General features: G+C 40.6%; 46 protein-coding genes. 2 read left to right on the plus strand and 44 right to left on the minus strand.

What is annotated here, in order from left to right; genetic code table 11:
• From HMPREF0851_RS16450 to HMPREF0851_RS08620, 28 genes are all read right to left on the minus strand, one after another.
• Nucleotides 1-774, minus strand: a 774-nt coding sequence (locus tag HMPREF0851_RS16450) for a YSIRK-type signal peptide-containing protein (protein ID WP_000751578.1), incomplete at its 3' end; no start/stop codon positions are given.
• A gap of 2 nt (nt 775-776) precedes the next feature.
• Complete coding sequence (locus HMPREF0851_RS08490; protein ID WP_000659518.1) at nt 777-1,340, minus strand: TIGR01440 family protein; 564 nt, start codon at nt 1,338-1,340, stop codon at nt 777-779.
• 114 nt (nt 1,341-1,454) lie between these two features.
• A complete protein-coding gene (locus tag HMPREF0851_RS08495; protein WP_000831098.1) occupies nt 1,455-3,146 on the minus strand; it encodes a sensor histidine kinase in 1,692 nt (563 codons plus the stop codon).
• Nucleotides 3,143-3,880: a response regulator gene (locus tag HMPREF0851_RS08500; RefSeq protein WP_000222632.1), complete on the minus strand. Its 738-nt coding sequence runs from the start codon at nt 3,878-3,880 to the stop codon at nt 3,143-3,145. The genes HMPREF0851_RS08495 and HMPREF0851_RS08500 overlap by 4 nt, the downstream gene beginning before the upstream one ends.
• A 70-nt stretch (nt 3,881-3,950) precedes the next feature.
• Nucleotides 3,951-5,063, minus strand: a complete 1,113-nt coding sequence (gene msrB, locus HMPREF0851_RS08505) for a peptide-methionine (R)-S-oxide reductase MsrB (protein WP_000998595.1) — start codon at nt 5,061-5,063, stop codon at nt 3,951-3,953.
• 9 nt (nt 5,064-5,072) lie between these two features.
• Nucleotides 5,073-5,636, minus strand: a complete 564-nt coding sequence (locus HMPREF0851_RS08510) for a redoxin family protein (protein ID WP_000759244.1) — start codon at nt 5,634-5,636, stop codon at nt 5,073-5,075.
• 13 nt (nt 5,637-5,649) lie between these two features.
• A complete protein-coding gene (ccdA2, locus tag HMPREF0851_RS08515; protein WP_000368747.1) occupies nt 5,650-6,360 on the minus strand; it encodes a thiol-disulfide oxidoreductase-associated membrane protein CcdA2 in 711 nt (236 codons plus the stop codon).
• A gap of 164 nt (nt 6,361-6,524) precedes the next feature.
• A complete protein-coding gene (locus HMPREF0851_RS08520; RefSeq protein ID WP_000835669.1) occupies nt 6,525-7,073 on the minus strand; it encodes a GNAT family N-acetyltransferase in 549 nt (182 codons plus the stop codon).
• A gap of 257 nt (nt 7,074-7,330) precedes the next feature.
• On the minus strand, nt 7,331-8,155 hold the full coding sequence (nadE, locus tag HMPREF0851_RS08525; protein WP_000058024.1) for an ammonia-dependent NAD(+) synthetase: 825 nt from the start codon (nt 8,153-8,155) through the stop codon (nt 7,331-7,333).
• A complete protein-coding gene (locus HMPREF0851_RS08530) occupies nt 8,152-9,612 on the minus strand; it encodes a nicotinate phosphoribosyltransferase (protein ID WP_000283134.1) in 1,461 nt (486 codons plus the stop codon). Before HMPREF0851_RS08530 ends, nadE begins: the two co-directional genes overlap by 4 nt.
• A 115-nt stretch (nt 9,613-9,727) precedes the next feature.
• Nucleotides 9,728-10,216, minus strand: a complete 489-nt coding sequence (locus HMPREF0851_RS08535) for a DUF6773 family protein (protein ID WP_000247410.1) — start codon at nt 10,214-10,216, stop codon at nt 9,728-9,730.
• The gene (locus HMPREF0851_RS08540; protein ID WP_001107500.1) at nt 10,206-10,415 is read right to left on the minus strand and encodes a helix-turn-helix transcriptional regulator; all 210 of its coding nucleotides are present in this window, start codon (nt 10,413-10,415) and stop codon (nt 10,206-10,208) included. The genes HMPREF0851_RS08535 and HMPREF0851_RS08540 overlap by 11 nt, the downstream gene beginning before the upstream one ends.
• 385 nt (nt 10,416-10,800) lie before the next feature.
• Nucleotides 10,801-11,529 (minus strand): ABC transporter permease, encoded by a 729-nt coding sequence (locus HMPREF0851_RS08545; protein WP_000773481.1) that lies wholly within the window; start codon nt 11,527-11,529, stop codon nt 10,801-10,803.
• Between the two features lie 15 nt (nt 11,530-11,544).
• Nucleotides 11,545-12,390, minus strand: coding sequence for an ABC transporter ATP-binding protein (locus HMPREF0851_RS08550; protein ID WP_000452050.1), 846 nt, complete (start codon nt 12,388-12,390; stop codon nt 11,545-11,547).
• Nucleotides 12,391-12,773: 383 nt separating this feature from the next.
• Nucleotides 12,774-13,184: a GNAT family N-acetyltransferase gene (locus tag HMPREF0851_RS08555; RefSeq protein WP_000273896.1), complete on the minus strand. Its 411-nt coding sequence runs from the start codon at nt 13,182-13,184 to the stop codon at nt 12,774-12,776.
• A 99-nt stretch (nt 13,185-13,283) separates the two neighbouring features.
• Nucleotides 13,284-14,648 carry an amino acid permease gene (locus HMPREF0851_RS08560; RefSeq protein ID WP_000095645.1) on the minus strand — a complete coding sequence of 455 codons (1,365 nt, stop codon included), beginning with the start codon at nt 14,646-14,648 and terminating at the stop codon, nt 13,284-13,286.
• A gap of 72 nt (nt 14,649-14,720) precedes the next feature.
• Nucleotides 14,721-15,203 (minus strand): transcription elongation factor GreA, encoded by a 483-nt coding sequence (gene greA / locus HMPREF0851_RS08565; RefSeq protein WP_000818769.1) that lies wholly within the window; start codon nt 15,201-15,203, stop codon nt 14,721-14,723.
• A 60-nt stretch (nt 15,204-15,263) separates the two neighbouring features.
• On the minus strand, nt 15,264-16,937 hold the full coding sequence (mltG, locus tag HMPREF0851_RS08570) for an endolytic transglycosylase MltG (protein ID WP_001291440.1): 1,674 nt from the start codon (nt 16,935-16,937) through the stop codon (nt 15,264-15,266).
• A 177-nt stretch (nt 16,938-17,114) separates the two neighbouring features.
• A complete protein-coding gene (locus HMPREF0851_RS08575; RefSeq protein ID WP_000405746.1) occupies nt 17,115-17,663 on the minus strand; it encodes a GNAT family N-acetyltransferase in 549 nt (182 codons plus the stop codon).
• Nucleotides 17,639-18,127 carry a GNAT family N-acetyltransferase gene (locus tag HMPREF0851_RS08580; RefSeq protein ID WP_000405298.1) on the minus strand — a complete coding sequence of 163 codons (489 nt, stop codon included), beginning with the start codon at nt 18,125-18,127 and terminating at the stop codon, nt 17,639-17,641. The genes HMPREF0851_RS08575 and HMPREF0851_RS08580 overlap by 25 nt, the downstream gene beginning before the upstream one ends.
• A 9-nt stretch (nt 18,128-18,136) precedes the next feature.
• Nucleotides 18,137-19,471 carry a UDP-N-acetylmuramate--L-alanine ligase gene (gene murC, locus HMPREF0851_RS08585; RefSeq protein WP_001127119.1) on the minus strand — a complete coding sequence of 445 codons (1,335 nt, stop codon included), beginning with the start codon at nt 19,469-19,471 and terminating at the stop codon, nt 18,137-18,139.
• A 10-nt stretch (nt 19,472-19,481) separates the two neighbouring features.
• On the minus strand, nt 19,482-20,099 hold the full coding sequence (locus tag HMPREF0851_RS08590; protein WP_001206457.1) for a hypothetical protein: 618 nt from the start codon (nt 20,097-20,099) through the stop codon (nt 19,482-19,484).
• 47 nt (nt 20,100-20,146) lie between these two features.
• Complete coding sequence (locus HMPREF0851_RS08595) at nt 20,147-23,245, minus strand: DEAD/DEAH box helicase (protein WP_001096272.1); 3,099 nt, start codon at nt 23,243-23,245, stop codon at nt 20,147-20,149.
• Nucleotides 23,246-23,337: 92 nt separating this feature from the next.
• Nucleotides 23,338-24,504: a MalY/PatB family protein gene (locus HMPREF0851_RS08600; protein WP_000521358.1), complete on the minus strand. Its 1,167-nt coding sequence runs from the start codon at nt 24,502-24,504 to the stop codon at nt 23,338-23,340.
• A 7-nt stretch (nt 24,505-24,511) separates the two neighbouring features.
• Nucleotides 24,512-25,606 carry a cystathionine gamma-synthase gene (locus tag HMPREF0851_RS08605; RefSeq protein ID WP_000031943.1) on the minus strand — a complete coding sequence of 365 codons (1,095 nt, stop codon included), beginning with the start codon at nt 25,604-25,606 and terminating at the stop codon, nt 24,512-24,514.
• Between the two features lie 164 nt (nt 25,607-25,770).
• On the minus strand, nt 25,771-26,226 hold the full coding sequence (locus HMPREF0851_RS08610) for a hypothetical protein (protein ID WP_000500949.1): 456 nt from the start codon (nt 26,224-26,226) through the stop codon (nt 25,771-25,773).
• 313 nt (nt 26,227-26,539) lie between these two features.
• Nucleotides 26,540-28,498 (minus strand): peptide ABC transporter substrate-binding protein, encoded by a 1,959-nt coding sequence (locus HMPREF0851_RS08615; RefSeq protein ID WP_000813948.1) that lies wholly within the window; start codon nt 28,496-28,498, stop codon nt 26,540-26,542.
• 205 nt (nt 28,499-28,703) lie between these two features.
• Complete coding sequence (locus HMPREF0851_RS08620) at nt 28,704-30,326, minus strand: polysaccharide biosynthesis protein (protein WP_000064184.1); 1,623 nt, start codon at nt 30,324-30,326, stop codon at nt 28,704-28,706.
• A 105-nt stretch (nt 30,327-30,431) separates the two neighbouring features.
• Here HMPREF0851_RS08620 and HMPREF0851_RS08625 point away from each other — a divergent pair, with 105 nt between their 5' ends.
• On the plus strand, nt 30,432-31,877 hold the full coding sequence (locus HMPREF0851_RS08625; protein ID WP_000590286.1) for a UDP-N-acetylmuramoyl-L-alanyl-D-glutamate--L-lysine ligase: 1,446 nt from the start codon (nt 30,432-30,434) through the stop codon (nt 31,875-31,877).
• 47 nt (nt 31,878-31,924) lie between these two features.
• Here HMPREF0851_RS08625 and HMPREF0851_RS08630 read toward each other — a convergent pair whose 3' ends face one another.
• From HMPREF0851_RS08630 to HMPREF0851_RS08700, 15 genes are all read right to left on the minus strand, one after another.
• Nucleotides 31,925-32,116: a CsbD family protein gene (locus tag HMPREF0851_RS08630; RefSeq protein WP_000051182.1), complete on the minus strand. Its 192-nt coding sequence runs from the start codon at nt 32,114-32,116 to the stop codon at nt 31,925-31,927.
• Nucleotides 32,117-32,217: 101 nt separating this feature from the next.
• Nucleotides 32,218-32,868 carry a DUF1803 domain-containing protein gene (locus tag HMPREF0851_RS08635; RefSeq protein ID WP_000614490.1) on the minus strand — a complete coding sequence of 217 codons (651 nt, stop codon included), beginning with the start codon at nt 32,866-32,868 and terminating at the stop codon, nt 32,218-32,220.
• Nucleotides 32,852-33,364 carry a YiiX/YebB-like N1pC/P60 family cysteine hydrolase gene (locus tag HMPREF0851_RS08640; protein ID WP_000892237.1) on the minus strand — a complete coding sequence of 171 codons (513 nt, stop codon included), beginning with the start codon at nt 33,362-33,364 and terminating at the stop codon, nt 32,852-32,854. The genes HMPREF0851_RS08635 and HMPREF0851_RS08640 overlap by 17 nt, the downstream gene beginning before the upstream one ends.
• A gap of 86 nt (nt 33,365-33,450) precedes the next feature.
• Complete coding sequence (locus HMPREF0851_RS08645; RefSeq protein WP_000036051.1) at nt 33,451-34,386, minus strand: manganese-dependent inorganic pyrophosphatase; 936 nt, start codon at nt 34,384-34,386, stop codon at nt 33,451-33,453.
• A gap of 271 nt (nt 34,387-34,657) precedes the next feature.
• Nucleotides 34,658-34,954: a GIY-YIG nuclease family protein gene (locus HMPREF0851_RS08650; RefSeq protein ID WP_000349605.1), complete on the minus strand. Its 297-nt coding sequence runs from the start codon at nt 34,952-34,954 to the stop codon at nt 34,658-34,660.
• A complete protein-coding gene (locus HMPREF0851_RS08655; protein ID WP_000390787.1) occupies nt 34,944-35,693 on the minus strand; it encodes a tRNA1(Val) (adenine(37)-N6)-methyltransferase in 750 nt (249 codons plus the stop codon). Before HMPREF0851_RS08655 ends, HMPREF0851_RS08650 begins: the two co-directional genes overlap by 11 nt.
• Before the next feature lie 52 nt (nt 35,694-35,745).
• Nucleotides 35,746-36,108, minus strand: a complete 363-nt coding sequence (locus HMPREF0851_RS08660; protein ID WP_000689591.1) for a S1 RNA-binding domain-containing protein — start codon at nt 36,106-36,108, stop codon at nt 35,746-35,748.
• Nucleotide 36,109: 1 nt separating this feature from the next.
• Nucleotides 36,110-37,510 (minus strand): bifunctional Cof-type HAD-IIB family hydrolase/peptidylprolyl isomerase, encoded by a 1,401-nt coding sequence (locus HMPREF0851_RS08665; RefSeq protein ID WP_000339012.1) that lies wholly within the window; start codon nt 37,508-37,510, stop codon nt 36,110-36,112.
• Between the two features lie 401 nt (nt 37,511-37,911).
• Entirely contained in the window at nt 37,912-38,151 is a 240-nt protein-coding gene (gene rpsR / locus HMPREF0851_RS08670; RefSeq protein ID WP_000068664.1) for a 30S ribosomal protein S18, read from the minus strand.
• 31 nt (nt 38,152-38,182) lie between these two features.
• On the minus strand, nt 38,183-38,653 hold the full coding sequence (gene ssbA, locus HMPREF0851_RS08675; protein WP_000609606.1) for a single-stranded DNA-binding protein SsbA: 471 nt from the start codon (nt 38,651-38,653) through the stop codon (nt 38,183-38,185).
• 11 nt (nt 38,654-38,664) lie between these two features.
• A complete protein-coding gene (gene rpsF / locus HMPREF0851_RS08680) occupies nt 38,665-38,955 on the minus strand; it encodes a 30S ribosomal protein S6 (RefSeq protein ID WP_001151778.1) in 291 nt (96 codons plus the stop codon).
• 152 nt (nt 38,956-39,107) lie between these two features.
• Nucleotides 39,108-40,451, minus strand: a complete 1,344-nt coding sequence (gene asnS / locus HMPREF0851_RS08685; protein WP_000167140.1) for an asparagine--tRNA ligase — start codon at nt 40,449-40,451, stop codon at nt 39,108-39,110.
• A 22-nt stretch (nt 40,452-40,473) separates the two neighbouring features.
• Entirely contained in the window at nt 40,474-41,652 is a 1,179-nt protein-coding gene (locus HMPREF0851_RS08690; RefSeq protein ID WP_000777458.1) for a pyridoxal phosphate-dependent aminotransferase, read from the minus strand.
• Entirely contained in the window at nt 41,649-42,137 is a 489-nt protein-coding gene (locus HMPREF0851_RS08695) for a DUF5590 domain-containing protein (RefSeq protein ID WP_000747179.1), read from the minus strand. The genes HMPREF0851_RS08690 and HMPREF0851_RS08695 overlap by 4 nt, the downstream gene beginning before the upstream one ends.
• Before the next feature lie 186 nt (nt 42,138-42,323).
• On the minus strand, nt 42,324-43,520 hold the full coding sequence (locus tag HMPREF0851_RS08700; RefSeq protein ID WP_000908495.1) for an MFS transporter: 1,197 nt from the start codon (nt 43,518-43,520) through the stop codon (nt 42,324-42,326).
• Nucleotides 43,521-43,908: 388 nt separating this feature from the next.
• Between HMPREF0851_RS08700 and HMPREF0851_RS08705 the strand changes: the two genes are divergently transcribed.
• Entirely contained in the window at nt 43,909-44,457 is a 549-nt protein-coding gene (locus HMPREF0851_RS08705) for an NADPH-dependent FMN reductase (protein WP_000039626.1), read from the plus strand.
• A 235-nt stretch (nt 44,458-44,692) separates the two neighbouring features.
• Here HMPREF0851_RS08705 and HMPREF0851_RS08710 read toward each other — a convergent pair.
• A partial coding sequence (locus tag HMPREF0851_RS08710) for an SIALI-17 repeat-containing surface protein (protein ID WP_000300970.1) occupies nt 44,693-49,230 on the minus strand: 4,538 nt, incomplete at its 5' end.

Consider the following 49,230-nt stretch of genomic DNA (forward strand, 5'->3'; position numbering starts at 1 on the left):
CTCTTTGCCTGGTTCCTGGGTACCTTTGGCTTCAACCTTTCCTGTATATGCTGCTTGTGGATCTTGAACTAAGGATTCGCCCTCTTTGCCTGGTTCCTGGGTACCTTTGGCTTCAACCTTGCCAGTATATTCTGCTTGTGGATCTTGAACTAACGACTCACCTTTTTTACTGCTTGTATTGGTCTTAGACTTTGATTCTTTAAAGTAACCAACATACTCATATCCTTCGATATAAATAACGCCTTCAGCCAAGCCCTCATGTGTAGAGGCTGAAATAGTTTGGTTATAAGAAAGCAATTCTTTATTCTCAAATGCAAAGGCAGTAAAAGGTACAAAATTGCTGACTCCAATAGAGCTGATTAACAGAACCCCAAGTACTTTACTACGGTGTTTCTTGGAAACTAATAAAACCGCTATCGAGGCCGTTGCCAAGCCAAGACCTGCCAAGGCTAGCTCCTTACTTCCTGTATAAGGAAGTTGTTGACTGGTAGTCACTTTCTTGCGATAAACTACATAAATAATATCTTCATCTTGAAATTCTGTTGGAACCTCATGATGAATCAGGGCTTTTTCAGACTCGGTCAATTCCTGCTCCGCTAAATAACGATAATGAACGTTATGAGCACCACCGACTTCATTGGCTTGAACCTTGTCTACTGAAAGGGTACCAGCACCAAAAAGGACGGCCCCGATGGCTACAGGACCTACCCCAACAGTTAGCTTACGAATCGAATATTTTGTGATTTTTTCTAGTTGTTGTTTTGTTTTTTTCATTCTCACGACTTTCTGATAGAATCTTGTGGATAGTGCGCACGCGCACCTCCAATTAATTTTGGACGACTAGCCAGTGCCGTTATGTGGGCATGGCCAATTTCTCTCAAAAGAGGGCGAATCGGAACCTGAACATGCTTGACATGCATACCAATTGCAGTATCTCCGATATCCAATCCAGCATGAGCCTTGATAAATTCAACCTCAACTGGATCTTGCATAAACTTGAAGGCTGCTAACTGACCTGAACCTCCTGCATGAAGGGTAGGAAGGACACTGACCATTTCCAGACCAAACTGCTCTGCAACCTGACGTTCAACAACGAGGGCTCGATTGACATGTTCACAACCTTGAACAGCTAGATGAATTCCTTTTTCCTCTAAGATATCTAGGATGGTCTTCACAATGATTTCGCCAATTTCTTGGCTGGATTCCTTGCCAATCTGACCACCTATCACTTCACTAGAAGAAAGGCCCAAAACAAAGATGGATCCTTGCTTCAAATTGGCCTTTTCCAATACATCTTTTACAATCTGGCTTGTTTCTCTTTGAATGTCTTTTTCCTTCATACTTAATACCTCTTTTGTCATTATCTATCATATCGTTTTTTCTACGTTTTAGCAAGATAGACAACCTAGAAAGCTTGCCCAATTACGCATAAAACTCCCAAAATTGACTGGGAGTTAGCTAGTTTCTATTCTATTTATGTATATTTTAACTGTCGTTCCTTTTTTGAGGGCAGAATCAATCTTCATCTGGTAATGTTCTCCAAAATGAAGTTTGAGCCGTTGGTCAACATTTTGAAGGCCAACTCCTCCACGCTTGAGTTGACTTTGACTACTATCGCCAGCAGCTTGGAAACCAACGCCATCATCCTCAATACGGATAACCAATCCTGAATCCTGTTTCTGGACAGAAACTCTAATATGTCCCTGACCTTCCTTTTCCTTAATGCCATGGTACAGGGCATTCTCTACTAAGGGTTGTAGGACCAGCTTGGGCAAGACTAGCTTATCAAAGGCAGGATTTTCATTAATCTCATATTCCAGCTTATCTCCATAACGTTGTTTCTGGATAAAGAGATACTGGCGGACATGATTGATTTCGTCGGGCAAGGAAATCAAGTCCTTGCCTTGATTGAGCGCCAAGCGGAAATAGGTCGCCAAGGACTTGGTCACTTGAACCACTCTCTGACTATCCTGAAATTCAGCCATCCAAATGATGGTGTCCAAGGTATTATAGAGGAAATGCGGATTAATCTGGCTTGATAAAGCTTGAAGTTGGTACTGACGGGTCGTTTCTTCCTGCCTGCGAATAGCTGCCATCAACTGATCAATCTGATCCAACATGGCATTGAACTGGCGAGTCACCTCTCTCAGTTCATAGGCACCAGCCTCCTTGGCACGAAGATTCTGACCACCAGAAGCAATCTCCAGCATGATTTCTCTCAAGTCATTCAGAGGAGCAATCCAGCGTTTAAGACTAAACCACACCAAGCAGAGACAGGCAAGAAGAGATGTGAAACTGGCTCCAAGCAAGGTCCACATGAGTTGACTCCGAACCTGGTCTAACTTCTCCAACGAAGACACACCAAGCACCGTCCAATCAGTTCCAGCAATCCTTTCCTGACTGACGTAGGATTTGTGGTCTGGAGTATAACCCTGCCCTGTCTCAATGTAAGGTTTCATAGCCTCCATTTCGCTAGACGAACTATAAACCGTGTGTTGAGGATGGTAAACAAATTCATGGTTTTCATTGATGATAAAGGCAAAGCCCTGCTGCCCCAACTGGAGTTGGTTAAGATAGGCTTCCAGAGTTTCATAAGAAATATCCAAACGAAGCACGCCCAGATTAGCTCCCTTTGCATCAACAAGTTCTTGAGTGACAGAAATGACCCACTGACTATCTGATCTACGAGCTGGGGTCAAAACTGGCATGGCTCCCTGATGAATAGCCTTTTGGTACCAATCCTCAGCCATCATATCAGAGGAAGTTTTCATCTGCACACTGTCATCTGTAGAAATAATCTGACCAGATTTAGTCACCAGCACAACAGTTTTCAAGTCCTGGTCTGCCTTCAAGATAGTCAAAAACAGATTTCGGATTCCCTTTACTCTGTCTTGACTGGGATTCTCAGCATAGGCTAGGCCATCCGTCTGCTGGGTCAAACTAGTCGAGGTAGTTTCTAATTTTTTGATATAAGACTGGATAAAGTGGCTAGTTTGGCTAATAGTCGTTTGGCTATTACTCTCAATGCTAGCCTCAATGGCCGAGGAACTAGATTGATAGTAGAAAGTCCCCACCACAGCTAGGAGAATGAGAAAAACCAGAAAGATGGAAATAACCATTCTGACTAGGAGAGAAGAACGTTTCATCGACCTTCCCCCTTCTTAAACTGACGAGGCGTCACACCCGCGATCTGTTTAAAGCGTTGGGTAAAATAGTTCATATCTTCAAAACCAACCTTTTCGGCTATCTCATAAATCTTTAAATTCGTGGTCAGAAGCAAGAGCTTGGCTTGTTTGACACGTTCTCTCACCAGATAATCCTGAAAAGGGAGACCCAACTCTTTCTTAATCAAAGAACTCAGATAAGTCGGGCTAAAGCCCAAGTCACTGGCCAAGCTCTTTAAACTAAATTGACTATCAGCTAGATGAGACTGGATTTTCTGGGCCATATTTCCTTCAAACTTATCGGTTAATAAATCTTGTAACTGCTCTTCTTTCTCTTCCTTGTCTAGTTTTTGCTTTATTTTCCCCAACATTTCCTCAATATCCTGACGAGAAAAGGGTTTAAGCAGATAGTCATCCACACCAAGTTTGATAGCAGACAAGGCATAATCAAAATCATCGTAGCCCGTTAAAAAGACCAGATGAACCTGAGGATAGGTTTCTCGGACCAGACTGGCCAACTGGATACCATTTAGCTGGGGCATGTTGATATCAGTTAAAACAATGTCTGGCACCTGCTTTTGAATCAGCTCCCAAGCCTGCCTTCCATTTTCAGCCTGACCAATGATTTCCATATCGTAGGCTGCTACATTGACCAGCTTGGTCAAGCCTTGTCTTACCAGATACTCATCTTCTACGATTAAGATTGTGTAGGTCATGCTTCTCTCCTTTGTCACTTACTAGTATCAGTATAGCAAAATTCTCCTCTAACTGCTTAAGAAAGGTAACTTAATCGACATAATCTAGTAAATAAGCGTAGCCTTTTTCTTCCATTTGGTCTTTAGGAATAAAGCGGATAGAAAGACTATTGATACAGTAGCGTAAGCCCCCCTTGTCCTGTGGACCGTCCGTAAAGACATGGCCAAGGTGAGAATCTCCCACTCGACTTCTTACTTCCATACGCGTCATATTGTAGGACTTATCTTCCTTGTAAGTGGCAACATCGGGACTGATTGGTTGGGTGAAACTAGGCCAGCCACAACCAGACTCGAACTTGTCTTTTGATGAAAAGAGGGGTTCGCCAGTTGCCACATCGACATAGATACCGGATTCGAATTTATCCCAGTAGCGGTTTGAAAAAGCTCGTTCTGTTTGATTTTTCTGAGTGACTGCATACTCCTCAGGTGATAAGGTCTTTTTCAATTCCTCATCACTTGGTTTTGGATATTTGCTGGCATCGATGACAGGATAGGTCGCCTGATTGACATTGATATGGCAGTAGCCATTTGGATTTTTCTTGAGATAGTCTTGGTGGTAATCCTCAGCCACTACAAAATTCTGCAAGGCCTCCTTTTCAACTGCTAGAGGTTGATCGTATTTCTTAGCAACTTCATCAAAAACTTGGTTAATCACCTCTAAATCCTTGTCATCTGTGTAATAAACACCCGTACGGTACTGGGTTCCCACATCATTTCCTTGTTTATTTTTGCTGATTGGATTGATAATGCGGAAATAATGAAGCAGGATTTCCTTGAGGGAAATTTGATTGGCATCATAAGTAACATGGACAGTCTCCGCATGACCTGTTTGGTTAATCAATTCGTACTTAGTTGTTTCCCCTCTACCATTTGCATAACCTGATACGGCATCTGTCACACCGGGAACGCGTGAGAAATATTCCTCAACTCCCCAGAAACAACCTCCAGCCAGATAAATGTCGTGCAAGTCTGCATCTTTACTCACTTTTGTTTTTTTCACTGTTTTTCCTCCTTGGCTAACTGATGCCTTCTCAATTTGCGAGCTATCTGTCTGCCCTGCATTTCGCATCAATAGAAAATAGAAACCGGTTATGGCTAGGAAAAAGATTCCTGTCAAGACAAACAATTTTACTTTATCATTCATGGTCTTTCTCTACCCCACTTCTTTCAATGTTTTTAAAATCATATTCTTATCCATAAAGCCTGGTTGCGTTTTGACCAGCTTGCCTTCCTTGTCTATAAAGGCTTGAGTTGGGTAAGAACGAACGCCATAACTTTCCAAAAGTTTTCCTGATGAGTCAATTAGAACTGGGAAATTTTTATAATCCAAACCCTTGTACCAGTTCTTAAAGTCTGCTTCAGCTTGTTCACCCTTGTGTCCAGGAGACACCACTGTCAAGACCACAAAATCATCACCAGCATCCTTAGCAATTTCATCTGTATCTGGAAGGCTAGCTAGACAGATGGAACACCAAGAAGCCCAGAATTTGAGATAGATTTTCTTACCCTTATAATCAGACAAGCGGTAGGTCTTGCCATCTACTCCTGTCAATTCAAAATCAGCAACTGCCTGACCTTTAGTCGCAGTTTGCGAACTGACTTGTTCTGTTTTGGTTTGCTCCTTCATAGTAGATTCGTCTGACATATTTTTAGCCGAACAGGCTGCCAAACAACAGATTGAGCCTATTCCAAGGAGACATGTTTGCCATTTTTTCATTTCTTCTTCCTCTCTATTCAAATAATGTAGTCAAAATGGAAGCATTTCCCAAAAGCACCAAGATTCCCATCACGATAATGAGGAAACCACCTACTTTTTTGAGGGTTCCGAGGTAGGGATGAAGTTTTCGGAAATGTTTCAAAACATAGCTGGAGGCAAGAGCTAGAAGCAAGAATGGTAGTGCTAGACCCAGCGTATAGATTAACATGAGACCAGCTCCCTGCCAAGCTCCTGAACCACCTGAAGCAGCTAAAGCCAAAACAGAGCCCAGAACCGGTCCCACACAAGGCGTCCAAGCAAAACTAAAGGTTAATCCCAGTAAAAATGCCTGACTATAGCCCTTACCCTTTTGCCCCTGCCTCTGTAATTGTAGCCTTCTTTCCTTGTAAAGTCCCTGAAAATGTAAGACTTCCATCTGGTGTAAGCCCAAGAGAATGATAACCGCACCCGTCACATACTGAAACCAAGAAGCATAAAGCAAATTGCCTAAAAAACCAGCTCCATAGCCTAGTAAAATAAAAACAAAGGAAATCCCTATTATAAAAGCTAGAGTTCGCAATAAACTGACAAGTGAGATTGAAAATTTGCCACTAGAAGCCTGAGCACCATCTTTGTCATCCAGTAAGACTCCTGCATAGACCGGTAACAAAGGTAAAATACAAGGAGAAAAGAAGGAAAGAATTCCAGCAAGAAAAACACTGATAAAAAAGATAATATTATCCATTGCCTTCCTCCATTCTTTGATTTGATAGGACTATTATAGCCCCAAAACTCCAGAAAAAACAGGGACAATGATAGGGAAAAATAGGAATTTAATCAGGTTATTTAGAATTCTTGCACAAAAAAGCCAGACAAGGTCTGACTTTAATAGAAACAGAAAAAAACTCACTAGTCTTCCCTACTTATCTGATAATAAATAAGATCTGCAAGATAACCTTTTCTCTCTACACCATTGGTAATGGTTTTTAAATAGGACATTCCAGCCTTCTCCATAACACGACCTGAAGCTGGATTGAGACTGACATATCGTGCTCTAACTTTTTGAAAGCCTGCTTGAGTAAAACAAAAATCTAAGACAGTTTTTAAGGCCTCTGTCATCATCCCAAGTCCCCAGTAAGCCTTGCCTAAAACATAGCCAATTTCACAAGAAGAATCGTTCTCATCCATTTCAACGATGCTGATATCTCCTATCACTTGCTCAGGATTTTCTTTGAGACAAATAGCCCATTTGTAATAGTTGGGATTTGTATAGGAGGCAACCCAGTTACGAATCGAATTTCTAGTCACCTCGACATCAGGATGGGGATCCCAGGTGACATAGGTCAGATTCTCAGCGGATGAAGCCCAATTCTGAAACATGGCTTCTGCATCACTTTCCACAAATCTTCGCAAGGTTAAACGCTCTGTCTGTAATATTTGTGTACCAATAGATTTCATGATGCTACCTCACTTTCTGATAGATAATTCTCTGTCCAATCTCCATTGAAACTTGTTTTGCTGTTGAATTTCAAGGCTCAAGCTAAAAAGGTCCCCCGGACCTTCTTCGCTTTCTCATTTCTAGGCTCAGGGTAAAAACCTCCACTGGAGGTTTTTCTTGCTTTTTAATTTCAGGGCAAGAAGCTAAAAAGGTCCCCCGGACCTTCTCTCACTTTCTTATTTCAAGGTGAGAGGCTGAAAACCTCCACTGGAGGTTTTCACTCCCAAAAGTCATCAAATACGGTAATTGGTAGGTGGCGTTTGTGTTGGCCTTTGTGCCACCAGTTTTCGATAGTCGCTTGGGCTTCTGGGCTAATTTTTTTGCATTCTAGGTAGTCGTCAATCTCTTCATAAGTTACTCCGAGAGCTACTTCGTCAGCCAAACCTGGTTTGTCTTCTTCTAGGTCTGCTGTTGGGATTTTTTCATAAAGGGCTGGGTCTGCACCAAGTTCCTGCAAGAGTTGTTTTCCTTGACGTTTATTAAGACGGAAAAGGGGTAAAATATCCGCACCACCGTCACCAAACTTGGTAAAGAAACCTGTGATATTTTCCGCAGCGTGGTCTGTTCCAATGACCGCTCCGCTATGGGAACCTGCAAGGGCATACTGAGCAATCATACGGCAACGTGCCTTGATATTCCCCTTGTTGAAGTCTGAAACAGGGCTTCCTGTCGCTTCAACCGCTGCTGTCATGGCATCAGCTGATTCCTTGATATTAACGACTAAACTGATGTCTGGCTGGATGAAGGCTAGGGCTTTTTGAGCATCTGCTTCATCGGCTTGTACTCCATAAGGCAGGCGGACAGCAATAAATTTGTAACTATCGTCGCCCGTCTCTGCTCGCAGTTCTTCCATAGCTAATTGGGCCAATCGACCTGCTAAGGTTGAGTCTTGTCCCCCAGAAATCCCTAGTACAAAGGTCTTTAGGAAGGGATGTTTTTTCAGGTATCTTTTTAAGAAATCAATAGAACGACGGATTTCTTCCTGGGCATCAATCACTGGTTTCACGCCCAGCTCTTGGATAATCGTTTCTTGCAAACTCATTCTTCTTCTCCTTCACCGAGGGCTTCCTTGCGCATTTTGTCAATCAAGTCCATCTTATCTTGCCATACATCACGCGCCAAATCCACTGGATAGTGCTGCGGATTGAGCACGCGCTTGTACTCATCCCAAAGCTTGTCAAATTCCTTACGAGCATAGTCCTGAATCTCAGTCAAGCTAAGCAGGTTGTAAATCAATTTTCCGTCTTTGAAGATATCCACCAAGAGAGGCACGGCATCAAAATTACGAACGGTCTTCTTGATGTAGGTATAGGTCGGATGGAACATCTTGATTTCTGTCATGCTGGCAACATCCACACCATCATAAGTGATGTAATCACCCTCTGACTTGCCTTTTTCACGACTGGTAATGCGCCACACCTGCTTCTTACCTGGCGTAGATACTTTTTCCGCATTATTAGACAGCTTGATGGTATTGCGCATCTGGCCATTTTCATCTTCAATTGCAACAATCTTGTAAACTGCACCAAGAGCTGGCTGGTCATAGGCTGTAATCAGCTTGGTACCCACACCCCAGACATCAATCTTAGCCTTTTGCATCTTGAGGTTGAGGATAGTATTTTCGTCCAAATCATTAGAAGCATAAATCTTAGCCTCTGTAAATCCAGCTTGGTCTAGTTGCTGACGGACTTTCTTGGAAATGTAGGCAATATCCCCAGAGTCAATCCGCACACCCATAAAGTTAATCTTGTCACCCAGCTCACGAGCCACCTGAATGGCCGCTGGTACACCGATACGAAGGGTGTCATAGGTATCCACAAGGAAGACACAATTTTTGTGAGTCGCAGCGTAAGCCTTGAAAGCCTCATAGTCATTGCCATAAACCTGTACCAAGGCATGGGCATGGGTTCCCAAGACAGGAATGTCAAAGAGTTTACCAGCACGCACGTTGCTAGTTCCATTGGCGCCACCAATCACCGCTGCGCGTGTTCCCCAGATAGCTGCATCCATTTCTTGCGCCCGACGTGTCCCAAACTCCATCAAGGGTTCATCTTCAATAACCGAACGAATACGAGCTGCCTTAGTCGCCACCAAGGTCTGGTAGTTGACGATGTTCAAAAGAGCCGTTTCGACCAATTGACATTGGGCTAGAGGGCCTTCCACCTGCACAATCGGTTCATTAGCAAAAACCAAGTCCCCTTCTTGGGCAGAACGAACGGTCAACTCCAACTTGAAATTGCGAAGGTAGTCCAAGAATGCTCCATGATAGCCAAGCGACTCCAAATAAGCAATATCACTATCTGAAAAACGCAAGTCTTCAAGATAGCTCACAATTCTTTCCAAACCAGCAAAAACCGCATAGCCATTCTTAAAAGGCTGTTGGCGGAAATACACCTCAAAGACCGCCTTTTTATTGTGAATCCCTTGGTCAAAGTAAACCTGCATCATGTTGATCTGGTACAAGTCCGTGTGCAATGTCAAACTATCATCTGGATACATACTTTTCCTACTTCCTTAACTAGAAACCCATGAAAATTTTTAAGAACTTTCATGTATTCCAATAAATTAGTACTATTATATCACATTTTATCTGGATTGAGAAAAGAGTAACAAGCTATTCACAACTCTCCAGTTCATCCATGTCTTGTTCAAATTTTTTCTGCGCCCATTCGCCATAGCTCTTCAGGCCAAGATTGCCAATAAAGACCCAGGGAAGGTAAATGACATAAGTAATTGCCCAAGCAGACAGGTATTTAAGGTTTAAAGGATTGTGCTGATAAACTTCTATGTTGAATTGATAATTCTGTAACATCAAAAGAGCCGTAATAGCCAAGGTTAGGAAAAAACAACCCAAAATCGTAAAATGAAAACGACTATAGTAGGTCACTCCCAGATAACGGGCACGATTGAAAAAGAAGAAAATTCCTACTATCAGAGTATAGACTAGAAAATTCGGATTAAAAAGAGATGGAGCCAACACTGCCACCAAATAGCTTAGAAGTACAAGCACAATAAAGAGTGAAAAAGACTCTGCCCCAGCTTTATTAATTAGTTGTTCTTCTCTTTCGTCAAGTAATTGATAATGAATGAATTTATTTACCATCTTCTTCCTCCCAAAATAGTTGGTCTAGGGTTTTCCCTAAACATCTGCAAATGGACTGGCAGAGCGAGAGACTGGGATTATATTTTCCAGCCTCTATCAAACCAATAGTCTGGCGCGTCACCCCGACAGCCTCTGCCAGTTGACCTTGTGTTAAATCAAGCTCCACACGAGCTAATTTTAATTTTAAATTTTTAGCCACCTGCGTCCTCCTTATAGTTTTAATACTCATCTACTCTTAAAAAATCCAAAACCAACACAAGCTGTCAGCTATTTATTATAACCTCATTAATTAGCACTCCAATATTATCTTCAGCCTAAAATCAGTATGTTGGATTGTTTGAAATAAACTTCCTAGTTTGCTATTTGATTTTTTGTTTAGTATTAGCTTTAGTAGGGGCTTTTAAACGAATTTTGATTGCTTGTATTTCTTGTTTAGTTTAGTTGCTTTCATATCACTATTATATAATGCTTTTGGAAATGAGTCTAGCATAAGACAAAAACGTGTACACAACAAGAGCAGGAGCATAGCAAGATGACTGATTTTTTTGCTGGATTTGCAGTCTGCAAAATAATGCTAAATAAAACTAAAATGAATACTCCTTGCTTTTCTTGAGAGTGAAAAAATACAATAAAATGATTGTAGTGATTACCACAAGATACTGACTAATAGACATCGTATTTGAAGCCACAAATACAGGTAAGGAATAAAAAGGAAGAAGTTCAATTGCTTTGATAAACAAATCATTACTAGTATTCATCATAATCGTATTTAATATATTAGGGATAAAAAGTAGTAAAGCTACTAAAATACCAAATACCAAGCCACTTTTCAATTTGTATAAATATAAAATGTAAGATAATAGAAAATAAAATAGGACTAACAAAATTGTATTGACTAAAATGGCTACTATAAAATCTAATCCTAAATCACCTGGAACACCCAATTTACTTACGATGACTAGTAACACAATACCATTCAAAGCATAGATAATGGAAACTGAGATGGCATATAGAAAATTGGACAAGAGGTAAATCATCCGATTTTTCTGTTGATTATAAAACAAACTGATCGTATTGTGGGAAAAATCCCTGCTAATAATTCGGTTAGCATGTATAACAGCCATTAACATACCGAGCATAGCATAAAAATTTGAAATATGCTTAATACCAAGTGATGTCCCTTGAGTCTTTAGAATAAAGAATGTAACCAGTATCGGCGGTATAAACGAGATAATCAAACCGAGATATATTACGCCTGATGAATATAAATCTCTTATATTTTCCTTAAGAAAATTCAATTTATTTAATTTCATGATTATATCCTTCCTCTATTTTGAACGATTTAGATAAATATCTTTAAGCGTCTCTTTTTTAGTTTCAAAATCAACTACTTTAATAGAGTTTTCGTTAAAAAATTTAAAAAGCTCACTACTTTGAATATTCCCAGACATAGTAATTTTCAGTCCCTCTTCCTGAACAATATCCCCAAATTCTTGTTTGGTAATGAAAATGTCTCTATCTGTAGCTGATGAAAAAGCTATCTCAAACAAGCAATTATGACTATCTTTTCCTACTTTTTGGAATGTCAAAAGCCCGTTCTCCAAGAAAAGGACTCTCTCACAAATTTCTTCAATATCTTCTAATTTATGACTCGATATTAAAATTCCCACATTTTCATGTAAAGCTAAGTTTTTTAGAACCTCTAAAACTATTTGTGATGATTCAATATCTAAACCATTAGTCGGTTCATCTAAGATCAATATATCAGGTTCCGTAACAAGAGTTAGAAGCAAAGCTAATTTTTGTTTTGTACCCAAAGAATAAGTCTTTACTTTTTTATTAATAGACTGAGTCAAATCTAACTCTTGAATCAAACTTCCAAATCTTTCTTGATTGTAGTCAACACCATATAAATTTGACAAATATTTTAAATTCTCTAAACCTGTTTTAGATAAAAATAATTTTGGTTCTTCGATTAAATACCCAACATTATCACTACTTATAATATTCCCTGAAGTCGGTTGATTATTCTGAACAAGAATTTTCATCAATGTACTCTTGCCAACTCCGTTTCTCCCTACTAGACCAACAATTTCACCCTTATTAAGTGCAAAATTTATATCTTTGAGAATGATTGAATGACCATAATGCTTACTTACATTTATAACTTCCATTTTTTATTCCTCCATTAATATTCATGGTTTTCTATTTGATTCTCATTAATTTTAAAAAGTTGCGCCTCTTTTTAACAACATTATACCATATATCTAACTTAATGCAATATATAAATGTCATTTTGTAAAATTTTATTAACAAAAAACTCTCTACCATAAAATAATAGAGAGTTTTCTGCTTATTCAATTTTTTTCAAAACATCTACAGCATCGTAGGATTTCACATCTAATGTCTCAGCTGCGATTGTATTGTCCTCCATATCGTCTAGAAAGACTCAATTTCTAGGTTATAACTGGTATTTATCGAAAAACTCCTTAAACGTTACCCATAGCCACCATCATACCTCCATACTTATATAAAGCCCCTCTTTGCTTTATTCTCCTTACAAATCCTTTTGGTAATAAAATCTTTTCCCTGTGTAAGGATAGTCTTGCAAGGTAAAGACTTCCTTGTAGCCATGCCTTTTATAAAAATCTGGAGCTTGAAACTGGTAAGTATTGACAAAAGCAAAACGACAGTTTCGATTCTTAGCTTCACTTTCAGCCTGCTGTAATAGTCTTGAACCGATTCCTTGCCCTCTCAGTTCCTCTTTTACAAATAGATACTCGATTTCTAGCCAATTTCCAAAAGTCTCTGCTATCAAACCTGCCAAGAGATCGCCCTTTTCATCTTCGACATAAAGATTAAGTGGCTCACTTTCAGCCTCTTCTCTTTTTGAACGGTTATAAACACGAATCAAATTCCCTATTTCTTGTGATTTATGGGATTCCTTATTTTCCAATCTAAAGTACATCTAAACCTCCTCGAAAACTGATACAGCTTGATTATAGTCCTATTTCCAAAGACTGTCAAACTAGAAAAACCCATCAACCTGAGTTGATGAGTCTTTAATCTATTTTCTAAATTTCCACTGACTGTAAATCCCAAAACCGATAATCCAGATAGCTGATCCAATTGCTCCTACAAATGTAGACTCTTGTAGAAAGAGAGTTACAAAAACAAAGGCAAAGAAGAGCATGGTTAAAGGATTTAAGAAACGATAATGGGGCATAAGGTAGCCATCCGCCATAAAGTCTGGTGACTTGCGGTATTTAAGGTGAGCCACCATAATCAAGATATAAATGGCGATATAGACACCTGATGATGATGCTGTAATCAAGGCAAAGGCATCGGAAACACCTGGCAAGATATTAATGAAGGCTGCTAGGGCTATCAAAACCGCTGAAGCAATGATAGCGTTTTGTGGCACGTTGTGGCGAGAAAGGGTATCTGCCTTGATAGCCTTTAAGAATGGATTTGGCGAATCATGAGCAATCTGGTACAAATGACGCCCTGTTGAATAAAGGGTTGAGTTAAGAGCAGATGCTGCTGAGGTCAAAACAACGAAGTTAATCAAGGCTGCTGCCCACTTGATACCTGCTAATTCAAATACTGTAACAAAAGGAGAATCAGCCGATGCAAGTTCACGCCAAGGAATGATAGCCATAATGGCTAAGAGGGCACCACCGTAGAAAAAGGCAATACGCAAAGGAATTTCCTTAACGGCTTTTGGCAAGACTTGACGTGGATTTTTGGTTTCAGAAGTTGTGACCCCGATAAACTCAATCATGAGGTAGGCAAAGAATACCATCTGGAAGGCCATGACAAAGTTGATTCCCCCATTTGGGAAGAGGGAGAAATTGTCGGCGATATTAGCCAAACTTGCGGCTCCATGAGGTGTCTTAAAGCCTGTCAAGACCATAAAGACTCCTGTAGCAATCATGGCTAAAATAGCCACAATCTTGACCATAGCAAACCAAAACTCAACTTCCCCAAAGAGCTTCACCGCAATCAGATTGACCAAGGCTAGAATGGTCAAAAATCCAATCTCAATCATCCAACTTGGCCAGCTAGGAAACCAAAACTGAACATAGTGAGAGATGGCTGTGATTTCCGCCATACCGATAAAGACAACGGATAGCCAGTAGGACCAAACCGAGAAATAACCCCAGCCCTTACCCAAATGGCGCGTGATAAAGTTGATAAAGGTATGTTGCTCAGGATCTTGATAGAGCATTTCCCCAACCGCTCTCATCATAAGGAACATGAAAGCTCCAGTAATCATATAAATCAATACAATGGAAGGACCTGTTAGGCTGATAGAGCGACCTGCCCCCAAAAAGAGTCCTGTTCCGATTGTTCCAGCAATGGCCATAACCTGCACGTGACGATTAGTCAGACCACGCTCCATCTTATTTTTTTTCTTCTTTGAACTCATATCGTCTCCAATTCTTTTTAAACCTAAAAGGGAGCAAGTAGGGTGTTTCCCTCCTTCTACTCCCTTTAATCATTAGGCTGTTTTTTCAACCTTTAAGATTTTTACATCATAGCTACCCACAGGTGTTTCAACAGTTGCTGTATCACCTGTTTTCTTACCAATCAAGGCTTGTCCAATCGGACTTTCATTTGAAACCTTACCTGCAAAGGCATCTGCACCCGCTGAACCTACGATAATATAAACTTCTTCTTCGTCCTCACCAATTTCTTGGATAGTCACTGTTTTACCAATCGCTACTTCATCTTGGGCAACTGAGTCGCTATTGACGATTTCAGCATAGCGGATTTTTGTTTCCAAACTAGAGATTTGTCCTTCGACAAAGGCTTGTTCATCCTTAGCTGCTTCATACTCACTATTTTCAGAAAGGTCACCGTATGAACGGGCAATCTTAATGCGTTCTACCACTTCTGGGCGGCGGACCAATTTCAATTCTTCTAATTCTTTTTCAAGTTTTTCCTTTTCCTCAAGGGTCATAGGATATGTTTTTTCTGCCATTTTTCTCAACTTTCTTTCGATAGTATTGAATCTCTATCTGAGATTCTCATGTTTGTTGTCTTAGTTTGAACTACTATTTTGAGTAAGCTTGCTATTGACGTGTTCAGCTACATTGCGATCATGTTCTTCCTGATTAGCTGCGTAATAGACTTTTCCATCTGTAACATTGGCTACAAAGTAGAGGTTCTCACTCTTGGTTTGGTTGATACTTGCTTCAATCGCGTCCTGACTTGGACTATCCACTGGACCAGGCATCAAACCAGATTTTGTATAAACATTGTATGGTGAATTAATTGATGTATCAATTCCAGCATCGTCTGCTAGGCTAATATTTTGACCGAGTTTGCCTTGGGCATACAAGATTGCAATATTGCTTTGAAGGGGCATACCAAGGTTCAAGCGATTGTAGAAAACACCTGCAATCAACTTACGGTCTTCAGTCTTAGCACCTTCTTTTTCAACAAGAGAAGCAATAGTTAACAATTCATTGACTGTCAAGTTTTTAGACTTAATTGTACTATAGTGTGGAGTCAAGGTCTTATCCATAGCTGCCAACATCTCATCAATTAAGCTTTCAATAGTTGTGCTTTCTTTGATAGAGTATGTCGCTGGGAAAAGATAACCCTCCAAACGGTAACGAGCTCCACTTTCTTTTGTCGGTAAGCTTTCGAGTAGGTTTGGATATTTAGCAACTTCTTGACTGATAAAGTTGTCATCTTGAACTTTAGCCAAGAAAGCATCCGCAGTTAAAGGCTCTTTAAATTCACCTTTTAATTGACCTACAGCTTGGGCGATTTGCTCAATTGTATATCCCTCTGGAATAGTCAAATCTGCAAGTGACGGTTCTTGAGGTTCAGCTGTACCACCTTTTTGTAGTTCCTTGATGATATCCTCTGTACTCATGCTCTTTTGCAAATTATAATATCCAGCCTTCAAATCTGAATAATTCTTATATTTTGCATAGAAAGCAAAAATCACTCCATGTTTAATCACACCAGAATGTTCAAGAGTTGATCCAATCTCTTGGACATTGGATCCTTCTGGGATTTGAACGGTTACATACTGCTTAGAATTAGCGTCAACTGGTAATAAAGATGACTGGACATACTGATAACCGAAGTAACCACCTGCCGAAATCAAGGCAAGGAAAATCAATAGAGAAATGAAGAAGGCCTTCAAATGTGATTTTTTCTTCTTAATAGGTTTAACTGTCTCACGACGACTACGACGTGGAGTTTCAGATATCCCTTCTACAACTTTCTTTTCCACTACTGGTTTTGAAGCAGGAACTTCTCTTTTTATCTCTCTCTGACCTTCTGTCTTATAAGAAACAGCTACCCTCGTTGGGATTTCATTAAATTCCTTTTCTACTTTTCTAGGAATAACAGGTTCTGGTCTTGGTACACTCTCATCTACTGGTGAAGCAGGAACTTCTTGACTTGGATGACTAGGAACTGCTGGAGCATCTTGACTTGGGTGGCTATGAGCCACTGGAGCATCTTGACTTGGGTGGGTAGGCACGGTAGGAGCTTTTCTCATAATCTCCTCTACAGCTGATAGAGAATCTTCCATTAGCTCTTCTATCGACTGGTCATTTTTAGAAGAAAATTGGGGTTTTATTGAAGCTAAATTAACTTCCTCCTGATCTTCTTCAGATTTTTTGACACGTTCTAAATCACGTAAAATCTGCTCTTTAAAGCTTAATTTTTCGTCTTCTCTTGGCTTTTCACTCAAAAGTTTATCCTCCTCGTTGACAATCCATAATATTATATCTTAAAAACGAAAGAAAAGCAACCTAGCATGCTTTTCTGGCTTATTTTTTATACTCAATGAAAATCAAAGAGCAAACTAGGAAGCTAGCCGCAGGTTGCTCAAAACACTGTTTTGAGGTTGTAGATAAGACTGACGAAGTCAGTCACATATATACGGTAAGGCGACGCTGACGTGGTTTGAATTTGATTTTCGAAGAGTATTAGCTTCCCAAACCATATCATACCAGGTTTCCCCTGCAAAGGTTGACTGGGACAGACCTTCATTGACAAATCCATGCTTTTCATAGTAGACAATGAGATAGTCATGACAGGTTAGGTTAATACCTTCTCTTTCGTGTTCAAGAGCCAGTCCTTTCAAGGCTGTTAGTAATTTCTGACCCAGTCCTATGCCCTGTGCCTCCTTGGCAATGGAAAGACAGGTCACAGAGATATAACCACCAGGCTCATGACTATGGTCTTCTATCTCTTCTGTAAAAGACTGGTCTTGCAGATGGCGGTGTGGTCCAACTGGTCCCTCTATATAACCAATCATCTTACCCTCTTTTTCTGCAACCAGAAAAGAGGTCTGAATTTCTCGCAAATGCGCTTCAAACACTGAGCGAGGAATGGCTTCTTCAACCGAGAAATTTTCTAGTTCAATCTCAACGATACGATCCAAATCTTCTAATCTTGCTTTCCTAATTTCCATTTTGCCTCCAGATAAAAGGGATTAAACCAAATCATACTAAAACCTTGACTAGCTGCATAAAGCGAATCTGTCTCTTCTTCATCAATAAAACCGTTCATTTCAAAATAGGAAAGCAGCTCATCAGGACTCTTCAAACGAATCCCTTTGTAATCCTGCTCAACTGCCACCTCTTTCAAAGCCGCAAGAAGAAGCGTTCCCAAGCCCTGTCTCTGATGGTCAGTATCAATGACTAAAGAACGAATTTCTAGACATTTCGGATTGTGTGGGTAAGGACCACCTAGAACATAGCCCAGAAGCTGATTTTCATCCCTAGCTAGAAGAAAGGTATCCGCAGACTTACGGATACTTTCTTCTAAAATATGGGAAGTCAGCTGCTTGTCAGCTGGAAAAGATGAGGCCTGAAGTGCCTCTATCTCAACTAAATCCGACTTACTTGCCTGAATAATCTTAATTGGAATTTCCATGAGAACTTCCTATTGAACATTGCTTGTCAAATTAGACAAGAGACGCTCAAATGAGTATTCGTAGGTTTGGATGTCTCCTGCACCCATAAAGACATAAACAGCATTATCATGATCTAGGAGTGGCGAAACATTTTCAACAGTGATAACTTGGTGTTTTTTGTTGATTTTATTAGCTAGGTCTTCTACCTTAACATCGCCATGGTCCACTTCACGAGCAGAGCCATAAATTTGCGCTAGGTAAACAGCATCCGCTTGGTTCAAAGCATGGGCAAATTCGTCCAACAAGGCAATGGTTCTTGTAAAGGTATGCGGTTGGAAGACTGCTACAATTTCCTTGCTTGGGTATTTCTGACGAGCCGCATCCAAGGTCGCAATAATTTCTGTTGGATGGTGGGCAAAGTCATCAATAATCACCGTGTCATTGACAATTTTCTCAGTGAAACGACGCTTAACACCGGCAAATGTTTTCAGGTGTTCACGTACCAAGTTCAAATCAAATCCTGCTGTGTAAAGAAGACCAATAACGGCTGTCGCATTCATGATATTGTGACGACCAAAGGTTGGAATATGGAATTGCCCTAATTCTTGACCACGGAAATGAACTGTGAAGGTTGAACCAGTTGTTGAACGAAGAAGATCACTAGCGACAAAGTCATTACCTTCTGCTTCAAAACCATAATAATAAATTGGTGCATCAGACATAATCTTACGCAATTCAGCATCTTCACCGTAGATAAACAAACCTTTGGTAATTTGTTTAGCATAGTCGTTAAAGGCATTGAAAACATCCTCTAGACTTGTGAAATAGTCTGGATGGTCAAAGTCAATGTTGGTGATGATAGAATATTCTGGGTGGTAAGGCATGAAGTGACGCTCATATTCGTCAGATTCGAAGACAAAATATTTGGCATTGGCTGAACCACGACCAGTCCCGTCTCCAATCAAGAAGCTAGTATCTGTAATGTGAGACAAGACATGAGACAACATACCCGTTGTTGAAGTTTTTCCATGCGCTCCAGCAACTCCCATGCTAACAAAGTCACGCATAAAGCTACCTAGGAACTCATGGTAGCGTTTGTAGCTAATTCCATTTTGATCCGCATAGGCAATTTCGACGTTGTTATCTGGACGAAAGGCATTTCCAGCGATAATTTCCATGTCACCGTCTAGATTCTTTTCATCAAAAGGAAGAATGGTAATTCCTGCCTGCTCAAGACCACGTTGAGTAAAGTAGTATTTTTCAACATCTGATCCTTGAACCTTGTGCCCCATTTGGTGCAACATCAAGGCCAAGGCACTCATCCCTGATCCCTTAATTCCGATAAAATGATATGTCTTTGGCATGTTTTCTCCCCTATTCTGTAATTCTGGTCAGATTCAACTCTTGGGCAACCCGACGTTCTTGTTCTTTTTGTTGATTCTTTTTATTGTAGATTTGGCTCTTCTTCAAAAAATCATAGTTGTTTTTCTTTTGTCCTGAAGTTTCTTTTGGCTCAGCTTGAGTCGAAATATTGCTAACTTCTTCCGCCAAGATGTAATGAGACTGGGTCAATTTTTGACTATATTTGACAAATTCACCAGGATTTTCCTTTTGGAAAGGCGCAGTAGGTTGATTGCCCTGTCTAACCAAATTTGGCTGAGGATGGCGTCTTGTAGGAGTAATATCCTTAGTCAGATAACTTGCTGAGCGTTTCTTTTTCAAATCCGCACGCGCTTCTTCACGCGCCACCTCCGCATAGCTCTTTCCTTCTTTTTTTACTCCTAAGCCAGCCTTCTTAGGTTTCTCTACTGGCTTTTCAATCTGTTTTACTGGTTTTTCTTCAGTAATAGGGGCCCACTCCAGATAATTCTTATCACGGTATTCTCCCTTGATATTACTGATAAAGTCAGATTCATCATAGAGGTCCATAACCGGCATCTCAGTCAGCATAACCTCATCATCTGACACCAATGGAAATCGTTCTTCTCTCATTTTCTATTTCCTTTCAACACTTCATTATAGCGTATTGTCTTGATTTTTCAAGTGCTGACTTCAGAAATTCCCAAAATTTCTCTAATTTCTGCCAGGGTCAGACTGCCACGTGACTCTGTGCCGTCCAATACTTGTGACACCAGATGTTTCTTCTGTTCTTGGAGTTCCTGAATTTTTTCTTCAATGGTTCCCTTGGTCACTAAGCGATAGACCTCAACCGTTTCTTCCTGACCCATCCGATGGGCACGGCCAATAGCTTGCGCTTCCACCGCAGGATTCCACCAAAGGTCAACCAAAATAACCGTATCAGCACCTGTCAGATTCAGACCGACACCACCAGCCTTGAGGGAAATCAGAAAGGCATCTCTTTCCCCTTGGTTAAAGGCTTTGGTCATGTCTTGTCTTTCCTTGGCTGGGGTTGAACCCGTAATTTTAAAGGATGTCATACCCAAGTCTGGCAGTTCTTGTTCTATTTTCTCCAACATTCCCTTGAACTGCGAGAAAATCAAGACACGGTGTCCGCCGTCTGCCACCTGGACCAGCAGGTCTCGAAGACTATCCAGTTTACCACTGGCTCCCTGATAATCCTCCATAAAGAGGGCAGGAGTGTCACAGATTTGACGCAAGCGCATCAGACCAGACAAGATTTCCACCCGACTTCGCTGGAATTCCTGATCTGACACTTGAGACAGACGGTCTCGCATCTGTTGCAACTGGGCTAGGTAAATAACCTTTTGCTGGTCTTCCAGTTCATTTTTATAAACCACTTCAATCAAGTCTGGCAATTCGGTCAGAACTTCTTCTTTCTTGCGTCGCATCACGAAAGGCTTGATAAACTGAGCTACGCGCTCAGCTGGCAATTTCATAAATTCTTTCTTGCTTGGCAAAAGTCCTGACATGACGATTTGGAAAATAGACCACAACTCACCTAGATGGTTTTCAATAGGAGTTCCTGACAAGGCAAAAACTGACGGCACCACAAATTGTCTCAAGGTCTGGGCAATCTTAGTCTGGGCGTTTTTCATGACCTGAGCTTCATCTAAGAAAAGGAAGTCAAAGGCCATTCCCTGATAAAGCTCACTGTCCTGACGGAAGGTAGCATAGCTCGTCACATAGATTTGATGGCTTTCAGTAAGAATCTCTTCACGACTAGCTTTCAAACCATGAACAACAGCCACATCCAACTGTGGGGCAAATTTCTGAAACTCATCTGCCCAGTTGTAAATCAAACCTGACGGAGCCAGAATCAAAACCCGACTTTCTTTTGTCACTTGACTGGTCAAAAAAGCAATGGTCTGAAGGGTTTTTCCCAATCCCATATCATCAGCTAAAATCCCACCAAAACCATAATGATGGAGCATCTGCAACCAGCCGATTCCCTTTTCCTGATAGTCTCGCAAGTCAGCCCGAACCTGAGTTGCTTGCAAAGGAAAGTCCTCTGGATGCGTCAAATCGTGGGCCAAATTCTGGAATTCTTGTGAAAAAGAAACACGGTCACGCCCTTCAAAGAGATGAGCTAAACTATAAGCCAAGGATTTTCGAGTCTGCAAGGCACCATCTTTTAATTCAAACTGCCCCAGTTCCTGTAGATTTTGGCGAATTTTCTTGGTTTCTTCATCGAAAAAGTAGACTTGATTAGACGAATCAATGTAAAAATCTTGATTGGCAACCAAGGCCTGCATTGCTTGGTCAATTTCCTCCTGGGCAATATCTTGAAAATCAAACTGGATTTCCAAGAGACCTCCCTTGGAAGCAATCTGTACTTGAGGGCTTGCTAGATTATAGAGTTCTTCTAACTTGTCTGATAAATCAACATTTCCGAGTTTTTCAAAGACTGGAATGATTTCATGGAAGAAATGATAAACAGACTCTGCTTTTAAGGCCTGACGCCAAGATTGAAAATCTGCTTCAAAACCAGCTGCCAAACAGACTTGGAAAACTCTTTCTTCTAAGTCAGCATCACTCGAAAAAGGTAATTCTTCTAGCTCTTGTCGGCTAGATACCTGTCTATTTCCATAATCAAACTGAATCTCTAAACGAATCCGATTGTCCTCTTCCCTGTCAAAGTAAAAAGAGGGCGCAAAGGATTTAATTTGTAAACGTTCAGGAGCTGAAACAGTACCCATCTGGCTAAAAAGAGTTAGACAGGAAGCCAACTTATCGCGGTCACTGCTATCAAATTGCAGATATTTCTTTCCATCTTGATCCAAAGGCAGCGCTTTGATTTCCTTGAGAAGACTCATCTGCTGGTCTGTTAGAAAATAAACCTGACCTTTATGGAAAAGCATAGCTCCCTGATAAAAGACATTGACCCTATGACTCTCACTGATTTCCATTTCAAAATAATCCAAGTATTCTGTTACTGTAAAGGCAAATAGATTGGCATCCGCATGCAAATCCTGAAAAAGTAGGGTTTGGTAGCTATCCACTTGATGGTCAAATTGAAAATGGGGCAAGGCCATCAGTAAATCCACACCCTGCTCAAAAAAGGTCAGAGGAAAAAAGAGGTGCCGACCTTGGTTTTGGAAAAAAAGCTCTGGAGCCAGTCCTTCCTCCATTAGTCCGCGTAAGAAAGTCAGAAGCTCTTGACTTTCCTCATTAAAGGCTTCCCAAGACAGAGACTCCTCATAAGTTTTACCAATCATATAAGGTTTTCTCTTCTCGACGACTTTTAAAAAGAGTGGAATATCCCGAATGACGTAGTATTTTTGGCTATTGATTTGCCCGATTCTCAGGGTCCACAAGATACGATTGCTTCCTGCTTCCACCTGACCCAAAGCTGACAACTCATAGGCTCGGTCTGATTTTGGAGATAAGATTCGTTCCAAAAATTTTCCACCCAAGGTCACCTTGGTTTCAACAGCCTCTTTTTCTTCATGACCTTCTTCCAGACCCTGCAAAATGTCCTGACCACGCTCATCATTTTTCAGAAAATGCTCTAGCGCAGCCAAATGCACACAGTAGCCCCTCTTTTGGAAAAAATCGCAGGCACAAAAAACCAAATCATCCTCTAAACTATAGCGCAGTTCTTCTTCTGCAACGCGAGCGTAGAGCCGATTGTTCTTTTCCTTGATAATGTCAACCTTACCAGTTTCATAAAGGGCAACGCCTTCGATACGGACTTTCCCCGGAATCAATTTAGCCATATTTTCACCTTTACCTTATCTTTTTATTATACCATATTTTCCCCTATGAAAATAGCCTTCTAGAGATACTTTTCTCCTAGAAGGCTGGATTTTTAAAGTTTAGCAAAAGTCGTCACAATCCGCTGACAAACTTCTTGCAGCAGGGATTTAGGCATGGCTATATTGAGGCGGGCATGGAGACTTCCTTCCTCTCCAAAATCCAAACCACGGTTGAGGATAACCTTGGCTTCATTTCTCAACAACTCTTGCAATGTTTCATCAGTCAGATCATAGGCTGAAAAATCAAGCCAAATCAAGTAGGTTCCTTGCGGCTTCATGACCTTGATTTTAGTTTCTTTTCCAAATAAATCCACCACATAATTGATATGATCTTCAAAGACTTGCTTGAGTTCCTCTAACCAATCCTTCCCATAGCGATAAGCAGCTTCTGTCGTCAAATAACCCAAGCCTGAAATCTCATGCTGATTATTGGCCAACTGGCGTTTCTGGTAAGCCAGTCTCAACTTAGGATTTTCAATGACGGCATAGGAATTTTTTGTTCCAGCGATGTTAAAGGTTTTAGTGGCACTGCTCAAGACAATCGCAAATTCTTTAAAGGCAGGATTGATGGTATTAAAAGACTGGTGTTTGTGACCAAAGAGGGCCAAATCTTGGTGAATCTCATCCGAAACCAAGAAAACACCGTGTTTTTGGCAGAGTTGCCCAATTTTTTCCAACACTTCTTTTTCCCACACACGTCCACCAGGATTGTGAGGGTTGCAAAGAATATAGAGTTTGACATCCTCTTCCACCAAATCCTTCTCCAGTTGGTCAAAGTCAATCTCAAACAAACCATCCTTTTCCACCAAAGAATTGGTAATCAATCTACGATTATTCAACTTGACACTGCGAGCAAAGGGTGGATAGACAGGTGTGTTAATCAAAACCGCCTCGCCTTCTTTTGTGAAAGCTTGAATAGCTGTTGAGATGGCTGGAACTACACCCTCGATAAAGACAAGATCCTCTTTGTCAAAGTGGTAACCGTGTTGTGTGGCTTCCCACTTTTGAACTTCCTTAATTAACTCTTCACTGGCATAGGTATAGCCATAAACCAGTTGATCCGCATAAGTTTGCACGGCTTGGCGGATTTCAGGCAAGACCACAAAGTCCATATCCGCTATCCAAGCTGGTAAGACTTCGCTATCCGTTTCTGCCTCTTTCCATTTATAGGTATGGTGACCTAAACGATTGGGCAGGCTTGTAAAATCATATTTTCCCATCTTCGTCTTATCCTTCCAAGGCTTGGCGCAAATCTGCAATCAAATCTCTAGCATCCTCAATCCCAATCGACAAGCGCAAGAGGTCATCTGTCAAACCATAAGAATGGCGCACTTCTGCTGGAATATCAGCATGAGTTTGTGTCGTTGGATAAGTAATGAGACTCTCCACTCCACCCAAACTTTCCGCAAAAGAGAAGACCTTGAGGCTGTTCAAAATATGAGGAATGCGTGTTTCATCGGCTACTTTAAAGGAAATCATGCCCCCACGACCAGTATAGAGAACTTCCTTAACTGCTGGAGAATCCTTCAAAAAGGCAACCACTTCTTGGGCGTTAGCTGTTGAGCGCTCCATACGAAGAGACAAGGTCTTGAGACCACGAATCAACTGGTAGCTGTCAAATGGAGACAAGACTGCTCCTGTCGTATTGAGATTGTAGAAAAGCTTCTCATATAATTCTAAACTATTGGTCACAACCACTCCAGCCAAGACATCATTATGCCCTGCTAGATACTTGGTTGCTGAATGGAGAACGATATCTGCTCCGTCTTCAATCGGACGTTGGTAGATAGGGCTATAGAAGGTATTATCCACCACCACTTTAGCACCCTTAGCATGAGCTAATTTTGCTAGTTTTTCGATATCAAATTCCAACATCAAGGGATTGGTTGGCGTTTCGATATAGAGGACATCCACATCCTTCTCCAACTCCCCAATCAACTCTTCTTCTGTATTGGCATAGGTAAAATGGAAACGGCCTTCCTGCTCAACTTGGTTGAACCAGCGGAAAGAACCACCGTAAAGGTCACGGACAGCCAAGATCTTACTTCCTACTGGAAAGACGCTAAAGGCCAGTACAATAGCTGACATACCTGAGCTAGTAGCTAGAGCATAGTCTGCTGACTCAATAGCCGCCAAGACTTCTTCTGCCTTAGTGCGAGTTGGGTTTTTGGTACGCGTATAGTCAAATCCAGTAGATTTACCAAACTCTGGATGCTGATAGGTCGTTGAAAAATGAAGCGGTGTCACCAAAGCTCCTGTCGCTTCATCTGATTTGATACCCGCCTGGGCCAAAATTGTGTTAATGTGTAATTCCTTGCTCATACAATACCTCCAAATCTATAGTAACTATTGTACCACTTATTTTCATCAACTCATTTTCTTCTTTTCAAGAGCTAGTTATAGTTTCAAACTATAGACTTATCGAGTAAAGCTAAAAAGAATCCAGAAAAGCTTCCAAATTCTTTTGTGACAATGATTGCTAGGGTTTACTTTAACCGAAAGAAATCGTGTTGGGCTAAATAGTCATAATGGTCTTTGTTAAATTGATACTGGCCCACATGCTGACTAATCTGACCAACTTCCACGGAAAAAATATAGTCTTCATTTTGATAGTGCCAGTTCAGCCTAACTGTGTTCAAGACTGTCTTATAAGTAAAATCTTTAACTTGATTCCAAGGCATCTCTACGACTTGATTAGAATGATTTTCTGTTACATCATTGATGTCCATCAAGTAGATTCCCTTAGGTGTGAATGCCAGAATCTTAGGCTTCACACTCGACTGAACATAGTAGGCTCCTCCTATAATGAAAAAATCAATAAAGGATTTCAGCCATGTCTTTTTCTTAAAAGCCATCAGAAAATTCCTTTGTCCTTCAATGTGGCAAGTTGAGAGAAATGATTCAATCTGTTTTTCTGTTGCAAACTCCATAATAGCGCCCATGATGTTACCTCCATAACGATTAGTAAACAGGCAGATAAGAACTCTTCACATAAAGAAGAACTTATCATTTGTTGCATTTTATCTTATTTTTTTAGTAGACAGCATCCCTCCTATAACATTACCCTAGCATGTGCATACTTCCATTAACGCTGGAAGAGACTTTCGAAAATAGTTTCTCACGTTTTTGTTATATTCATTATAACATAAATTTAATAAACCAATTAAAAAATGTAAGCACTTTTCTTCCAAATTCGCCATCATTCTATTAAAAAACGACAGCTTCTTTCGAAACCATCGTTTTCTTGAAAAATCCTTATTTGACATGTTTTGCCAATTCTTCTTGGGCTTTTTTATTAGATTCTTCTTTTTCTTTCAACCATTTTTCTTTGGCTTTTTCATATTCGTCTTTCGTAACTGTCTTATCTTGTACTTTGAGGTATTTATATGATTCGACCCCTTTATTACCAGCTAATGAATACGGTGAAGAGAAAGGAACTGTTTTTCTCAATGTTGGTGTTCCGCCTAGTGAAACATTTGGAATTGCTAGAGAGCTATCTACCAACCAAGCTTGGGCATCCGCATATTTTTCATAACGTTTAGCCGGATCTTGCTCCTTATTAGCTTCTTCCAACATTTGAGTGTAGACATCTAGTCCAACAGCCTTGGCTTTGTCATTGGCTTCACCCGGCTCTAAACCTAGATTTTGCAACACTCCACCGGAATTAATATTAAAAATATCAAGGTAGCTTGATGGATCTTGATAGTCTGCGCTCCAGCCACCGTTGTATAGATCGTAATCCTTCTGAGCTGCAGTCTGAGCCAAATAGCTTGTATTATCAAAGTCTTCAGTAGAAAGTTGTTGAATATCAATTACAACATTTTCTGCACCTAAGGCTGCTTCAATAGATTGCTTCATAGAATTTGCCTCTTGGACACCCTTTTTAGCAGCTTGGTCAACTGTCATGTCCAAGTGGATAGGGAATTGGACTCCTTTAGCTTGGAGTTCTTTCTTAGCTTCAGCAAATTTATCCTTGGCTTTTTCAGCATTGTAGTATGGATCTTGAGCATCCGCAAAGTTGATGCCTTGCCATTCCTTACCATAGTTGACCATCTTAGAGGCTACTACTTCACCAAAGTCTTTTCCGTTGATACTTACGAAGTTTGGAGGAACAACCAAGTTACGCAAAATCTTAGTTGCACCATCTTCTCCCTGAGATTGAGCCCCGTAGGCTGTACGATCATAGGCAAAGTTGATGGCTTGACGGAAGTTTTTGTTAAGAACCGCTTCCTGAGTCGATTTCTTTTCAGCATCACTTGTTTTTGAAGTGAATTTATAAGATTTTCTATCTAGGTTAAAGTTTAAGAAGTAAGAAGTTGCATTTTGCAAGCTATAGATGATATTGTCCTTATTCTTTTCTTTAATCCCTTCAAAGCTTGAACTATTTGGATAAAGACGAGCGTAGCTATAAGCCCCCTCGACAAAGTTACGAGCCAGTGCATCTTGGTCACTACCATCATAATAGGCCAATTTGACATCATCTACAAAGACATTTTTAGCATCCCAGTAGTTAGGATTTTTCTTGAATTCGATGACAGATTTTGAAACAAAGGATTTCATCAAGAAAGGTCCATTATACAAAATGCTAGATGGGTCTACCTTCCCAAAATCATCCCCTTTTGATTTCAAGAAATCTGCATTGACTGGGAAGAGAATGGTTGAAGTTGTTTTTGAGTTCCAATAAGATTCTGGTCGTGTCAAGGTATATTGAACAGTTTGGTCATCAAGAGCCTTAACTCCGACAGTTGAAAAGTCGCTTGTTTTACCAGTGATATAGTCATCTAAACCAGCAACGGATTCTTGCACTAAGTACAAGGCTTCTGATTTTTTATCAGCCGCATATTTCAAACCAGTGACAAAATCTTGGGCAGTTACAGGAGCATATTCATCTCCATCTGCAGTATACCATTTAGCATCTTTCCGCAGTTTATAGGTATAGGTCAAACCGTCTTGAGAAACACTCCAATCCTCTGCCAAAGATGGAATATAGTTTCCATACTGGTCATTTTCCATGAGACCATCTACCAGATTGGTCACAATATCATTGGTTGTTGCACGGTTTTCTGCTAGATAATTCAAACTTGATGGGTCACTTACGTAAACATAGTTATATGTTTTTGACGCCGTGCTAGAACTTCCACACGCGCTTAATAAAATACCTGCACTTAAAACGATACCTGCAAGTGCTGCATACTTGGCCTTAGACTGTTTCATCTCCAGAACCTCCTGATTTAAATATTTGTCTTATTATACAACTTGGGTTTTATTTAGTCAATAGTTTTTTAAGTAAAATTTAAGAAAAATAAAATTACCATCTACAAACTTTAGTTATCATTCTACAAATTAATAAAAAAGAGAATAATTTGAACATTTCATGGTAGAAATGTTCAAATTATCCCTTTTATTTATCAATGTTTTTTTAAGTTAACTTTAATTTGATTCGTAAGCGATCTGCTTGGGCTTTTCCAATCACCTTATCCAACAAACGGGTACGGAGACTCATAACTCCATAAACACCTCCACCCATGGCACCGACAAGGGCTACATATAGGAAACTCCACAAACGTCCACTTGGTTGGAAGACAAATCCTAAAATCCACTGCAATGTCCCAACTACTAGAAACATGAAAAGAGTTAACAAACTGATTAAAATGGTTCGTTTCAAAATCACCTTGCGCTTAACACCAGTTACCTTGCAAATGTCTCGATACATCAAAACATTAGGAATAATGAGGCCGATGGTTGTGGAAATCAAAGGTCCATAACTGTGAAAGAGAGCAATGGTTGGCAGTTGTAAGACCAGCTTGGCAATGGAACCATAGATAAAATAGAGAACGGCCTTGCGGTTGCGGAACATGGCTTGAAGCATTGGAGACAAAACCATGTACAAGCCTAAAATAGTAGACTGTAAAACTGCAAAGACAAACAAGCCCATAGCCAAACTATCTGGCTTGCCATAGAAGACTGTATAAAGAGGTTCTCCTACCATGACTACTCCAACCGTTGCTGGTAGCAAGAATAGGAAAAGCATAGTGATGCTGTCCTGAACTAGACGAGAAGCCGCCTTCAAGTCCCCCTTGACATAGTTTTCAGTCAACAATGGTAAACCGACACTCCCAATCGAAACCCCAACAGAAATCAAAATCATAGTAATCTTATTAGGATTGGCTGAGAAATAAGAAAACATGACAACCAAGTCTTCATTACTATAGTTGGTAAACCAACTCATACTATTGATAAAGGTCATCTGGTCCAAAATCTGGAAAAGCTGGATAGCAGACCCTGTCAGGATAAAAGGAATGGCTTCCTTAATGGTGTCGATCAAAAGACGCTTGCTGTTAATTTTATCCCTTGTTTCAAATACTCTTTTGAGTAACCCTTCTTGAGCAAGGAAATAAATCAAAACTGCAAAACTGGCTAGCATACCGACAAAGGCAGCAAAGGTGGATTGGGTAACCGCTGCTAGATAATCTCCTGAGCCCATTTTCATAATCATAAAGGTAGCTAAGAGCATCCAAATAACACGAATGACCTGCTCAGCGATTTGGCTCATGGCATAAGGTTTCAGGTTATTCATCCCTTGGAAGAAGCCTCGGATAACACTCATAGATGGGAAAATCAAGACCGCCCAAGCCAAACTCTGCATGATTGGGATCAAGTCTTTCCCTACACCCGACAAGTCTGCTAGCCAAGGAGCAAAGACATACAAGACCAAAGCAAAGACCAGACCTAGTCCTGTCATAAAGCCTAAAAAGCTCCGAATCAAGGCAAAGCTATGCTCTTCTTCTCGCATGGTATTATACTTGGCCACTTGCTTGGCCACCGCAACTGGAATACCCGCTGTTGAAATCAGCAAGAACCAAGCATAGATATTGTAGCCCATGGTAAAGAGACCATTTGCTGTAGCCGCATAAGACCCCATCCAGATATACCAAGGGATGATATAAATGGCACCGAGTAGACGACTGATAAAGTTACTAGCCGTTAGCCAAGCAGTCCCCCGTAACATCTGGGCCTGCTGGTGATTGTTTTCGTTAGACATAGATTCCTCATTTAATTTTAATCACTAGGAAAAATTCCTCATCTTCCATTATAAACTTTTCCTTGTCACTTGTAAATTTACGACTTTCGGTTTACAATAGAAAGTATGATTAAGATTGAAACCGTATTAGATATTTTAAAGAAAGATGGTCTCTTCCGTGAGATTATCGACCAAGGACATTATCACTACAACTACAGCCATGTCGTATTTGACACCATCTGCTATGATAGCCGCAAGGCCAAAGAGAAGAGCCTCTTTTTCGTCAAGGGTGCTGCCTTTAAAAAGGAATTTCTGATTTCTGCCATCTCTCAAGGCCTCGGTTGGTATGTGGCTGAAGAAGACTATGAAGTTGGTATTCCTGCTATTATCGTCAGCGATATCAAGAAAGCCATGAGTTTGGTAGCTATGGAATTTTATGGAAATCCACAGGAAAAACTCAAACTCCTTGCCTTTACTGGTACTAAGGGTAAAACAACAGCAGCCTATTTCGCTTATAACATCTTATCTCAAGGGCATCGACCTGCTATGCTCTCGACCATGAACACAACTCTAGATGGCAAGACTTTCTTTAAGTCTGCATTAACAACCCCTGAGAGTATTGATCTCTTTGATATGATGAATCAGGCTGTGCAAAATGACCGTACCCACCTCATCATGGAAGTATCCAGTCAGGCCTATCTGGTCAAACGTGTCTATGGTCTAACCTTTGATGTGGGAGTTTTCCTCAATATCAGTCCAGACCATATCGGCCCGATTGAACACCCTAGCTTTGAAGACTACTTCTACCACAAGCGTCTCTTGATGAAAAATAGCCGAGCAGTCATCATTAACAGTGACATGGACCACTTCTCTGTACTAAAAGAACAAGTCGCAGATCAAGACCATGATTTCTACGGTAGCCAGTCTGATAACCAAATCGAGAATTCCAAAGCCTTTAGCTTTTCAGCTAGAGGTAAACTCGCTGGAGATTATGATATTCAACTCATTGGACACTTCAACCAAGAAAATGCCGTTGCTGCTGGACTTGCTTGCCTCCGTCTCGGAGCTAGTCTTGAGGACATCAAAAAAGGAATCGCTGCAACCCGTGTTCCTGGTCGTATGGAAGTCCTCACTCAGAAAAATGGAGCAAAGGTTTTTATCGACTATGCACACAATGGTGACAGTCTCAAAAAACTAATCAATGTTGTAGAAACTCATCAAACTGGAAAGATTGCTCTGGTGTTAGGTTCGACAGGGAATAAGGGAGAAAGCCGTCGTAAGGACTTTGGCCTCCTCCTTAATCAACACCCTGAGATTCAAGTCTTTCTGACTGCTGATGACCCCAACTATGAAGACCCAATGGCCATTGCAGATGAAATTAGTAGCTATATCAATCATCCTGTTGAAAAAATTGCGGATCGCCAAGAAGCCATCAAGGCAGCTATGGCTATCACAAATCACGAATTAGATGCTGTCATTATCGCCGGTAAGGGAGCCGATTGCTACCAAATCGTCCAAGGCAAGAAAGAAGCCTATCCAGGAGATGCAGCCGTCGCAGAAAATTATTTATAAGATAGTAAAAAAATCAAGGGAAATGAAACCCTTGATTTTTTCTATTTTTATTTAAAAGCGTTTTTCAAACCTTCAACGGCACCTTCTACAGCACCTTTAGCATCTTCAACTACTTCTTTTGCCTTAGCAACTGTCTTTTCTACAGCGCCTTCTGCTTCAGTCTTGCCATCTCCAGTAACTTTACCAAATCCTTCTTTGATAGCGCCTGTTGCTTGTTCCAATTTGTTTTCAAGTGACATATGATTGTCTCCTTTAATTTTATTCCGATATGTGTTACCGGTTACATATAGTTTATACCGAATACTAAGGAAAGTCAAATAATGTGCTCAGAAACAAGAAATCAGTCCAAGTATAAAGTTAATCTTTCCTTATCCAAATCGATAGCCAACTCATACTTTCCATCTTCATTTTGGACAATATAACCTAGGACAACTAAACTGTCCACAAAGATATCACGGCGTTTCTGCATAAGCTGGTCTTTTTTGAGAAATTTCAACAAAAAAGTCGTCATATATTTGAGAGCATACTCAGGATTGAGATCTCCCAAAATGTCATAGAGATCCTGCTGTTTTTCTGTCAAAGGATACTGATGTTTGACCTTGTAGAAATAATTGGAAAGGGTCATTTTTGTTCTCGCAAAGTCTGTCTTTTCAACTAAAATAGCAGCATTGGTTTGATTGCGCAATTCCGTCTCAAAACTCTGCTCTAACAAGGTTTGATAGACCGGACTATCTTCGCTGACAAAAATCTCTTGATCCAGTTCGAGACTATCGAGTGATTCAAGCATAGGAAGATTAAGGTAATAACGCTTATTTTCTCGTAGAATCAAACCTGCCTTTATATACTCTTCCATGAGTTTGTCAACTGCTACATCTGGAAACTTGGCCTTAATTTCCCGTAGAATCACATCATCATGCTGATCCAGATAGCGGATCAATTCTCTAAAAAATGGCTGTCTCGTCAAACGAGATGGATTAAAAATCTGAATCATGAAGATTCCTTTCTTTACTTTCTAACAGAGGCGATGCTGCCAATTGATTGGGATTGGTACCGGGCTGGTTCAGAGGAACGGGCAAACCTAGTTCTCTATAATACTCTCTCCAAAAATCACTAATCTCCTGCTCCCCATCTCCAAATTTCATAGGTATGGTCTCAAAAATCGGTAGGATTTCTGCCATGTACTGGGAACAGTAAAAACCTTCTCCATCTGGATAGAAAGAAGCATTATAAGGAGCTCCCAGATGTTTGCTAGCTTTTTCCTTCACAGACTGGATATCCATTTCTGGGTAAACATAGAGGTCGTAAAAATGATTGGACTCAAAGAAGTCTGCCGGTTCTTGACAGACAACACCAGCCTGTCCACTAGCGTGGTAAATCATCCCATCCAAACAAATCGCAACATGGTTATAGTTGCCTGTGGAAGTCTGGATGGCCTGCCCCATATCTGACTCATCTCTCACAAAAATCAAATCGCCATTTTCTAACATGCTTCACTCCTAGAAAAAAAGGAGCCGAAACTCCTTTTGATATAAGTCAAACTAGCCTGTTCTAATTTGAATTAACACTCAAAATCTTAAGCATTAAAGCTTTCAGTCAATTGAGGTACCACTTGTTTCTTACGTGAAACGGCACCAGCAAGGAAGGCATGATTGTTTTCAAGTTTGAAGTTGAAGGCTGCTTCAACCTTGCCCATGTTAGCACCAAGAGCCAAGATTTCTGAGTTTGAGTTGACGATATCTGTAATCATCAAGACAAAGTCAGAGTAACCGTTTGCTTCGTTAGCAGCTTGCATTGCAGCTTCGATTTCTGCTTGACGTTCGAAAACTTCAGCGATATCAACTGTGTTTACTTGAGCAACACGGACATTATTTCCGTTCAATTCAAAAGTTTTAGCATCGATGTCAATCAATTCTTCAGCAGATTTGCTTGCCAAGTTGGTACCAGCTTTCAACATAGCCAAACCATACTCTTCTAAGTTTACACCAGCTAATTCAGCCAATTCAGGAGCAATGACTGTATCTGTTGGGTGTGTTGTTGGTGATTTCAAAAGAAGGGTATCTGAAATCAAACCTGAAAGCATCAAACCAGCAATCTCTTTAGGCACAGCCACACCATGTTCTTTGAACATACGATAAACGATTGAAGACGCTGAACCAACTGGCTCCAAACGCATGTAGAGTGGGCTTGCAGTTTCAAAGTTAGCCACACGGTGGTGGTCTACAACACCATAAACTTCTACTTCAGCGATATCTGATACAGATTGTTGGAATTCATTGTGGTCAGTCAGGATAACTTGCTCTGCGCCTTCAGCTTTAGCAGAAGTGATAACACGTGGTGCTTCCACACCAAAATAGTTCAAGACAAAGGCTGTTTCTTCATTTGGAGTTCCAAGGGCAACAGCTTCCGTATCCAAACCGTAAGCTTCTTTTGCAAGGTAGGCAAAGGCTACAGATGAACCGATGGCATCTGAGTCTGGATTTTGGTGACCAAATACTAGAATCTTAGACATGATAATACCTCATTTTGTTTATTCTCTTTATTGTAGCATTTTTTTCGCTTTTTGACAAAAGTAAGAGGAGTCAAAGGGCTCCTCACGATTCTTCAAAATAACTGATACTCTTCGAAAATCAAATTCAAACCACGTCAGCTTCGCCTTGCCGTAGGTATGGGTACTGACTTCGTCAGTTCTATCCACAACCTCAAAACAGTGTTTTGAGCTGACTTCGTCAGTCTTATCTACAACCTCAAAGCAGTGCTTTGAGCAACCTACGGCTAGCTTCCTAGTTTGCTCTTTGATTTTCATTGAGTATGAGTAAATTTCTATCTTGATTTTCAGATAAAAATCTTTCCTTCTGTGGCCTCTTCTTAAGCTTGAGAAGGGCTTCAGCCGACATGGCTTCTTCCTTACTGGCAAAACCTTGAGCATAGATAAGTTTGACTGGCAAGCGTGCTCGTGTATATTTGGCTCCCTTCCCACTATTGTGGACAGCGAGGCGTCTCTTCACATCAGTCGTATAGCCTGTATAGTAGGATCCGTCACGACACTCCAGCACGTACATATAAGCCTTATGATCCATAATAAATCTCTTCAAGTTCAGGCGTATAAGAGCCATCATCATTGTGGACAATGAGAGGTGGCAAGACCTTAAAGCCACTTGTCGAGCCATCCTTGATAGCCTCAATCAAAAGCATATTGGCTTCCTTTTCTCTTTTTGGATAAACAAACTGCAGGCGCTTAGGGGCTAGATTATGCCGTTGTAAGGTATCCAAAATATCCAGAAGACGATCAGGACGATGAACCATAGCCAAACGCCCATTGGATTTGAGAATACTCTGAGCACTACGACAGATTTCCTGCAAATTGGTCGTGATTTCATGGCGCGCCAAGAGATAATGCTCGCTCTCGTTCAAGTTTGAATGAGGATCCACCTTGAAATAGGGCGGATTACACAAAATCATATCCACCTTACTTCCCTGGATGTAAGCAGGCATATTTTTCAAATCATCACAGATGACCTCCATCTGCTCTTCCAAACCATTCAAACGGACAGAACGCTCAGCCATATCTGCCAAACGCTCCTGAATCTCAACAGCCAAAATCTGTGCATGAGTCCGAGTGCTAGCAAATAGCCCCACTGCTCCATTTCCAGCGCAAAAATCCACTATCATGCCCTTTTTAGGAAAACGTGGAAAACGTGACAAGAGAACACTATCCACCGAATAGCTAAAAACCTCTCTATTTTGAATGATTTTAATATCTGTCGAAAAGAGCTGGTTAATACGCTCTCCTGATTTTAATAATTGTTCTTCTTCCATAGTCCTATTATAGCAAATTTATATTAACATTACAAAAGATAGAAATTTCTAACTAGTGCTTCTGATTTTTCAAATGTTGAAGGGCTTCCTTGGTCCAAATTGGCATCATTCGTTTGAGAGGAGCAAAGCCGTAGTTAAAACGGTCGCTTGAAAAGCGTCTCCGTCTCGGAAACTGGTGCTTTTCTTCCTCCAAAGTGCGGATAGAAAGGCTGGCTTTCCCTGTAAATTCATCTAAATCCACTACTTGAACTTGAACCTCTTCATCAACTTTCAAGGCTTCATGAATATTTTCAATAAATCCTGTTCGAATCTCTGAAATGTGAATCAGCCCCGTATCACCCGTCTCTAGTTCAACAAAGGCACCATAGGGCTGAATCCCTGTAATACGCCCCTTTAGCTTATCACCGATTTTCATCTTAGTCCTCAATTTCAATAGTTTCAATCACGACATCTTCAACTGGCTTGTCCATAGCCCCTGTCTCAACAGAAGCAATGGCGTCCAAGACAGCGTAAGAAGCATCATCAGCTAACTGACCAAATACAGTGTGACGGCGGTCTAGGTGAGGAGTTCCACCTTGGTTGGCATAGATTTCCGCGATTGGTTCTGGCCAACCACCACGAGCAATTTCTTTCTTAGAATAAGGCAGGTGTTGGTTTTGGACGATAAAGAACTGGCTGCCGTTGGTATTTGGACCAGCATTGGCCATAGAAAGGGCACCACGGATATTGTAAAGTTCTTCTGAAAATTCATCCTCAAATGATTCGCCGTAGATTGACTCGCCACCCATACCAGTTCCAGTTGGGTCTCCACCTTGAATCATAAAGTCCTTGATAATACGGTGGAAAATGACACCATCATAGTAACCATCTTTTGAAAGAGCTACAAAGTTAGCCACTGTTTTAGGAGCATGTTCAGGGAAAAGCTTGATCCGCAAGTCTCCGTGATTGGTCTTAACAGTAGCGATAGGACCTTCTACTGTTTCAATGTCTACTTGTGGGAAATGCAATTCTTTTTCTACCATACCAAATCCTTCTAAGGCATCAAAAATGCCATCTTCTTCTAATGTTTTTGTAATATAATCTGCTTTTTCTTTGATGTTACCATGAGAAATTCCCATGGCAACACTGATTCCAGCATAGTCAAAGAGTTCCAGGTCGTTGAGGCCATCTCCAAAGACCATGACGTTCTCTGGTTTCAAGCCAAGGTGTTCCACAACCTTTTCCACACCCCTTGCTTTAGAACCTGAAATCGGCACAATATCAGACGAATGTTGATGCCAACGAACCATGCGAAGTTTATCAGCGAGACTGCCAGGCAAGTGCAAGTCATCTCCTTTATCTTCAAAAGTCCACATCTGATAGATGTCTTCTTTCTCATGGAAATCGGGATCCACATCTAAATCGGGATAAATTGGATTGATAGCTTCACTAATCATATCGGTACGAGTCGACAACTTGGCATCATGACTCCCAACCAAACCATACTCAATTCCCTCTTGCTTGGCCCAATAGATATACTCCTCAACATCTGATTTCTCAATCTGATGCTGATAAATGACCTGACCTTTTTTATCTTCGATATAGGCCCCATTTAAGGTCACAAAAAAATCAGGCTTGAGTTCACGAATCTCTGGCACGACACCAAAAATCCCTCGTCCAGAAGCAATACCTGTCAAAATTCCTTTCTCACGTAATTGCTTAAAAACAGTTGGGATTGAAGACGGAATAAAACCGGTCTTAGAATTTCGCAATGTATCATCAATATCAAAAAAGACAATCTTAATCTTCTTTGCCTTGTATCTTAATTTCGCATCCATCTCACTACCTCTTTCAATCTAACTCTTTCCATTATACCATAAAGTAGCTAAATCCCCTATTTTCAAAAAGTTTACAGGTTTATTGTAAGTTCTTTGATGAGAAGAAAAAATGTTTATGAAAAAGTAATCCGTCAGGGTCTTATAGTCAATGAAAATCAAAGAGCAAACTAGGAAGCAAGCCGCAGGCTGTACTGGAGTATGGCAAGGCGACGCTGACGTGGTTTGAAGAGATTTTCGAAGAGTATTAATTCGCTTTCTTGTTTTCAAGCTCATGAAAAAGAGGTCCACTGGACCCAACTAGCCCTCTCATTTCAAGGCTCATGAAAAAGAGGTCCACCAGGACCCAAACTCGCTCTCTCATTTCAAGGCTCGTGAAAAAAAGACCCAACCGGGTCTTTTCTTTAATCTTCGTTTACGAAAGGCATCAAAGCCATTACGCGAGCGCGTTTGATAGCTGTTGTTACTTTACGTTGGTTTTTAGCTGAAGTTCCTGTTACACGACGAGGAAGGATTTTCCCACGTTCTGAAACGAAACGGCTAAGAAGCTCAGTATCTTTGTAATCAACATATTCAATTTTGTTTGCTGCGATGTAATCAACTTTTTTACGGCGTTTGAATCCGCCACGACGTTGTTGAGCCATGTTTTTTCTCCTTTATAATTTTAGTTGTCCATTAGAATGGTAAATCATCATCTGAAATATCCAATGGATTTGTTGCTCCAAATGGATTTTCATCACGTGAAAAGTCTGGTACTGAATTTGTAGGCGCTGAATAGTTTGCAGTTGGTGCAGAGTAAGCTCCACCTGTGTGACCCTCACGCACACTACGGCTTTCCAACATTTGGAAATTCTCAGCCACGACCTCTGTCACGTAGACACGTTGTCCTTGCTGGTTATCGTAACTACGAGTCTGGATACGACCTGTCACCCCGATAAGCGAGCCTTTTTTAGCCCAGTTAGCAAGATTTTCAGCCTGTTGACGCCACATAACGACATTGATAAAATCAGCCTCACGTTCGCCATTTTGACTCTTAAATGTACGGTTTACTGCAAGAGTAAAAGTCGCAACTGCTACATTTGATGGGGTATAACGCAACTCAGCATCACGTGTCATACGCCCTACAAGTACAACATTGTTAATCATAGTTTACCTTCTTACGCGTCAGTTTTGACGATCATGTGACGAAGAATGTCAGCGTTGATTTTTGAAAGACGGTCAAACTCTTTAAGAGCTGCATCGTCGTTTGCTTCAACGTTAACGATGTGGTAAAGTCCTTCACGGAAATCTTTGATTTCGTATGCAAGACGACGTTTTTCCCAAGATTTTGATTCAACAACAGTTGCACCGTTGTCAGTCAAAATAGAGTCAAAACGTGCTACCAAAGCGTTTTTAGCTTCTTCTTCAATGTTTGGACGAATGATATAAAGAATTTCGTATTTAGCCATTGATATGTTCCTCCTTTTGGTCTAATGACCCCAAGACTTTGCAAGGGGTAAGTGAGGTTCGCTCACAATAAACTATTATACTAGAAAATAATTTTTTACGCAAGTAAAAACTCTGGAATTCGAAAAAACGCCACATGGGCGTTTTCCTGTTCTTACGGTTTAATACGGTGTAACATACGTGGGAATGGAATAGCTTCACGGATGTGTTTTGTTCCTGCTGCAAAAGTTACCATACGTTCGATACCGATACCGAATCCTCCGTGTGGAACTGTACCGTATTTACGAAGGTCAAGGTAGAATTCATACTCTGTACGATCCATACCAAGTTCATCCATCTTAGCTACAAGGGCATCGTAGTCTTCCTCACGCATAGATCCACCGATGATTTCTCCATAGCCTTCTGGAGCAAGCAAGTCTGCACAAAGCACGCGCTCTGGATTTCCAGGAACTGGTTTCATGTAGAAGGCCTTGATGGCTGCTGGATAGTTCATGACAAATGTTGGCACACCAAAGTGGTTTGAGATCCAAGTTTCATGCGGTGAACCAAAATCATCACCATGCTCAAGATGTTCGTAATCAGCATCTTCATCATTTTCATGCTCTTGCAAGAGGTCAATGGCTTGATCGTAAGTGATGCGTTTGAATGGCTCTGCAATGTAGCGTTTCAAGAGCTCTGTATCACGTTCCAAGGTTTCCAAGGCTTGAGGCGCACGGTCAAGAACACCTTGAAGAAGAGCTTTTACATAAGCTTCTTGCAAGTCAAGCGACTCATCATGTGTCAAGTATGAGTACTCTGCGTCCATCATCCAGAACTCAGTCAAGTGACGACGCGTTTTTGATTTTTCAGCACGGAATACTGGACCAAAGTCAAAGACACGACCAAGAGCCATAGCACCTGCTTCTAGGTAAAGCTGACCTGATTGACTCAAGTAGGCTGGCGTTCCGAAGTAGTCAGTTTCAAAGAGTTCTGTTGAATCTTCCGCAGCATTTCCTGACAAAATTGGGCTATCAAACTTCATGAAGCCGTTCTTGTCAAAAAACTCATAAGTTGCATAGATAATAGCATTACGGATTTGCATAACTGCCACTTGCTTGCGAGAACGGAGCCACAAGTGACGGTTGTCCATCAAGAAGTCTGTTCCGTGTTCTTTTGGTGTAATTGGATAATCTTGTGATTCACCGATTACTTCCACGTCTGTGATATCCAACTCATAGCCAAACTTAGAACGCTCGTCTTCTTTGACAATCCCTGTCACATAAACAGAAGTTTCTTGGCTCAAGCGTTTGATGACATCAAACTTTTCAGCTCCTACTTCTTCACCAAATTTTTCTACAAAGTTTGGTTTAAAGGCTACACCTTGGAAGAAGGCTGTTCCATCACGCAATTGCAAGAAGGCGATTTTCCCTTTTCCTGACTTATTGGCAACCCAAGCGCCAATCGTCACTTCTTGACCAACATAGTCTTTTACATCAATAATCGTTACACGTTTTGTCATTATTTTCCCTTTTCTTTTTCTTTTATTTTTCCATAAATGCTTTCAAGCGATTAACTGCTTCTTTAAGCGTATCTAGGCCTGTCGCATAGCTGAGGCGCACATTTTCTGGCGCTCCAAATCCTGCTCCTGTTATGAGTGCTAGACCAACTTCTTCAAGAATAGCCGTTGTAAATGCTGTTACATCGCTATAACCTTTCATCTCCATAGCTTTTTTGACATTTGGAAAGAGATAGAAAGCTCCTTGTGGTTTGACAACTTCAAAACCAGGGACTTCACACAAGAGTGGATAGATGGTATTGAGACGTTCTTCAAATGCTTGACGCATAACTTCCACAGAATCTTGCGGTCCAGTTAGGGCTTCGATGGTTGCATATTGTGAAACAGCAGTTAGGTTAGAAGTTGTTTGACCTGTCAATTTACTCATAGCTGCAATGATTTCAGGATCACCTACCGCATAACCTACCCGCCAACCCGTCATGGCATAGGCCTTAGATACACCGTTGATAACAATGGTTTGCTTGCGAATGGCTTCTGATAGACTTGAGATTGGAACAAATTCATTTCCATTATAAACAAGGCGACCGTATATATCATCAGCTAAAATCAGAATGTCATGCTCAACTGCCCAATTTCCGATAGCTAGTAATTCTTCACGAGTATAAATCATACCAGTCGGATTAGATGGTGAATTGAGAACCAAAACCTTTGTCTTATCTGTCCTAACTAGTTCTAGTTGATCCACCGTAACTTTAAAATCATTGTCTTCTTTAGCTTGAACAAAAACTGGAATCCCTTCTGCCATCTTGACCTGGTCTCCATAACTAACCCAGTATGGAGTTGGAATAATAACCTCATCTAAAGGATTAATTACAGCCATAAAGAAGGTATAGAGGGAAAACTTGGCACCTGTAGCAAAGGTAACCTCATTACTTGCGACAGAATAGCCATAGTAGCGCTCGAAGTAGGTATTCACTGCAGCTTTTAATTCTGGTAGACCTGAAGCTACTGTATAGAAGGAAGCCTGTCCTTCTCGAATAGCTTTAACTGCTGCATCCTGAATATTTTCAGGGGTGTGAAAATCTGGTTGTCCCAAGGTCAAGAAAAGGACATCCTTACCTTGACCTTTTAATTTTTTTGCTCTCGCATCACTAGCTAAAGTGACACTTTCTTCCATTTCTAAAACACGCTTGGATAGTTTCATAGGCCCTCCTTATTGACCAATGCTCCTGTTTCAAAATCTACTAGATAAAAATCAGAGCCTGACTTGACTTCCCAGATTGGCTTGTCTTGATAACGGCCAAAGGTAATCTTGTCAATCTCGCCAGCTCCTTTTTCCTTAGAAAGAGCTTCTGCTTTTTCTTGTGAAACACCTTGATTTAGCTGATAAACGTAAATCTTATGGTCATCTTTTCCAATCAGGACAGCAAGTGCTTCTTGTTTTTTATTACGACCAAGAACGCTATAATAGGATTCCAAGCCATTGTATAAATCAATCTGATTAGCCTGCTCTAACCCTGCATACTCCTGAGCTAATTTTTCTCCTTCACTTTTAGCTGTTTGATAGGGTTTCATGCCGAGAGAAACCAGATACAGAAAGGAAGCACTGATGACCACAAACAAAATCGTCATCCCTAGACCATACTGCCACAGTAGATTATTTTTTGCTTTTTTTTGTCTTTTTTTCACTCGTCTATTTTACCATCTATTGGGCTTTATTACAAGTGAATATAGGAACAATCACATTTTATTTCTCCCTTCAAACAAAACAGGGTTTTCCTATTTAAAACAGAGCAAGAAAAGTAAAGACACAAGCGAAATCAACGTATTAAAAAACTTGAGCTTTGGCACTCAAGTTTTCGTAATTTTTTTGATTTATGGAATCATTTTATCATCCATTCTTTTAGCCATTTTTCCTAAAAAGATAGCCAGTAGAAGGCCAACCATAACTAAAAAGAATCCTAGATAAAGAAATGTTACTACAAAGCCTAAATGGTCAATCAACCAGCCTGTCAGTGGGAAGAAGACAATCATACTCAGGCTAAACATCATAGAGTAGACACTCAGCATGGTTGCCCTTACTTCACTTGGAAGCCGCTCTTGCAAATCATTGTCAAAAATCGGCTGAAAAAGAGCATATAGAGCATTACTAATCAAATAAATCAAAATATAGATTAGAGGTGTTCCAAAATAGGACAGCAGGTAGGTAACTCCAGTCAGCAGGACGAGGACAGGGAAAAGCTTCAAGGCAGCATAGTTCTTTCCAATCTTACTCGCTAAATAGACTGCGACGATATTCAAGAGACTACCAAGTAGCATAACTGCTGAAATTTGCCAACCACTTAAATCTGGTAACTGATTTTGATAGTAAAAGTAAAACATGCACATGAGTGTTCCAACAATCTGAGACAAAATCATCCAGTTGAACAGCATGGGATTTCGCTCCAACTCTTCCTTAACAGTCCAAATAATCTGTTTCATGGTCACACTATCAGCTTTTTCTAGCTTGACACTAGGTTCTTTCAGCATCCAAATCAAGACAAGAACTATGATAGAAGTGGCAATCATGATATAGTAGGTCAGGTACAATTGACCATGGACAAAAAATCCCGCCAACACTGTCCCCAAAGACCGAGTTCCTTCTGCTACTCCTGACATAAAACTTGAAATAGATAAGTAACGCTTCTTGAGTCCAGCTTCCACGGCTGAATCATAAACCATTGCTGCGCTTGTTCCCGAATCAAAATTATAAGACAAGGCACTCACCGCCATAGCTAGTGCATAAATCCAAAAATTTCCCTGCCCAGTCAACATGAGAATGGAAGACAGAATCCCTGCTATTCGACTTAAATAAAGGTTGGTCTTATAGGAATAGCGATCAGCTAACATTCCAGATGGAATTTCACAGAGAAGACTGGTCGTATGAAAAATACTTTCCAGAAGTCCAATCTGCCAAAGAGACATTCCGTTTTGACTGAGAAAGAGAATCCAAAAACTGGTAATCCCTAGAAATGCAAAAAACTCAACTCCAGCCATCAGGCCAATATTTTTCCGATAATTTCTTATTAACATCTTTTCTCCTTAACAAGTGTATTATTATTTCTTTTGTCCGTCACTTGTTAATCTTTGCCTTACATGATCTCCACCCCTTTTTAGAAGCATTCTTCAATGCCATGATTGTTCCTTTAATGATTTATGAAATGATACCGGAAAATAGCTGTTCTGCGGTTTGTATTGCGAGTTTTCTTGTTTATTTTAGCACTTATGTCATCATAATACAAGAGAATATTAGAATACTCTTCGAAAATCAAATGCATTCCAGTCGCAAGTGATTAGATATTCTACAATTTTATAGTTTTACTTATCTTTGAGCAAATTTCTTGCAAGTCATTTTGTTTTGTTGTAATATACTTTATAACAACTAGAGAGTTCTCGGAAATTTAAGAAAAGGAGACAAATCATGTCTAAAAAAGTATTATTTATCGTCGGATCACTACGCCAAGGTTCTTTCAACCACCAAATGGCTCTCGAAGCTGAGAAAGCACTTGCTGGTAAAGCGGAAGTTAGCTATCTTGATTATTCAGCTGTTCCTCTCTTCAGCCAAGATTTGGAAGTTCCAACTCATCCAGCTATAGCGGCTGCTCGTGAAGCGGTTCTCGCTGCGGATGCTATCTGGATCTTCTCTCCAGTCTACAACTTTTCTATCCCTGGAACAGTGAAAAACTTGCTTGACTGGCTATCTCGTGCCCTTGACTTATCTGATACACGTGGCGCTTCTGCTCTTCAAGACAAGTTTGTCACCGTATCATCTGTAGCCAATGCAGGCCACGATCAACTTTTCGCTATCTACAAAGACCTTTTGCCATTTATCCGGACGCAAATCGTTGGTGACTTTACTGCTGCACGTGTTAATGACTCTGCTTGGGCAGACGGAAAATTGGTTCTTGAAGAAACAGTCCTAAACTCACTTGAAAAACAAGCGGAAGACTTGCTTAATGCGATTAAGTAAAAAATAGAGTATTCTAAGAAGTCTAAATCAATTATCGCCACCTAATAGGGTGGCATTTTTAGACTCAAAAAAGATTTTCAGACAAACATCACCCATCTAAAAAACCTTGAGCCTTACCACTCAAGGTTTTTAGCAGTCTTTTCCATCATAGGAAAATCATTCTAAGAATATTCTTTCATTCGAGATCTATCACTTATCATCTTCTTTCGAGAAATTAGTGACTGCTTTTGGCTGATTAATCTTCTTTTCTTCGTCCTACATATAGGCTCAATAGAATACCGCTACCTAAAAGAACAGAGATATAATCAGATTGGCTTCCAGTTTCAGGTAATTTGTCCCCATGGTTTTCTTTAACTGTAGTTGGAACTACTGGGTTAGCGTTTACTGGAGTTGCTGGTTGAGCCGGTGTTGGTACTACTGGTTGTTCTGGAACCGCTGGTACTGGTTGGACCGGTACTTCTGGTGTCGGTACATTTGGTATTGGTTGTGCTGGTACTGTTGGAATAGCCAATTCTGGTACTTCAGTAACCTCAGGCATTCCTGGTACTCCACCATTGAATTCTGGTTTGTCATAAACCGGAGGATCAAGTGGTGTTACCCCACCTGTGTATTCTGGTAATTCATGTACTGGTGGCTCTGGCATTGCAAACATTGGTCTTTCTGGCACATTAGGTGTTGGAGGAACTGGTTTGTCTTGACATCCACATTTACCATCTTTGCCGTCTTTACCGTCGCGACCATCTTTTCCATCTTTAACAACTGTTTTTGTCACAGTTCCGTCAGAATTGATGATTGTGATTGTATGACTACCATTTCCATTATCTTCAACAGAAACTTTTGGTGATTTACCATCTTTACCGTCTTTAATCACCATTTCTGTCTTACTTCCATCTGGATTAATGATTGTAACAACGTGAGTTCCGTCGTTATTATTTTTAACAGTTACAGTTGGTGAAATGCCATCTTTACCGTCTTTACCATCTTTGATAATAGATTTGTACTCACGACCATCAGAATCTACGATTGTTAATGTGTGAGTTCCGTCTCCGTTATCAACGATATTCGCTTTTGGTGATTTACCATCAAAGATTGTAGTTGTCGTTTCTTTACCATCAGTTCCTGTCACCTTAATAGTGTGTGAACCATTGTTGTTATCAATCACTTCAAGTTTTGGTTCTTTACCATCACGAACTGTAGTTGTTGTAGTTGTACCGTCTGAGTTCACAACTGTGATAGTGTGAGTTCCATCTCCGTTATCCACAACCTTAGCAGTTGGTGATTTACCATCACGAACTGTGGTTTCAGAAACAGTACCATTACCGTTTTCTACACGAATAGTGTAAGTACCATCATGGTTATCAGTAACAGTGGCTACTGGTGATTTACCATCTTTAATAATGGTCTCAGTAATTGTTCCATCACCATTTAGAACTGAGATCTTATGAGTTCCATTTTGTTCGTCAGTTATTGTTACTTTTGGTGATTTACCATCACGTACTGTAGTTTCAGTTGTCACACCTTCTGGATTTGTAATAACGATTGTATGACTTCCGTCTCCATTATCACGAACAGATGCGGTTGGAGTACGTCCGTCAACACCGTCACGCCCATTCTTAACAACAAACTCATTCTTAGTTCCGTCTGGATTAGTGATTGTTACTGTGTGACTTCCATCTGGATTTTCTCTTGTTGTAGCTGAAGCAGCTTTGCCGTCTTTACCATCTTTGATAATAGCGTTGGTAACATTGCCGTCTCCATCTGTGACTTTAACAGTGTGAGTTCCATCGTTGTTATCAGTTACTTCAACTTTAGGAGTCTTACCGTCTTTACCATTTTTAACAACTGTTTCTTTAGAAGTTCCATCTGGATTTGTTACAGTAATTGTATGGCTTCCATCTGGATTTTCAGTTGTGGTGATAGTAGCTGTTTTCCCATCTTTACCATCTTTAACTTTAGTAGTTGATTCAGAGCCATCTCCATTTCGTACTGTAATAGAATGTGTTCCATCTCCATTATCTGTCATTGTGACAACTGGTGATTTACCATCTGCTCCATTATCACCTTTTTCACCTTTTAGTCCATCAAGAACTGTTGCAAGTGGTTTTGTAGCATCTAATGGTTGACCTGGATTTGCTGGATCTTCTACAAAAATTTTAGTTTCATTACCTTCTTTTTTAGCAATTAGAGATTTTCCATCTTTACCATTTTTTACATTTACGGTAACAGGATCTTTTCCTGGTGTTGTAATTGTAATATCTGTACTATGTCCATCTGCACCTGGTTTAGCTGTAACTTCTGGTGTGTCTCCTTTTGCTCCTTGTGGTCCTCTTATATTGCCAGTCTTATTCCATGCTCCGTTTTGTTTTTTATAGACATTTCCTGTTGAACTATCAATATAAGTATCTCCATTTTTTCCATCTTTTGGAGTTGGTGCAATATTTCCACTTAAAAGTTCAGATCCATTACGTCCGTCTCTACCACTAGCACCATTTTCTCCATTAACTCCGTTCAATACATCACGTTCACTGATTAACTCATCTACTCCCGGATCGTAATGATTATTTCCATTATTATCAAAATAAACTGTAACATGAGTACCATCTGCGTTATCAGAAGATGTTGCTCTAGAATTAGGATGTCCTGATACTTCATCCGGGTTATTTCCTACACTTCTTCTAGCTCTTCTAAAGGAATCTTCTCCATTAACATATGGTTGTAAATCAATTTTAGGAGTTCGTCCATTGTTACCATTATGTCCATCTAGACCATCTCTAACTGTAAATGTTACTGGTTCTTTTCCTGGTGTTGTAATGGTTACAACTGTACTATGTCCATCTGCTCCACGTTGAGTTGTAACTGTAGGTGTTTGTCCATTTTGACCATTCGCTCCAGTTTCGCCTTTAGCTCCATCATGAACAAATACTGTAGTCGGTTGTGAACCATCGTGATTATCGACAGTAATCTCTACTCCCTTATGATCAACTTCTTCCTTACGAGCAGCAGTTACAGTTGGTGATTTTCCGTCTACCCCATCTCTAATTACTGCAAGAGGTCTGTCAGGAGTTAATGGTTGACCTGGATTTGCTGGATCTTCTTGATAAACTTTTGTTTCTTTACCTTCTTTAACAGTGAGCAATGACTTACCATCACGTCCATCAGCACCTTTAGCTCCATCTTTAATCATTTCAGAACCTAGAAGTTCATCAGTTCCCACAGTATATTTTCCATCGCCATTCTCATCAGTGTAGAATGTAACGATTGTATGAGATGGGTTACCATTTTGTCCCTCAACACGTAGTAGATCAACTTTTGGAGTTTTCCCATTTAGACCATTTTCGCCATTTTTAACATTTACTGTTACCGGAGTTTTTCCTGGAACTGTAAATGTAATGTCAGAACTATGTCCATCTTTTCCTGGTGTTACAGTTACTTCAGGAGTTTTCCCATCTTCACCTTTCTCTCCGTCTTTAACGATGGATGTTTGAACGAGCGTATCTGTGCCTTCTGTATAATTACCATCGCCATCTTTGTCAAGGTAGAAGGTTAGAGTAGTTTGTTTTTTAGCTTCATCACGAACAGCTTTGACTTTTGGTGTTTGGCCATTTTCTCCATTTTTAACGATTGTTGTAAGAGCTGGACGTCCTTCTGGTTGAGTGATAGTGATGGTGTGTGTGCCATCATGATTATCTGTCACTGTTACTTCTGGTGTGAAGCCATCACGACCATTTTCTCCCTTGTCACCTTTTGGACCTTTGATGTTGCCTGCTGGTTCCCATGCATTATTCTTCTTAACGAAGACATCTCCTGTGGCAGTATTAACGAAGCTGTCTCCATCTTTTCCGTCTCTTGGTGTTGGATCTACTTTTCCGTTTAATACTTCTTTACCATCACGTCCTGCTTGTCCAGCTGCTCCGTCTTGACCGTCTTTAACGATAGAGGTTTGAACGAGAGTGTCTGTTCCTTCTGTATAGTTACCATCGCCATCTTTGTCAAGGTAGAAGGTTAGAGTAGTTTGTTTCTTGGCTTCATCACGTTCTGCTTTAACTTTTGGTGTTTGGCCGTCTACTCCATTTTTAATTGTTGTTGTGACAGCTGGGCGACCTTCTGGTTGAGTGATAGTGATGGTGTGTGTTCCATCATGGTTGTCTGTCACTGTTACTTCTGGTGTGAAGCCATCACGACCATTTTCTCCCTTGTCACCTTTTGGACCCTTGATGTTGCCTGCTGGTTCCCAAGTATTGTTCTTCTTAACAAAGACATCTCCTGTGGCAGTATTAACGAAGCTGTCTCCATCTTTTCCGTCTCTTGGTGTTGGATCTACTTTGCCATTTAGAACTTCTTTACCATCACGTCCTGCTTGTCCAGCTGCTCCATCTTGACCGTCTTTGACAATTGATGTCTGAACGAGAGTATCTGTGCCTTCTGTATAATTACCATCGCCATCTTTGTCAAGGTAGAAGGTTAGAGTAGTTTGTTTTTTAGCTTCATCACGAACAGCTTTGACTTTTGGTGTTTGGCCGTCTACTCCGTTTTTAACGATTGTTGTAAGGGCTGGGTGACCTTCTGGTTGCGTAACTGTAATTGTGTGACTACCATCATGGTTGTCTGTCACTGTTACTTCTGGTGTGAAGCCATCACGACCATTTTCTCCCTTGTCACCTTTAGGACCTTTGATGTTACCTGCTTGTTCCCATGCATTGTTCTTCTTAACGAAGACATCTCCTGTAACGGTATTACGAAGCTGTCTCCATCTTGCCGTCTCTTGGTGTTGGA

This window comes from Streptococcus sp. M334, from assembly GCF_000187745.1.
Taxonomy (GTDB): domain Bacteria; phylum Bacillota; class Bacilli; order Lactobacillales; family Streptococcaceae; genus Streptococcus.

Excerpts from the sequence above, each read along its gene's own strand:
- HMPREF0851_RS08490 (WP_000659518.1), bottom strand. The coding sequence starts at position 1,340 with ATGAAGGAAAAAGACATTCAAAGAGAAACAAGCCAGATTGTAAAAGAT.
- HMPREF0851_RS08495 (WP_000831098.1), bottom strand. The coding sequence starts at position 3,146 with ATGAAACGTTCTTCTCTCCTAGTCAGAATGGTTATTTCCATCTTTCTG.
- HMPREF0851_RS08500 (WP_000222632.1), bottom strand. The coding sequence starts at position 3,880 with ATGACCTACACAATCTTAATCGTAGAAGATGAGTATCTGGTAAGACAA.
- msrB (WP_000998595.1), bottom strand. The coding sequence starts at position 5,063 with ATGAATGATAAAGTAAAATTGTTTGTCTTGACAGGAATCTTTTTCCTA.
- HMPREF0851_RS08510 (WP_000759244.1), bottom strand. The coding sequence starts at position 5,636 with ATGAAAAAATGGCAAACATGTCTCCTTGGAATAGGCTCAATCTGTTGT.
- ccdA2 (WP_000368747.1), bottom strand. The coding sequence starts at position 6,360 with ATGGATAATATTATCTTTTTTATCAGTGTTTTTCTTGCTGGAATTCTT.
- HMPREF0851_RS08520 (WP_000835669.1), bottom strand. The coding sequence starts at position 7,073 with ATGAAATCTATTGGTACACAAATATTACAGACAGAGCGTTTAACCTTG.
- nadE (WP_000058024.1), bottom strand. The coding sequence starts at position 8,155 with ATGAGTTTGCAAGAAACGATTATCCAAGAGCTGGGCGTGAAACCAGTG.
- HMPREF0851_RS08530 (WP_000283134.1), bottom strand. The coding sequence starts at position 9,612 with ATGTATCCAGATGATAGTTTGACATTGCACACGGACTTGTACCAGATC.
- HMPREF0851_RS08535 (WP_000247410.1), bottom strand. The coding sequence starts at position 10,216 with ATGGTAAATAAATTCATTCATTATCAATTACTTGACGAAAGAGAAGAA.
- HMPREF0851_RS08545 (WP_000773481.1), bottom strand. The coding sequence starts at position 11,529 with ATGAAATTAAATAAATTGAATTTTCTTAAGGAAAATATAAGAGATTTA.
- HMPREF0851_RS08550 (WP_000452050.1), bottom strand. The coding sequence starts at position 12,390 with ATGGAAGTTATAAATGTAAGTAAGCATTATGGTCATTCAATCATTCTC.
- HMPREF0851_RS08555 (WP_000273896.1), bottom strand. The coding sequence starts at position 13,184 with ATGTACTTTAGATTGGAAAATAAGGAATCCCATAAATCACAAGAAATA.
- HMPREF0851_RS08560 (WP_000095645.1), bottom strand. The coding sequence starts at position 14,648 with ATGAGTTCAAAGAAGAAAAAAAATAAGATGGAGCGTGGTCTGACTAAT.
- greA (WP_000818769.1), bottom strand. The coding sequence starts at position 15,203 with ATGGCAGAAAAAACATATCCTATGACCCTTGAGGAAAAGGAAAAACTT.
- HMPREF0851_RS08575 (WP_000405746.1), bottom strand. The coding sequence starts at position 17,663 with ATGGAAATTAGGAAAGCAAGATTAGAAGATTTGGATCGTATCGTTGAG.
- HMPREF0851_RS08580 (WP_000405298.1), bottom strand. The coding sequence starts at position 18,127 with ATGGAAATTCCAATTAAGATTATTCAGGCAAGTAAGTCGGATTTAGTT.
- murC (WP_001127119.1), bottom strand. The coding sequence starts at position 19,471 with ATGCCAAAGACATATCATTTTATCGGAATTAAGGGATCAGGGATGAGT.
- HMPREF0851_RS08590 (WP_001206457.1), bottom strand. The coding sequence starts at position 20,099 with ATGAGAGAAGAACGATTTCCATTGGTGTCAGATGATGAGGTTATGCTG.
- HMPREF0851_RS08595 (WP_001096272.1), bottom strand. The coding sequence starts at position 23,245 with ATGGCTAAATTGATTCCGGGGAAAGTCCGTATCGAAGGCGTTGCCCTT.
- HMPREF0851_RS08600 (WP_000521358.1), bottom strand. The coding sequence starts at position 24,504 with ATGGGAAAATATGATTTTACAAGCCTGCCCAATCGTTTAGGTCACCAT.
- HMPREF0851_RS08605 (WP_000031943.1), bottom strand. The coding sequence starts at position 25,606 with ATGAGCAAGGAATTACACATTAACACAATTTTGGCCCAGGCGGGTATC.
- HMPREF0851_RS08610 (WP_000500949.1), bottom strand. The coding sequence starts at position 26,226 with ATGGGCGCTATTATGGAGTTTGCAACAGAAAAACAGATTGAATCATTT.
- HMPREF0851_RS08615 (WP_000813948.1), bottom strand. The coding sequence starts at position 28,498 with ATGAAACAGTCTAAGGCCAAGTATGCAGCACTTGCAGGTATCGTTTTA.
- HMPREF0851_RS08620 (WP_000064184.1), bottom strand. The coding sequence starts at position 30,326 with ATGTCTAACGAAAACAATCACCAGCAGGCCCAGATGTTACGGGGGACT.
- HMPREF0851_RS08625 (WP_000590286.1), top strand. The coding sequence starts at position 30,432 with ATGATTAAGATTGAAACCGTATTAGATATTTTAAAGAAAGATGGTCTC.
- HMPREF0851_RS08630 (WP_000051182.1), bottom strand. The coding sequence starts at position 32,116 with ATGTCACTTGAAAACAAATTGGAACAAGCAACAGGCGCTATCAAAGAA.
- HMPREF0851_RS08635 (WP_000614490.1), bottom strand. The coding sequence starts at position 32,868 with ATGATTCAGATTTTTAATCCATCTCGTTTGACGAGACAGCCATTTTTT.
- HMPREF0851_RS08640 (WP_000892237.1), bottom strand. The coding sequence starts at position 33,364 with ATGTTAGAAAATGGCGATTTGATTTTTGTGAGAGATGAGTCAGATATG.
- HMPREF0851_RS08645 (WP_000036051.1), bottom strand. The coding sequence starts at position 34,386 with ATGTCTAAGATTCTAGTATTTGGTCACCAAAATCCAGACTCAGATGCC.
- HMPREF0851_RS08650 (WP_000349605.1), bottom strand. The coding sequence starts at position 34,954 with ATGGATCATAAGGCTTATATGTACGTGCTGGAGTGTCGTGACGGATCC.
- HMPREF0851_RS08655 (WP_000390787.1), bottom strand. The coding sequence starts at position 35,693 with ATGGAAGAAGAACAATTATTAAAATCAGGAGAGCGTATTAACCAGCTC.
- HMPREF0851_RS08660 (WP_000689591.1), bottom strand. The coding sequence starts at position 36,108 with ATGAAAATCGGTGATAAGCTAAAGGGGCGTATTACAGGGATTCAGCCC.
- HMPREF0851_RS08665 (WP_000339012.1), bottom strand. The coding sequence starts at position 37,510 with ATGGATGCGAAATTAAGATACAAGGCAAAGAAGATTAAGATTGTCTTT.
- rpsR (WP_000068664.1), bottom strand. The coding sequence starts at position 38,151 with ATGGCTCAACAACGTCGTGGCGGATTCAAACGCCGTAAAAAAGTTGAT.
- ssbA (WP_000609606.1), bottom strand. The coding sequence starts at position 38,653 with ATGATTAACAATGTTGTACTTGTAGGGCGTATGACACGTGATGCTGAG.
- rpsF (WP_001151778.1), bottom strand. The coding sequence starts at position 38,955 with ATGGCTAAATACGAAATTCTTTATATCATTCGTCCAAACATTGAAGAA.
- asnS (WP_000167140.1), bottom strand. The coding sequence starts at position 40,451 with ATGACAAAACGTGTAACGATTATTGATGTAAAAGACTATGTTGGTCAA.
- HMPREF0851_RS08690 (WP_000777458.1), bottom strand. The coding sequence starts at position 41,652 with ATGAAACTATCCAAGCGTGTTTTAGAAATGGAAGAAAGTGTCACTTTA.
- HMPREF0851_RS08700 (WP_000908495.1), bottom strand. The coding sequence starts at position 43,520 with ATGTTAATAAGAAATTATCGGAAAAATATTGGCCTGATGGCTGGAGTT.
- HMPREF0851_RS08705 (WP_000039626.1), top strand. The coding sequence starts at position 43,909 with ATGTCTAAAAAAGTATTATTTATCGTCGGATCACTACGCCAAGGTTCT.